Annotated in this window: 55 protein-coding genes (2 of these 55 running past the window's edge); 38 read left to right on the forward strand and 17 right to left on the reverse strand. The window is 52.1% G+C overall.

The window, feature by feature from the left end; all coding sequences use genetic code 11:
* Both C5Y83_RS19300 and C5Y83_RS19305 read left to right on the forward strand, forming a co-directional pair.
* On the forward strand, positions 1–161 hold the end of the coding sequence (locus C5Y83_RS19300) for a hypothetical protein (RefSeq protein WP_105331387.1). Its footprint begins 586 nt before the window's first position; only the last 161 of its 747 coding nucleotides appear in the window; its start codon lies off the left edge, out of view; it ends in the stop codon at positions 159–161.
* Positions 162–166: 5 nt separating this feature from the next.
* Positions 167–1,027: a hypothetical protein gene (locus tag C5Y83_RS19305; RefSeq protein WP_146117838.1), complete on the forward strand. Its 861-nt coding sequence runs from the start codon at positions 167–169 to the stop codon at positions 1,025–1,027.
* 34 nt (positions 1,028–1,061) lie between these two features.
* Here the strand turns inward: C5Y83_RS19305 and C5Y83_RS19310 are convergent, their stop codons facing one another.
* From C5Y83_RS19310 to C5Y83_RS19340, 7 genes are all read right to left on the reverse strand, one after another.
* Entirely contained in the window at positions 1,062–1,898 is an 837-nt protein-coding gene (locus C5Y83_RS19310; RefSeq protein ID WP_233207285.1) for a class I SAM-dependent methyltransferase, read from the reverse strand.
* A gap of 84 nt (positions 1,899–1,982) precedes the next feature.
* A complete protein-coding gene (locus C5Y83_RS19315; protein ID WP_105331390.1) occupies positions 1,983–2,438 on the reverse strand; it encodes a hypothetical protein in 456 nt (151 codons plus the stop codon).
* Between the two features lie 243 nt (positions 2,439–2,681).
* A complete protein-coding gene (locus C5Y83_RS19320; protein WP_105331391.1) occupies positions 2,682–3,125 on the reverse strand; it encodes a hypothetical protein in 444 nt (147 codons plus the stop codon).
* Positions 3,115–3,330 carry a hypothetical protein gene (locus C5Y83_RS19325; protein ID WP_146117839.1) on the reverse strand — a complete coding sequence of 72 codons (216 nt, stop codon included), beginning with the start codon at positions 3,328–3,330 and terminating at the stop codon, positions 3,115–3,117. Before C5Y83_RS19325 ends, C5Y83_RS19320 begins: the two co-directional genes overlap by 11 nt.
* 326 nt (positions 3,331–3,656) lie before the next feature.
* Positions 3,657–4,112 (reverse strand): hypothetical protein, encoded by a 456-nt coding sequence (locus tag C5Y83_RS19330; RefSeq protein WP_105331393.1) that lies wholly within the window; start codon positions 4,110–4,112, stop codon positions 3,657–3,659.
* A gap of 10 nt (positions 4,113–4,122) precedes the next feature.
* On the reverse strand, positions 4,123–4,644 hold the full coding sequence (locus C5Y83_RS19335) for a hypothetical protein (RefSeq protein ID WP_105331394.1): 522 nt from the start codon (positions 4,642–4,644) through the stop codon (positions 4,123–4,125).
* Positions 4,645–4,874: 230 nt separating this feature from the next.
* A complete protein-coding gene (locus tag C5Y83_RS19340; protein ID WP_409994597.1) occupies positions 4,875–6,428 on the reverse strand; it encodes a sigma-70 family RNA polymerase sigma factor in 1,554 nt (517 codons plus the stop codon).
* A 1,353-nt stretch (positions 6,429–7,781) separates the two neighbouring features.
* Between C5Y83_RS19340 and C5Y83_RS19345 the strand changes: the two genes are divergently transcribed.
* The 4 genes from C5Y83_RS19345 (at position 7,782) to C5Y83_RS19360 (ending at position 10,804) form a co-directional block, all read left to right on the forward strand.
* The gene (locus C5Y83_RS19345; RefSeq protein WP_105331396.1) at positions 7,782–8,576 is read left to right on the forward strand and encodes an SDR family NAD(P)-dependent oxidoreductase; all 795 of its coding nucleotides are present in this window, start codon (positions 7,782–7,784) and stop codon (positions 8,574–8,576) included.
* Positions 8,577–8,766: 190 nt separating this feature from the next.
* The gene (locus C5Y83_RS19350) at positions 8,767–9,315 is read left to right on the forward strand and encodes a hypothetical protein (protein WP_105331397.1); all 549 of its coding nucleotides are present in this window, start codon (positions 8,767–8,769) and stop codon (positions 9,313–9,315) included.
* 19 nt (positions 9,316–9,334) lie between these two features.
* Entirely contained in the window at positions 9,335–10,054 is a 720-nt protein-coding gene (locus C5Y83_RS19355; protein WP_233207315.1) for a biotin/lipoate A/B protein ligase family protein, read from the forward strand.
* Positions 10,055–10,132: 78 nt separating this feature from the next.
* Positions 10,133–10,804: a basic secretory protein-like protein gene (locus C5Y83_RS19360; protein ID WP_105331399.1), complete on the forward strand. Its 672-nt coding sequence runs from the start codon at positions 10,133–10,135 to the stop codon at positions 10,802–10,804.
* 109 nt (positions 10,805–10,913) lie between these two features.
* On the opposite strand, the gene mutY is transcribed toward C5Y83_RS19360, so the two are convergent.
* Positions 10,914–12,050, reverse strand: a complete 1,137-nt coding sequence (gene mutY, locus C5Y83_RS19365) for an A/G-specific adenine glycosylase (protein WP_105331400.1) — start codon at positions 12,048–12,050, stop codon at positions 10,914–10,916.
* On the opposite strand from mutY, the gene C5Y83_RS19370 reads away from it, so the two are divergent.
* The gene (locus C5Y83_RS19370) at positions 12,049–13,194 is read left to right on the forward strand and encodes an alpha/beta hydrolase family protein (protein WP_105331401.1); all 1,146 of its coding nucleotides are present in this window, start codon (positions 12,049–12,051) and stop codon (positions 13,192–13,194) included. The two genes, mutY and C5Y83_RS19370, sit on opposite strands and share 2 nt — an antisense overlap.
* Before the next feature lie 170 nt (positions 13,195–13,364).
* Positions 13,365–16,283: a YncE family protein gene (locus C5Y83_RS19375; RefSeq protein ID WP_146117840.1), complete on the forward strand. Its 2,919-nt coding sequence runs from the start codon at positions 13,365–13,367 to the stop codon at positions 16,281–16,283.
* Between the two features lie 14 nt (positions 16,284–16,297).
* On the opposite strand, the gene C5Y83_RS19380 is transcribed toward C5Y83_RS19375, so the two are convergent.
* Both C5Y83_RS19380 and C5Y83_RS29465 read right to left on the reverse strand, forming a co-directional pair.
* Positions 16,298–17,290 carry a DUF1559 domain-containing protein gene (locus C5Y83_RS19380; protein ID WP_105331403.1) on the reverse strand — a complete coding sequence of 331 codons (993 nt, stop codon included), beginning with the start codon at positions 17,288–17,290 and terminating at the stop codon, positions 16,298–16,300.
* Positions 17,291–17,349: 59 nt separating this feature from the next.
* Positions 17,350–17,514: a hypothetical protein gene (locus C5Y83_RS29465; RefSeq protein WP_158262416.1), complete on the reverse strand. Its 165-nt coding sequence runs from the start codon at positions 17,512–17,514 to the stop codon at positions 17,350–17,352.
* A gap of 496 nt (positions 17,515–18,010) precedes the next feature.
* On the opposite strand from C5Y83_RS29465, the gene C5Y83_RS19390 reads away from it, so the two are divergent.
* Positions 18,011–19,696: an alpha-keto acid decarboxylase family protein gene (locus C5Y83_RS19390; RefSeq protein WP_199195075.1), complete on the forward strand. Its 1,686-nt coding sequence runs from the start codon at positions 18,011–18,013 to the stop codon at positions 19,694–19,696.
* A gap of 16 nt (positions 19,697–19,712) precedes the next feature.
* Here C5Y83_RS19390 and C5Y83_RS19395 read toward each other — a convergent pair whose 3' ends face one another.
* Positions 19,713–19,955 carry a hypothetical protein gene (locus tag C5Y83_RS19395; RefSeq protein WP_105331405.1) on the reverse strand — a complete coding sequence of 81 codons (243 nt, stop codon included), beginning with the start codon at positions 19,953–19,955 and terminating at the stop codon, positions 19,713–19,715.
* Positions 19,956–20,363: 408 nt separating this feature from the next.
* On the opposite strand from C5Y83_RS19395, the gene C5Y83_RS19400 reads away from it, so the two are divergent.
* The 5 genes from C5Y83_RS19400 to C5Y83_RS19420 all read left to right on the forward strand — a co-directional run bounded on the left by C5Y83_RS19400 (position 20,364) and on the right by C5Y83_RS19420 (position 24,839).
* Positions 20,364–21,431, forward strand: a complete 1,068-nt coding sequence (locus tag C5Y83_RS19400) for a zinc-binding dehydrogenase (protein ID WP_233207286.1) — start codon at positions 20,364–20,366, stop codon at positions 21,429–21,431.
* A 69-nt stretch (positions 21,432–21,500) separates the two neighbouring features.
* Positions 21,501–21,788, forward strand: coding sequence for an ArsR/SmtB family transcription factor (locus C5Y83_RS19405; protein WP_158262417.1), 288 nt, complete (start codon positions 21,501–21,503; stop codon positions 21,786–21,788).
* A 55-nt stretch (positions 21,789–21,843) separates the two neighbouring features.
* Complete coding sequence (locus C5Y83_RS19410; RefSeq protein ID WP_105331407.1) at positions 21,844–22,872, forward strand: aldo/keto reductase; 1,029 nt, start codon at positions 21,844–21,846, stop codon at positions 22,870–22,872.
* Between the two features lie 624 nt (positions 22,873–23,496).
* On the forward strand, positions 23,497–24,396 hold the full coding sequence (locus C5Y83_RS19415) for a DUF1559 domain-containing protein (protein ID WP_105331408.1): 900 nt from the start codon (positions 23,497–23,499) through the stop codon (positions 24,394–24,396).
* 38 nt (positions 24,397–24,434) lie between these two features.
* A complete protein-coding gene (locus tag C5Y83_RS19420; protein ID WP_105331409.1) occupies positions 24,435–24,839 on the forward strand; it encodes a hypothetical protein in 405 nt (134 codons plus the stop codon).
* Positions 24,840–24,968: 129 nt separating this feature from the next.
* Here the strand turns inward: C5Y83_RS19420 and C5Y83_RS19425 are convergent, their stop codons facing one another.
* Positions 24,969–25,361: a VOC family protein gene (locus tag C5Y83_RS19425; RefSeq protein ID WP_105331410.1), complete on the reverse strand. Its 393-nt coding sequence runs from the start codon at positions 25,359–25,361 to the stop codon at positions 24,969–24,971.
* Positions 25,362–25,454: 93 nt separating this feature from the next.
* On the opposite strand from C5Y83_RS19425, the gene C5Y83_RS19430 reads away from it, so the two are divergent.
* The 5 genes from C5Y83_RS19430 to C5Y83_RS19450 all read left to right on the forward strand — a co-directional run bounded on the left by C5Y83_RS19430 (position 25,455) and on the right by C5Y83_RS19450 (position 31,202).
* Positions 25,455–26,498: a hypothetical protein gene (locus C5Y83_RS19430; protein ID WP_105331411.1), complete on the forward strand. Its 1,044-nt coding sequence runs from the start codon at positions 25,455–25,457 to the stop codon at positions 26,496–26,498.
* Positions 26,499–26,511: 13 nt separating this feature from the next.
* A complete protein-coding gene (locus tag C5Y83_RS19435) occupies positions 26,512–27,510 on the forward strand; it encodes a hypothetical protein (RefSeq protein WP_105331412.1) in 999 nt (332 codons plus the stop codon).
* 116 nt (positions 27,511–27,626) lie between these two features.
* Positions 27,627–28,967, forward strand: a complete 1,341-nt coding sequence (locus tag C5Y83_RS19440) for a sulfatase-like hydrolase/transferase (RefSeq protein ID WP_199195076.1) — start codon at positions 27,627–27,629, stop codon at positions 28,965–28,967.
* A 55-nt stretch (positions 28,968–29,022) separates the two neighbouring features.
* A complete protein-coding gene (locus tag C5Y83_RS19445; RefSeq protein WP_105331413.1) occupies positions 29,023–30,372 on the forward strand; it encodes a sulfatase in 1,350 nt (449 codons plus the stop codon).
* A gap of 113 nt (positions 30,373–30,485) precedes the next feature.
* On the forward strand, positions 30,486–31,202 hold the full coding sequence (locus C5Y83_RS19450) for a hypothetical protein (protein ID WP_105331414.1): 717 nt from the start codon (positions 30,486–30,488) through the stop codon (positions 31,200–31,202).
* Between the two features lie 78 nt (positions 31,203–31,280).
* Here the strand turns inward: C5Y83_RS19450 and C5Y83_RS19455 are convergent, their stop codons facing one another.
* Positions 31,281–32,894 (reverse strand): alkaline phosphatase, encoded by a 1,614-nt coding sequence (locus C5Y83_RS19455; RefSeq protein WP_233207287.1) that lies wholly within the window; start codon positions 32,892–32,894, stop codon positions 31,281–31,283.
* Between the two features lie 646 nt (positions 32,895–33,540).
* Between C5Y83_RS19455 and C5Y83_RS19460 the strand changes: the two genes are divergently transcribed.
* From C5Y83_RS19460 to C5Y83_RS19480, 5 genes are all read left to right on the forward strand, one after another.
* Positions 33,541–34,500: a DUF1559 domain-containing protein gene (locus C5Y83_RS19460; protein WP_105331918.1), complete on the forward strand. Its 960-nt coding sequence runs from the start codon at positions 33,541–33,543 to the stop codon at positions 34,498–34,500.
* Between the two features lie 35 nt (positions 34,501–34,535).
* Entirely contained in the window at positions 34,536–34,946 is a 411-nt protein-coding gene (locus C5Y83_RS19465) for a carboxypeptidase-like regulatory domain-containing protein (RefSeq protein ID WP_105331416.1), read from the forward strand.
* 503 nt (positions 34,947–35,449) lie between these two features.
* Positions 35,450–36,478 carry a DUF1559 domain-containing protein gene (locus tag C5Y83_RS19470; protein WP_105331417.1) on the forward strand — a complete coding sequence of 343 codons (1,029 nt, stop codon included), beginning with the start codon at positions 35,450–35,452 and terminating at the stop codon, positions 36,476–36,478.
* Between the two features lie 53 nt (positions 36,479–36,531).
* The gene (locus C5Y83_RS19475) at positions 36,532–36,987 is read left to right on the forward strand and encodes a carboxypeptidase-like regulatory domain-containing protein (protein ID WP_158262418.1); all 456 of its coding nucleotides are present in this window, start codon (positions 36,532–36,534) and stop codon (positions 36,985–36,987) included.
* A 259-nt stretch (positions 36,988–37,246) separates the two neighbouring features.
* On the forward strand, positions 37,247–37,723 hold the full coding sequence (locus C5Y83_RS19480; RefSeq protein WP_105331419.1) for a hypothetical protein: 477 nt from the start codon (positions 37,247–37,249) through the stop codon (positions 37,721–37,723).
* A 117-nt stretch (positions 37,724–37,840) separates the two neighbouring features.
* Here the strand turns inward: C5Y83_RS19480 and C5Y83_RS19485 are convergent, their stop codons facing one another.
* Together C5Y83_RS19485 and C5Y83_RS19490 are read right to left on the reverse strand one after the other, a co-directional pair.
* Positions 37,841–39,343 carry a sulfatase gene (locus C5Y83_RS19485; protein ID WP_105331420.1) on the reverse strand — a complete coding sequence of 501 codons (1,503 nt, stop codon included), beginning with the start codon at positions 39,341–39,343 and terminating at the stop codon, positions 37,841–37,843.
* 204 nt (positions 39,344–39,547) lie between these two features.
* The gene (locus C5Y83_RS19490; protein WP_105331421.1) at positions 39,548–39,931 is read right to left on the reverse strand and encodes a hypothetical protein; all 384 of its coding nucleotides are present in this window, start codon (positions 39,929–39,931) and stop codon (positions 39,548–39,550) included.
* 326 nt (positions 39,932–40,257) lie between these two features.
* Between C5Y83_RS19490 and C5Y83_RS29160 the strand changes: the two genes are divergently transcribed.
* Positions 40,258–40,443, forward strand: coding sequence for a hypothetical protein (locus C5Y83_RS29160; RefSeq protein ID WP_146117841.1), 186 nt, complete (start codon positions 40,258–40,260; stop codon positions 40,441–40,443).
* A gap of 74 nt (positions 40,444–40,517) precedes the next feature.
* Entirely contained in the window at positions 40,518–41,483 is a 966-nt protein-coding gene (locus C5Y83_RS19500; protein ID WP_105331423.1) for a hypothetical protein, read from the forward strand.
* 99 nt (positions 41,484–41,582) lie between these two features.
* On the opposite strand, the gene C5Y83_RS19505 is transcribed toward C5Y83_RS19500, so the two are convergent.
* Entirely contained in the window at positions 41,583–43,781 is a 2,199-nt protein-coding gene (locus tag C5Y83_RS19505) for a methyl-accepting chemotaxis protein (RefSeq protein WP_158262419.1), read from the reverse strand.
* Positions 43,782–44,365: 584 nt separating this feature from the next.
* On the opposite strand from C5Y83_RS19505, the gene C5Y83_RS19510 reads away from it, so the two are divergent.
* From C5Y83_RS19510 to C5Y83_RS19550, 9 genes are all read left to right on the forward strand, one after another.
* A complete protein-coding gene (locus tag C5Y83_RS19510) occupies positions 44,366–45,739 on the forward strand; it encodes an arylsulfatase (RefSeq protein WP_105331919.1) in 1,374 nt (457 codons plus the stop codon).
* A 2-nt stretch (positions 45,740–45,741) separates the two neighbouring features.
* Positions 45,742–46,293, forward strand: a complete 552-nt coding sequence (locus tag C5Y83_RS19515; RefSeq protein ID WP_105331425.1) for a hypothetical protein — start codon at positions 45,742–45,744, stop codon at positions 46,291–46,293.
* A gap of 815 nt (positions 46,294–47,108) precedes the next feature.
* On the forward strand, positions 47,109–48,095 hold the full coding sequence (locus tag C5Y83_RS19520) for a hypothetical protein (RefSeq protein WP_105331426.1): 987 nt from the start codon (positions 47,109–47,111) through the stop codon (positions 48,093–48,095).
* A gap of 266 nt (positions 48,096–48,361) precedes the next feature.
* Positions 48,362–48,886, forward strand: coding sequence for an acetolactate synthase small subunit (gene ilvN / locus C5Y83_RS19525; RefSeq protein ID WP_105331427.1), 525 nt, complete (start codon positions 48,362–48,364; stop codon positions 48,884–48,886).
* 135 nt (positions 48,887–49,021) lie between these two features.
* Positions 49,022–50,059 (forward strand): ketol-acid reductoisomerase, encoded by a 1,038-nt coding sequence (ilvC, locus tag C5Y83_RS19530; RefSeq protein ID WP_261341473.1) that lies wholly within the window; start codon positions 49,022–49,024, stop codon positions 50,057–50,059.
* A gap of 248 nt (positions 50,060–50,307) precedes the next feature.
* On the forward strand, positions 50,308–51,219 hold the full coding sequence (locus tag C5Y83_RS19535; protein WP_105331920.1) for a hypothetical protein: 912 nt from the start codon (positions 50,308–50,310) through the stop codon (positions 51,217–51,219).
* Between the two features lie 13 nt (positions 51,220–51,232).
* Positions 51,233–52,279: a hypothetical protein gene (locus C5Y83_RS19540; RefSeq protein WP_105331429.1), complete on the forward strand. Its 1,047-nt coding sequence runs from the start codon at positions 51,233–51,235 to the stop codon at positions 52,277–52,279.
* Positions 52,280–52,401: 122 nt separating this feature from the next.
* Positions 52,402–52,908 (forward strand): hypothetical protein, encoded by a 507-nt coding sequence (locus C5Y83_RS19545; RefSeq protein ID WP_105331430.1) that lies wholly within the window; start codon positions 52,402–52,404, stop codon positions 52,906–52,908.
* 39 nt (positions 52,909–52,947) lie between these two features.
* On the forward strand, positions 52,948–53,181 hold the full coding sequence (locus C5Y83_RS19550; protein WP_105331431.1) for a hypothetical protein: 234 nt from the start codon (positions 52,948–52,950) through the stop codon (positions 53,179–53,181).
* 14 nt (positions 53,182–53,195) lie between these two features.
* On the opposite strand, the gene C5Y83_RS19555 is transcribed toward C5Y83_RS19550, so the two are convergent.
* Entirely contained in the window at positions 53,196–55,244 is a 2,049-nt protein-coding gene (locus C5Y83_RS19555) for a S9 family peptidase (protein ID WP_233207288.1), read from the reverse strand.
* Between the two features lie 180 nt (positions 55,245–55,424).
* Between C5Y83_RS19555 and C5Y83_RS19560 the strand changes: the two genes are divergently transcribed.
* The 3 genes from C5Y83_RS19560 to C5Y83_RS19575 all read left to right on the forward strand — a co-directional run.
* Positions 55,425–55,688, forward strand: coding sequence for a hypothetical protein (locus C5Y83_RS19560; protein WP_105331432.1), 264 nt, complete (start codon positions 55,425–55,427; stop codon positions 55,686–55,688).
* Between the two features lie 472 nt (positions 55,689–56,160).
* Complete coding sequence (locus tag C5Y83_RS19570) at positions 56,161–56,403, forward strand: hypothetical protein (protein WP_146117842.1); 243 nt, start codon at positions 56,161–56,163, stop codon at positions 56,401–56,403.
* A gap of 496 nt (positions 56,404–56,899) precedes the next feature.
* Positions 56,900–57,671 carry the 5' end (the start) of a S8 family peptidase gene (locus tag C5Y83_RS19575; protein ID WP_199195077.1) on the forward strand. The gene runs 2,621 nt beyond the window's last position, so the window shows 772 of its 3,393 coding nt (coding positions 1–772); the start codon lies at positions 56,900–56,902; its stop codon lies off the right edge, out of view.

Raw genomic sequence — 57,671 nt, forward strand, 5'->3', positions numbered from 1 at the left:
GGATCTGTTATCCACCTATGGCCCCGGTCTTCGTCTTTTTAATGGCTCAAGCCGTCGGTTCGATCCTTGGTGGATCTGTTGTCCTGCGAATTAAGCCAGACCGCATATTAGCGACCCATTTAGCAGACGCAGCATCTGATTCATTGGCCGGTCCGGGGTGATCGTTTTGGAAGAACCACGTTTCAGCACGCTATTAAACCGATCGCCTTCGCGTCACTTATGGTCGTTTGTTTTACCGCTGATACTATTGCTTGCAGCGGTAGATATCTGCCTTTGGAAAATCGCGTTCGAGAGCGAATTGCAAGACGAACGATCACTTCGATACGCGACATTGATGGGGACATTCATGGGCCAACTCGGGCTTTGCTCAGCTTTTCGATTGCGTTTTGAATCGAAGCGATGGTGGAGCTACGGAACGATGCTGTTGTTGGTCGTCTTCTTTTATGCGGTAGTATTCGTCGAGATGTCGAATCATCCGGTCATGAAGATCTGGTCAGACGAGTTTCAACAATTCTGCGTTTTGGCGGCGATGGGAGCTGCAACATTCACTGTATTATGCCAACTCCCTATAGCGATTTACCGCGGTTATTACTACCTCGATAAGAGCCGTCAGTTTACGATCGCAAACCTAGTTGGAGCCGTTGTCGTTATCGCCTCAATTTGTTCGATCTGGGCGAAGATTCAGATCATCTTTCCGTTAACACTCTCCGTTCTCATTTGCGGACTTCCTACGATCGTGGCTTGCTCTGTATTGGAATTTGAACGTAGTGTTTTCAGGTTCACCGGAGACATGATATTGATAATGGTAGTTCCATTAGTGGTCGTCGTCGCGATCGCTCAGTTTTTCTCCGCAGTCCCCGCTGCGATCGTTCTCGGGCAATCGATCACGATGTGGATCGGTGGCATTGTATTTCTGGTGTTCCCTAAAGAATGTTTTTTCCAACACCCACCTAAGAACCCAACCCTCTTTTCTAGATCGTTCGAAGTATCTACAGAAGGTGAAACGCCATTCGCTGGTGCAGATTGATTGAAGCCAGAAAGAAGGCTGAATCAGACTTTCACTAGCTGCCTGGCAACCACAGGCTGCCAGCTTCGACTCGCGGTTTATCCTGGCCAATGCGGCGCGCTTTAATGCGAACATAAGGGGCGATAAACATGCTGCGGTCTTCGAAGCTATTCGGCTCGGCATCTTTTTTGGCGTGGATCGGTTCGACTAAGTCTTCGATCACCATGCCGGCCTGACAGATTCCACCGACGAGTTGATCCCAGCGATGAAGATACTCGAGCGTTCCTTCTTCGCGATGGCGGCTGCCTTTTACTTCGGGAAGTGGACCGTTGCGATAGTAGGGCTCGGTGAGTTCGTATCCTTGCTCGCTACGTTTGATTTTAGCTTGCAAACTGGTGGGCGTCTTGTGTTGGCTGATATAGAGACCGCCGCTGCATAGTACCTTGGCGACTTCCCGAAATATGGGCGCGACGTCCGGCACATAACAGGTACTCACCGGATGAATGACGATATCGAAGTCGGTCGGTGCGAACATCGACAGATCGTCCATCGACGCTTCGACCGTCTTCAGTTGCAGGCCTCGGTCGGCGGCGACTTTTCGATCGATTTCGAGCTGAGCACCACTGATATCGACGACCGTTACGATGGCACCAGCCGCGGCATAGAGTGGACCTTGACGCCCTCCACCGGAAGCCAAGCAGAGTACGCGCTGGCCGTAGATGCTTTCCCCCAGCCAACCCCAACGATCGATCGTCTTTAAGGGGTTTTTGAATTCTTCTTCCTGAGCTGGCTGAGCAAACCGATGGCCACCCCGGGCCATGCGATCCCAGGCACCGCGATTATGCTTCTTGGCGGGAGAGTTTCTTTCAGAGGAAGGGGAAGAATCGTTCAAGGGTTCATGCTCAATTATTCAAATCAATTCGATCGTGGTTCATTCGATGATACCTTGCCCCAGCATGGGGAAACATGGGGAACCCTACGCTGGCCGACCGAAGTAGTACTTTCGGGAGTCCGGGAGCGAAAAGAGAACCAATAGGACCGCGTTGGTAATCATTCCGATCTGACCCCACATCTGGTATTGAGGTGGAAGGGCGTTGAATTGGAACAAGTACCCCCCGACGAAGGAGATGAACATTGGCCCGTAATACAGATTGCTAACCCACCATGTATTGGGCGATTTCATCAACAGAAGAAAACTAAACACGAAGTTGAACACAGCCACGATGATTGCGGCCGGACCAAGGAACAGCAGACCGAGCGGTACGAGCGGTGTTAGCGATAGCGCCGTCAGCATCGCAAACACGACTGAGGCAGGCGAAAGTTCTTTGTTCTTCTTGCGACGACGCTCTTGAATGACTTCAGCTTGAATTGGCTCTTCGTCAACGATCCGGGGAGAGGCGAACGGATTGTTAGGTTGAAAATCGGAAGTCATAAACTTTCAGGATAAGTTATTGGTGTCTGCGCCCGTAATCCAACATGGTAATGGGCCGATTTGCCACGAATCCGGGGCTTCCGTTGGTCACCCCTATTAGTTTGCTGGCGTAGACTTCAATTGATGGGATTGAACCCATAGCAATTCAACATGGCCAAAACCACGACGATCGGTAATTGTCCGCTGGGTTGTTCGTCTTTGAATGAAGAATCTTGCGCTCCTTATGGAGAAGCGAATGGATTATCAAGTTGCGGGTCGATGGTAATAGTCCAAGGCAGAACGTTGAAACAAACATCCGCAGTTGATCAAGCAAAAGATCACTCCGATTAGCATCACCAAGGCAACCGTAGGGCTTCGAGCTGTAAGAATCCCGATGCCCAACAAACCAGCGTCGGCCAGAAAGAAAGCAACGGCAAAGGGCATCACCCACCGGCGTGGCGTCAGCATGTAACCGAGAACGCCCATCAAGGGCGCAATCATGATCAAACCGCAAGGCCCTAATGCGGCCAACGAAATGAACTTGATCGGACAAAGGGCGACTCCCAAGATCCACGCTAAGACCAAACTATTGGGCGGCGGGTTACGAATGATCGTTTCGCCATCTGCCCCGACAATATGCGCATCGTACGGATCTTCTTCGATAACTTGTGGTGAAGCGAATGGGTTTTCATCAGGGTCAGCGGTCATAGTACGCTTGGGTCGATTTCTGCATCAGAATGATGATGATTGGGATGCTCAATGCGGCATCGATTAGAAGGAATGAAGGAGGACCTTCCTGATTGTTGTAGAAAGCGGTCGCTGCCAGAAACGCGATGATTTCAAAGTACACCAAGACTACCACGGCGGCGACCTTGCTGCGAATCGTCAGCGCCAGCGTAGCAATAAGCGTCACGACACCGACCCAGAACACGATATACGGCCAAGGAACTTCGCGCCGAGGAAAGATGTAACTCTCGACAAAAAAGGAGAGCGAAATCAGAGCACCACAAATCTGGGCAGCGAGGATGCGTTTTGGGTAGGGCGGCCGTTCTTGTTCTGCCGAACCGACCGTAGGCGAGCGAAACGGATTGTTCTCGTCAGAGGTTGCGATGGTAGTTCTCTCGTTACGACGACCCTCGATACCGCCAGAACGTAAGTCATTCCGGCGACCAGCAGAGAATAACGCCGCACGAAAAACTTAGTCAACAAGTCCATGATCGTAAGAGCGGTTGCGTCTTATTAACTGGATTCGGACGGATGCTCACACTCGACTCTGTCGAAGTAGTAGTGGCGCGAGGTTTGAACGAGCAACGCGATGATCAAAATATAGAGTACCAGCGGCGGCATCTCAAAGATTGTGGGCGGACGCTGCCCCATGGCCGTCACAATGCTGTACCCCAGCATGATCACGGTCATCAAACAAGCGTATCCAAGCCCGATTCCCCATGTCAGGGCCGAGGGATAAAGGATTGCGAAGCCGATGCCCATGCTGCACAGGGCTGCCAGACCAAACCACGGTTGTCGTAGATATAGGCTGGCCATCGCGTGAATTGTCGCCGCGAACAAAAAGAACATCCAACCGAGAGCCACCATGCCAGGCATTTCGTCCTCAGACAATCGCTCACCCTGCGAAACGGGATGGACTTGTTCCAGCACACCAGGTGTTTGAAACGGATTGTCGCTTGGTGGATGCATTGCTCTTTCTTCACCAGCGGAAACCACACTTTCGACAACGCCTTTGCAAACACAGCAAATCATCACCGTCGGCGTTGATCTCATGACATTGAGGGCATTCCAACTGATGGTATTTTCGCACAGCTTGCCGACCTAATGCCAGGAAAATGAAAAGACAAATAGCTGCCTGAGCGAAACCAGACCAGATTGCCATGGGATCTTTACCCGCCAGGAAGGCCATAGCAGCGAAGCCAACCGCCATTACTCCATGGAAACAAAAGTAGAAACGAGCCACGGCCCAGGACGGCCCGCTGCGTGCGATTAGCCCTGAAGTGATAAACAGCGACAAGAGCGCCCCAACCAATAGCGTGAACTGGTTGGAAGATTGATGATCGCCAATCAAGACAAACTCACCGATCTGCAACCCGGTGAGGATGTAACCCAGGAGCATCGCCATGGCCATCGAACCAGGGATGGTCGAGAGTTCTTCCGGGGGACTATCGTCGTCTCGGCTGGGAGATGTGAACGGATTGGACTCTGGAGGATCAGACATCAACAGACCAGGTTGGCAAACTTATCGACAGGTAGCAACATTCTATCAAACGGCTATCGACCACAATTCGACAGGTTAATGACCAGATACCGACAGGTTATCGAACAGTTGTCGACTGCTTATCGACAAGTTTTGCACATGGCTAACCGGGACGAAAAAAGCCGGACCCAAACGAGTCCGGCTTTTGAATTTCGAAAGTTGAAAGGCGAACTTCGCCTGGTCGCGGCAGACTAGTCGAGGAACCCGACCAGGTCTTGGCTGCGACTTGGCTGTTGCAGCTTACGCACGGCCTTGGCTTCGATCTGGCGGATACGTTCGCGGGTCACCTTGAAGATGTGCCCAACTTCCTCCAGTGTATAGCTGTAGCCGTCACCCAAACCGTAACGCAGTTTGATGATCTCACGTTCGCGATAGCTGAGGGTCTTCAGGACGCGACCGATTCGACCACGCAGCATCTCTTGAGCAGCACCGTTGGCTGGGCTTTCTGCTTCACCATCTGGAAGCAAATCGCCGAACTGGCTGTCTTCGCTGTTACCGACCGGTCGATCCAACGAAATCGGATAGCGGCTCATGGCCAACACACGACGAGCTTCCTCGACGGTGGTGCCAGCACGACGGGCCGTTTCTTCGATCGTTGGTTCGCGACCCTTTTCCTGCAACAACTGACGTGCCACGTTGCGAACGCGGGACATCGTTTCGACCATGTGAACCGGGATACGAATCGTTCGGCTTTGGTCGGCAACCGCACGGGTGATGGCTTGGCGAATCCACCAAGTTGCGTAGGTGCAGAACTTGAAACCACGGCGGTACTCGAACTTGTCGACCGCACGCATCAGGCCGGCGTTGCCTTCCTGGATCAGGTCCAAGAAACTCAGACCACGATTACGGTACTTCTTGGCGATCGAGACGACCAAACGCAAGTTACCTTCGGACAGCTCACGCTTGGCCTGCTGATATTCCGAGTAAATCGATTTCACCATCTGGCAGCGACGGTTGAGGCTCTTCGGAGTCTCTTGCGTTGCCATCAGCAGGTTGCGGTACTCAGCCAACAGCGGAGCGCGATCTTCCATCGGCGTGTTGTTGGCTTTGTGGTCATCCAAGCGAGCCTTGAGTTCGTTCACACGACGACAGAACTCTTCGAGCACGCCGATCTTCGATTCGATTCGCTGAGTACGCAGACCCAGTTCTTCAATCAGCTTGACCACGCGTTGACGGCGATGGCCCAGACGCTTCCAAGCCGCAGCTCGCTTCTCGGCGGAAACGGACTTGCTGAGCGATGTGATGTAATCGCGGCGATTACGCTTTAACAGCTTATCGATCGTGACCAGATTCAAGGGCATACGGCCCATGATCTGTTCTTTCTCGAGGCGATCGGTGACCGAAACCTGAACGGTTCGATCGAACGGCAGTTCGCCGTCTTGGACGCGCTGAAGCACCTTGAAGGAGTCTTGAGCAACGTAATCGCACTCTAGCAACAAGCGACGGAACTTCGCTCGGGTTTGCTCGATCTTGCGAGCCAGGAAGATTTCCTGTTGGCGGGTCAACAGCGGAATCTCGCCCATTTGTGTCAGGTACATGCGGACCGGATCGTCGGACCAGGTTTCGCTGTCCTCGCTGAACTCATCGGACGAATCATCTGCCGAGTCATTCGACATATCGTCCGTATTGTTCATCATGCGGTCGTCATCGGAATCATCCATCACATCGACGGCAGCATCGTCGAAGCTCCGGGGCCGTACACGTGCATCATCATCTTCGAAATCGTCAATCAACGAATCGTACAACATATCACTCCTTCACTCGCCAAAGTGAGGCTGGTGTTCTTCTAGGTTTAACCCATGGGTGACGGGAACAAAGGTTCGTCTTCCCGCCGGTTCCACACGTTGAAAAGTGAGTACTGCTTGCGAGGAAAAACTTCGCAAGTCTACCACCCAACGCGCGAATAACTGCCGTCCTTGGATATTTGGAAAGAGATTACATTTAACAAGTCCATGCGGCCTGCTAAGTCTGCCCAACTGTGAAAGTTCTGTGCTGAGCCGGGCGAAGGTCGCTGATCGTGCGAGCTCATCGCGGCATCCAAGCATCTGACGGGCAAAGCCGGCGTGCTTTGTGACTTTGTCGTTTGGTAATCCATGCCCCTTTCCTTCAGTACCAAATCCTCTTCCTGGCACTGAGCGACGCAGCCTCTTGCAGCGTCAAAGAAAATCACTCTAACCCTTTTTAATGACCAGACTTTCAACTCCTAAAAAATCGGTCTATTTACCTAGTGTAATCAACCGGAATACCGCATTTCCATGAAGTTTGCCGCTTCTATACGACCTTGCTGTCAGGAAATCCTGGGGAAAAGCACTCTGTTAATTACCTAAATTACGCATCTTCACCAAAATTAAGTCCGCTTCACCACAACATCGATCGTTAGGGTGAAATGCATATTGATGGAGACGTCCTCGTCTGTTCCCTACTACTCGGTCCCCAAATCTCGGAGTGTCGCATCTCCATGATGCGGGGGTGACACTCACTACCTATGGCAACCAAATCTCAACTCGTGTCACGACCTATAGAATTCCGTCTACGGAGCCGCGGATGTTTCAGACCGCGGAAATAGATGTTCGTGCGAGAGATGAGGGTTTGGAGGATACGGAAGTTGTTGGCCAGAACGTATCGAGCGTCCATTCGTCGATTGAATTCACCCAATTCTAACTAGACCCTAATCAGGGTCCATACTTTCGTTAAGGAAAAGTGAGGCTTTCTAGGCCTTTTCAGCTTGCGGACAACCACAGTCTATCTCACCTTTTTCGACGTGTTGTAATTTCTTTTCCCTTAGCCTCCTTCCTAGGGGAGCATTGCCCCGATGCAACACATTCCGGTGCGGCAGGTTGCCTTTCGGCGACGCGTGTTTGCATTGGTAAACAAATCGGAATATCTCGGAAAACTTCGATGGAAACGTCCACTGATGCGAAACTGTCTCAGCTAGCATGAGCCCGCGTTTATCGATCAAATTGCGACGATTATGGTCTCAGCCCGTTCTTCCGACCGCTACGCGAATTGCGAGTCTTCGATTGCCTCGGTAGCATAAGCCGTCAGAGACGCACGATTTTCCCCATAGTTCCACACCCATCAGCTTGGAAAAACAAACCATGACGCAGCGTGAATTCGAAGGACAAGTGGTCCTCGTGACAGGTTCGAGCCAAGGTATTGGCCGATCCGCCGCCGTTGAATTTGCGAGACGGGGAGCCAATGTCGTCGTTAACTACCATTCCAACCCCGCCAAGGCCGAAGAAGTGTTGGCCGAAATTGAAAAAGTTGGCTCGGAAGGCATCGCGGTAAAATGCGATGTTTCTAACTACGAAGCGGTCGAAGCCATGGTCGCCCAAGGTGTGGAACGGTTTGGCAAGCTGGATGTGGCTGTTTCGAACGCCGTGTACAGCGATCGTGAATTCTTCTACGAAGCCGATCTAGAGGGATTTCGCCGTACGATTGAGGTGACCATGTGGGGGGCGTTTCACCTATTGCGGGCCGCTTCGCGCCAAATGATCGCCCAGAAAACGCCTGGTGCAGTCACGATTGTCAGCTCGCCCCACGCGTTCATTCCGGCACCCAAGGCAATGGCCTACAACATGTCGAAGGCGGCCATCGAGCATATGGCCAAGACCGCCGCGATTGAACTGTCGGACTTCAAGATTCGGGTAAACATCGTTCAGCCGGGTTGGACCGATACGCCGGGAGAAAGGAAGTTCGCCACGGACGATATTCTGCAGGAAGGGGGATCGAAGATTCCCGCTGGCCGCCTCGGCACTCCCGAGGAAATGGCGGAAGCAATCGCCTACATGAGCAGCCCCCGGAATACCTATACTACTGGAGCGACGTTGTTGGTCGATGGTGGTATCTCGCTCCCGTGGTGGGGCAAGACAGGTCGGGCGGCCCCCAGCTAATTTGCAGACGCCTGATCCAAACCTAAACTGGTTGGCTTCTGAACCGTGCAACTTGTTCAGGCGTAAAGATTTCCAAGAAAGGCGTCGGGGTATCGCGACTATTTGCCCCGAGCCGCGTCTGGGAGATTACACTAGAAGGTTTCAGTTGACGTCTCCATTCTGAACCACTTTTCGGCTCTACAATCGCGTCATGGCTCAAACATATTTGCTGAAGACTCCCGATGGGGAAGAGGTCCACGTCGAAACTTCGCAAGCCGGCGAAACCATCACCACGCCCAGTGGAAAGCAGGTGGAAGTTCCCACGCTGCGAGAGATGAAAAAGCTTCCACTGGTCGAGCCAGAGAAAACGACCGTTAAACGAAAGTGGTCGCTGGGTCAGTCGATTCTGTTGGTGATTGGTCTACTGATCACGTTCGTCAGCATCGGCGCGATCATCATGTTTACCGTGATCTTTCCCGCCCCAATGCAAACCGTCGAACGGGAATTGCCCGCTGAAGTGGTCAAAGTGATCGAAGGGGACATCGATAGTTGGGACTTGGACCGCATGATCGATTTCTGGGATTTCGCAACCCAGCGTGATGCCCTTGATCAATTGCGAGCCAACGGTGGCATAGATCGCTTTATGATCGACACCGCGCAAAATCGGCAGTTCAGTTTAATCGGTTCGGTGATCGGACTCTTCGCCGGAATGGTCCTGATGGTCGCTTCTTTCTTCCTGCCTGGCACCAAAGTCGAGTAGGTCACCCTCCGTGGCGAAGATGCAGCTATTGGATCTTACTCTTCCTACTCCGGAAGAGAATCTTGCGCTTGATGAAGCCTTGCTAGAGGAAGCGGAACAGGGGACCGCGCCGGTCGAGCTGATGCGGTTGTGGGAACCACAAGATCCACTGGTGGTGATCGGTCGCGCGTCGAAGTTGCGCGAAGAAGTTGATCTCGAAGCGTGCCAGACACGTGGCATCTCTGTCCTACGTCGCGCTAGTGGTGGTGCTTCCGTGGTGACCGGTCGCGGCTGTTTAATGTATGCCGTCATTCTCAGTTACGAGCTTCATCCAGAACTCGCAGCGCTTGACGCGTGTCATCGCTATGTGATGGGCCGAATTCAAACTGCGTTGGTTCGCGAAGTCCCAGAGGTCGACTTTCAAGGGACGTGCGATCTGACTCTGAATGGGCGAAAGTTCTCTGGCAACAGTCTTCGTTGCAAACGATCGCACCTGATTTACCACGGTACGCTGCTGTACGATTTCGATTTGGCACTCATCCATACGCTGCTGCGAACTCCACCACGGATGCCAGACTATCGGCAAAAGCGGCCACACGAATCGTTCGTCACCAATGTGCCGATCGCCCGCGATATCTTGCGGCGAAACCTGATCGAAGCTTGGGAAATCGGTGGCGACGTCACCGATTGGCCAGTCACAAGAACGCAAAAACTTGTTGCGGAAAAATATACAAATTCGCAATGGACATCAATGCGATAGAGAATTTGATTGGCTACGATAGGGAACCATGACGGCGCGGTTCCACTCGATTTTTGTAGCCAGTTTTGAGGACGATTGATGCGTATCTCCCTGTTGATTCTCGCCCCTCTGTTTCTCCTACCTAGTGTCGCGACTGCCGCTCAGGAAGAAACCAAGCAAGCCGAACTTCAAGTCAACATCGACGTGACCGAAGTTCCTGAATTGAAAGAATGGGGTACTCAAGCCGAGAAGCTTATTCGTGAGTGGCACCCGCAAGTCGCTGAGATGCTTTCGCAGGAGGGCTTCACCGCACCGACAACCGTGCGCGTTGTTTTCAAGAAGGACATGAACGGTGTCGCCCACACGATTGGCAACGAGATCACGATCTCAGGCAATTGGGTCAAGCAACATCCTGACGACACCGGCATGGTCATTCACGAGTTGGTCCATGTCGTTCAGTCGTATCGCCGCGGTCGTCCTTTCTGGTTGGTCGAAGGTATCGCGGACTACATTCGTTTTTATAATTACGAACCGAAGACGCGTCTTCGCGGTATCAATCCGGAGCGACAAAACTATAACGAAGGCTATCGCACCAGTGCCCAGTTCATCGCCTGGTTGGAAAATAACAACCCAGGTTTTGTGAAAAAGGCGAATGAAGCCATCCGTAAACACGAATACCAAAACGTAATGGTCCATGAGATGACCGGTAAGAACTTGGAGCAACTGTGGACCGAGTTCTGCGAATCGGCTGATTCCAAAGGCCGCAGCTAGTCAACGAAGTTTCAGCTTCGTCGGAAGAATAATCGCAAAACCACGGTTGAGTTTCCTGTCACCTGTGGTTTTGCTTTTGATGAAACCAACAACATCGATACTTGCTGTCCTACAAGACCAAGCGTCCAAGCTTTCTTCCGGTCGTGGAAAGAGGGAGTTCGCTTAGTTGTGAGACATCGATCCACTTCCAGACCCTGGGCTGGTTATCTGGACCAAGTTGTGGTTTCAACCGCCCTTTTCGATAGGTCATCTCGTGGCAGAGGAGGGTGATCCGATACTTGGTCACGCCATGTTTGATCGTTGTCAGGTGTTGCTGCAAATCGGCATCGATACCGATCGCACTGTTCAATTGATCGGGTACTGCGGAAAGGTCGGCTTGATCGCCGCTACCAGCCAAGGGAAAACGAGGAAAATCCCATAGTCCAGCCCAGCGTTCGTCTGGCCCGCATTGTCGCACTAAGACCTGGTTCTTCTTGCGGACCACTAAGGCGATCTCAGTGATAGGTATAAACTCGATCTTTTTCTTCGGTCGTGGAATCTCGTTTTGTCGACCTGAATGGTACGCCTCGCAATGAGTGCTCAGGGGGCATTGTTTGCAGTCGGGATTTTTCGGAGTGCAAACGAGACTACCTACTTCCATGAGTGCCTGATTGAAGATTCCAACCTCGCTGTCGGGAAGTATGTCTTCCGCAAATTGCCAGAGCCGTTTTTGGCTGGCTGAGGTAGTCAGCATTTCGTCCCAACCGATCAGCCGTGCGTAAAGCCGCTGGGTGTTGGCTTCAAGGATTGGCGCCCTTTGCCCGAAAGCGATCGAAGCAATCGCTCCGGCCGTATAGCGCCCGATGCCTGGTAAGCTTTGAATCTCATCGACATCGCGGGGAAACTTGCCTCCGAAGCGTTTCACGACTTCTTTCGCGGCCGCGTGTAGTTGCCGAGCTCTACGATAGTAGCCAAGGCCTTCCCACAGCCGCAGTACATCCTGTTCTTGGGCATCGGCCAAGTCTTGTATGGTCGGCATTTGCTCGGTGAAGCGGCGAAAATACTCCTTCACGGTTGCTACTTGCGTCTGCTGGAGCATGATTTCGCTGATCCAAACCCGGTAAGGATCTTGTGATTTTCGCCACGGCAGATCGCGTTGATGCTGTTTGAACCAAGCCGAAACGTGCACATGAAAAGCAGCCAGCGATCCACGAACAGGGGACGACGTATCTTGTTTCGGAGAGTTAGAACGAGATTTCTTAGCCATGGCAACTCGAGAGAAAATGCGGTTCTCGGCCGATCGTAACGGTTTCTTAGATACTGGCAACCAGTGGTTTGTGACGAGCCGATTTAACCGACGCGATTCGCTAGTTACAATGAAACTGCCACCATCCGCCGTTTTCGTTACCACCCTCGCAGGTTCGTCGTTCATGTCGTTGCGTCTTTCGCTCATATTGTCGGGATTCTTGCTGTGCTCGATCAGTCTTGTCGGGTGTTCGAGACAAGCTCCGATCCAAGAGACGATCGTCGAAGAAGAAATCGTCGAGAAACTGCTTGGTGCGCCTGATCGACTGACTTCCCTGGTTAAGCAAGTCCCTGATGCGACCTATCAATCGGTAGAGAATGGCGTTCGCCGTGCGACAGTGAAAACTCGCCTACCAGATGGTGGCATGATGACGCTCTGGGTTTATCAACCCGACCCACTGCCGAGTGGGAAACTGCCTTGTGTCTTTATCGCACCGGCTGGTACGAGGTTGGTCCATGGAAGCGAGTTGGGGAAGGGAGCCGAGGCAGAGCACATTCCTTGGGCGAAAGCCGGTTTTACAGTGGTCGCCTATGAACTCAGTGGAGATCCAGGTTCGGACAACGCCAGCAACGCACAAATGAAAACGGCAGCCGAACAGTTTCGAGGGGCCAAGTCGGGACTACTCAATGCACAAGTGGCTATGGCCTATGCAAAAGAAAAGCTTCCTTTCGTTGATTCCCGTCGCTTTTATACCGCCGGCCATAGTTCGGCTGGCACGATGTCGCTGTATGTGGCGGAGATGGATCCGCAGGTCAAAGCCTGTGTCGCCTTCATGCCGGCGGTGGATGTGCGTGCCTGGCTCGGTGTGCAAGGTTTGACCACGATTCAGCAAAACAACATCGTGCCGGAAGCTGGCGCATACGTGAGCAAGATCTCTCCTATGACCTACATGGATCGATTGAGCCAGCCGACGTTTCTGGTCTATGTTGGCAACGACGACAAAGCGATCACTGGTCCAGCCGAGAAGTTTGCAAAACAGATGCAGGATTTGGGGAAGGATATCACGGTCGTGAAGATCCCCACCGGCACGCACTACGGATCGATGATCCAGGAAGGCATTCCCCTGGCGATCGAATGGCTGAAGATGGTCGACAGCATGAACTAGCCGCTCGGACTGGATCGACTTTTCCAGCTAAGCGAACTGATTGAGGCAATTAGTCGACATCCCCCAAAAGGCGGTGTACGATAGGCCAACACATCTTTTCAACACCCGTGCCTGCGCTTCGGCACATAAAGTTCCTTGGTCAGGAACGTAAACAAAGGGAGTTACCTGTGGTGCGATCCATTCTGGGTGGGACAGCACAGATGCTGCTGCTCGTTGGTCTGTTGTCAACGATTCCCGCGCAATTCATCTACGCGGAAAATGTCAACGTTGACGTCATCGAAGGAGTCGGCGACTGGGTTGTTCAGCAGGAAACAGGGCGTGTATTTGCTTCGTTGCCGATCTGGGACGAAGTGGTCGAGTACGATCATGCCGGTAAGCAAGTGCGACGATTCTCGACTAGCAAGGCTCCATACGAACTCATCCTGAAGCACGACCTACTGATCGTCGGTTGTCGCGATGCGGTCGCACTGGATGTCTTCGATCTCAAGACCAACGAGAAGAAGGGATCGATCCAGGTTTCCGGCAAGGGGCCGTACGGTTTGTTTTGTTCTCAGGCGGCTAACAGCTATGTCTATTGTCTCAGCAATACGGGCACGGCCTGGTGGGATGGCGAGGTATTTCAATGCGACGTAAAAGCGATGAAAGTGTACCGTCAAGTCAAGACCCGAGGGTGGGGACAATCGGGGGCGCTACACGTTGCGATGAGCCGCGATGGTTGTTGGATCGTCCCAGACGCCCGAGGATCTTCATCCCCCAGTGGTGCCGATCTGATGAAGGTGAATGAAGAGGAATGCACCTTTGCTCAAGTTCGCGACTACCACGAGAGTTTTGGCAAAATTGTGGCTGGTCCTCTGAATCGGTATTGGACATTGGGGCCGAAGTTGTACTCGCTTGACATTACTCAAGAGCTTCGAAAATTCTCGGGGAGTCCAGTCGCGATTCATCCCACCAAGGATCTGGCCGCCAGTAAGACCGACACAGGTTTGGCCTTGGATCGATTTAGCGATGCCACCTCGATCGACGCTATCAAACTCAGCAAGCCACCGAAACGCGAAAAAACAGACGATCGCCAAAGTCGTTTTCGGACGGCATTCATCAACCGTTTCGATCCAACAATTGCGTTCGATTTGAAGAACGACTTGGTATTCGTTGGTGAAGAGACACGCGGTTCCTGGGTCTCGCTCAGCTCTTATTCCGACCAACTCAAACCGTTACGAATGATCGAGGCTCCGTCGGAGCTGATTGCTGAGCTGGGTAAAGAGGTTCGAATTCCGGTCTCGATTTCTAACGATTCGGCTACCACGACGATTTCGCTCGCCGGGGGCCCTGACGATGCAAAGCTCGAGAACGGAGAACTCCGCTGGCAGACTTCGCCCCAATATGTGGGCTTCAATGACTTCACGCTCGAGTTGAAAACTAAGGAAGATGGACGTGTTCTCGATTCCGCGAGGATCACTGTTCAAGTTACGACTCCAAAGCTGGAGTTCGGCTTCCATATTAAATCGATGGAGCTTTCTCCCAATGGAAAGTATCTGGTTGTTTGGGGGCCTGCACCAGGACAAGAGGATCGTCACCCGGCTCATTCAGGCCCCGACGAGGTTGCGGTTGTCGACATATTGGCGCGAAAGATTGTCGGGCAGAAGAATTTCCCTCAAGGGATCCGCTTCGTGACACTCAGCAACGAGCATGTCTTTGTCGCGCCGATGTCTGGCAGTTTGGTCTATCGTTTGAATCGATCCCTGGAAGGAGACGATAGGACCTTCCTTAAGAATCAGCCAATTCAATTGATGGTTCTCGGCGACGATCGTTTATTGGTCGTAGGAGAACGATTCACAAGTGTCTTCCATACGGAAACTTTGAAGACGATTCCCGGACCATGGGACTCGCAGCAAGATTTCGCGAATCGAATTCGCTTACTCGACTACGGTCGCGTGCAACTGGCGAACCGAACGATCGATCCCGTATCAGGAAATGTCGTGGAAGTCACTTCCACGACAAGTTTACCCAAGGTTGGATCGACTCGGAATGTTCGGCAGAATTATCCCCACTTCGGCGAAGAAATCGTGAAGCGTTGGGGGCGGGCTTTAAACAAGATGCAGTTGCTCAATTATTTGGGTAGTCGCATTGCTACGTTGCCTGGCTCAGGGATTCTCTCCACCCAATGGCCCATGGTGATCGTGACGACCCAGACAAAGGAGATGAGCACCACGACGACTTATTTGAAATTTTTGAGCGTCGTCGATGGTCATGTGGTTCACTCTGCCACGATTGACGTTTCCATAAACGACCCTCGGCAGAGCACACCAAACTACTATGGAGCGAACGTGCAATTGGTGGAGGCTGGCAACGAAGTCATTTGCGCCAATGGCAAGGAATTAATCTTCGCTGCCATCCCCCTCAACGTGGTAGGTGAAATTGCGATCCCCACGTTCTTCCCACCTCAGCCAATTCACGTGGCAAGAGCTGGCGAGAAGCTCCAATTCAAGTTGGAATTCAAAGGCAAGATCAAAGGAACCACGTTTAGTTTGATGGACGAAAATCCTTCGTTGTCGATCGATTCGCATACTGGCGAGGTCACGCTCGATACCGAGGCAATTTGGAAAACCTACACCCAGGCACAATCCGGCGGGCCGTCGAGTTTACGTTTCGGTGCCAGGGGCACAACCTCGATTCCTTTCCCGGAATTCAAGGACAATACCCAGGCCTTCCAAGCGTTGACCGGTAAGGAGCTTGCTGCGGACCAGCTTGCGGTGCAAGTTCCTATTTCGGTTGCCTTACAAGATGAAGAGAACCAATCCGATCAAACCACGTTCAACGTACTTGTGGTCGGTTCTCGCACGGAGTTAGAAAAGGCCATCGCCGATAAGAAAGAGGAACAGCAAAAGCAATTGGCAGAAATGCGGGAGAAAGCACGCGAGGCTCAGATGGCAGCCGAAGCGGCTCAAGCAGCGAAAGAGAAACTCCGTCCAGCAGAGCCTGGGATCGGACAGCGTCTAGAGTCGCTTGAAAACAGGTTGAACAGGATGGAAGCCGCGTTGGATACCATCCTCCGCCGACTCGACAAGCTCTCCAAGCAGGAGGAAAATTAAAAACGTCGCCCCAGCTATTCTCCTGGAACAGGCTGACCGTCGTCGCGGATCATCATCCGTTGCAAAACACCCATTTCAGCCGAGTGCGGGTCGGCGGTCCAATGCGAGTCGATATTATCGGAAAGAAATTTGACCGAACCGTCAACCATTAAGACGTTCACGCCACCGGGATGAAAGCTGGAGAAGCCCTCACCGCATTCGGTATCGCTATCCCAAGGAGGTGCGTTGATATTCGGCTTGGCCCCGGCAACCACGCTCCAGATCGAAGGCCCTCCATCATGGCTCATCGGATTGGGAACGCCCGGCCAACTTCCAGCCCGGCACTTTGTGAGATCACGTTCACCCACCATGATGGTAAAGGACTGTCCATCGGTAACTTGATCGATGGTGATGTGCGAGTTACCAAAGAAAATCCCGGTGTTTGGTTTTGCGCCCGCGACGTCATGCAGATTACCGACGTTCCCAACGTAAGTCGAAAGCCCAAATGCCACGGGTTTGTCATTATGAACCCAGCGACGATCTGGATGGTTTTCGCCCTCGAATGCATAGATGTCATCCGCGGGGCAGAGATACTGTGACATAACCGCTTCAATCAACTCAAGTCGCTGATCGTTTTGTACGAGGACTCCTCCCAGCGTTTCATCGAGTGCGTCTGCTGTGGGATATATCGAATCGGTAACGGTCAGCACTTTCGCGGGCCAACCCCAACTTGGTTGAGGGGGATCTTCATCCGCAGCGACATCCCATCCGGACGGGAACGATCCATGAACACCGTAATAGGCATCCATGTTCAATGCGAGATCCTTGAGGTTGAATTCGCACTGGGTCCGTCTGGCATTGTCTCGCGAATATAGCAAGAACATCACCAGCGGTCCTCCGATCACGCAACTTAGTAGCAGAGCGATACCGAGAACAAACGCAATCACCCAGGGTGTTCGACTGCGATCAAATTGAGCGTTGGCTTGGTCGAGTGATTCTTCCACGTGTGAGTCAGAGGCGTCGATCATGGGGCGGGTAATTTAAAGGTATCGGGGCCGAGAGATGAAGGTCGTCCACGGCCATTTAATCAGTTTCCCGCGAAGAACGCCATTGCCGGGACTAACACACCAAGGACTGCCAGCAGACCTAGGCTGACAAGAACGAGTGCTAGCCATGGAACGTTCTTCGGTGGTGAGGTCGCTGCTGGGTCGGACTGGGGGTATCCACGATCCATTTCTTGCTGCTTGGACATTGTTCTCTCCTTCTGGTCATTCATCGCGCGATCCGCGACGTAAAACGGACTTCCTGGAAGAGAATCCAGGTAAGAATAGGAGAGTGCAAACGAAATGCCGAGAAATGCATTCGGTAGAAAGAGGGAGGGAGACGAAGTGAACGTTGCCTCGGGGCAGTGAGACAAACGCGATGCCTCGCCTCCCATCCCAATTTCCATCAATGCTTATCGCCATTAGAAGGCGGATTGATCGCAAATTGCACGAATACCGATACTGATTATAGCGAAATGCTTGGGATCTCAGTTAGCCCACGCTCTCACAAAAAGCGCAACCGGCGAGATTTTGCGGTAATTCCGCATTACTTTTTTGTAGGCATTTGGCGCTGGCAATCTGTTGAGGTTTCGGTTCCATAAGACCATTGTTGATGACTATTCACCTGCCCTTATGGTCCTGTACTTCTAAAATACAGATAGCCCCGGAATTCTGTCTCAAACAACTGCGAGGGAGTCGATCAGGATGAACCAAAATTCCGCTACGCAAAGTGTTCCTGCACCTCAAATGGTCACCGGCGTTTCCATTGGGCAGTATCTGATCCGTCGCCTGCAGGAATACGGATTGAAGGACATCTTCGGCATCCCTGGCGACTACATTTTGACATTCTACAGCATGCTCGAAAAAAGTCCCATTAATGTCGTTGGCTGCACGCGCGAAGATTGTGCTGGCTTCGCTGCGGACGCTTACGCTCGAGTGAACGGTCTCGGTGCGGTTTGCGTCACTTACTGCGTTGGGGGACTGAGCATTTGTAATAGCATCGCCGGCGCATACGCCGAGAAATCGCCAGTCGTTATCCTGACGGGTTCGCCAGGCCTACGAGAGCGGGGAAACAATCCGCTGCTACACCACATGGTACGCGACTTCAGCACGCAGAAGGATGTCTTTGAGAAGCTTTGCATCGCCGGCGCCGAGTTGTCCGATCCGATCAGCGCCTTCCGAGAGATTGACCGCGTGCTCGATGCGGTCGTTCGATTTAAGCGGCCAGGCTACATCGAACTGCCGCGCGATATGGTCAATGTGGTCCCACATATCAGCCATGTATTTCCAACGGAGGTCTCGGCGAGTGATCCTCAAGTTCTGTCCGAAGCGGTCAGTGAAGCGCGACATTTGATCGAAAAGGCGGAGAAGCCAATCATTCTCGCCGGTGTCGAAATGCATCGCTTTCACCTTCAGGATGAGCTACTCGCCCTGGCCGAGCATACACAGATTCCGGTCGCAGCGACAATGCTGGGCAAAAGTGTCCTTCGCGAAACGCATCCCTTGTACGTCGGCCTTTATGAAGGCGCCCTGGGTCGCGAACAAGTGACACAATTCGTGGAAGAGAGCGATCTGGTGCTGTTGTTGGGGACGTTCATGACCGACATCAATCTGGGCGTCTTCACGGCGAATCTCGATCCAGGTAAGTGCATCTACGCAACCAGCGAACAGCTTAGGCTTAAGCATCATCACTATCATGGGGTGACGCTCCCTGACTTTGTTCGAGAACTCGCGCAACAGAAAATTGCTGCCCCGGTTCGTCCACTGCCAGAAGGCATTCGAATGGGCATGTCGCCAGTCGGAGAGGTGACCGATCAGCCGATTACCACGCAGCGGATGATGCAGATGATTAATCCACTGCTCGACGATGAAACCATTGTCGTCGCTGACATCGGCGACTCGCTCTTCGCGGCAACGGAATTGGTCACGCGTGGTCGGAGCGAATTTTTGAGTCCCGCCTACTACACATCGATGGGCTTTGCGGTTCCGGCCACACTCGGCGCTCAAACGGCCAGGCGTGATGCGCGTATCTTGGCGGTCATTGGAGATGGAGCGTTTCAGATGACAGGCATGGAACTATCGACCATCATTCGCCATGGCTACGATCCTGTTATCATCGTGTTGGATAACCATGGCTATGGTACCGAACGTTGGCTACATGCGGGGGATTGGAAGTACAACGAAATCCATCCCTGGGCTTACAGCAAACTGCCCGAGTTTCTACGGGGTGGGACCGGATACGAGGTGAGTACCGAGAAAGAGTTTTACGCCGCACTCCATAAGGCCTGGGACGATCGTGAAGGAATGAGCATCATTCATGTTCACCTGCCGGAAAACGACGCCAGCCCGACACTTCACCGCTTGGGGCAACGACTAGGTGCGCGCGTTTAAAGGGTCGTGAATCTGGTTAGCTCTTGAGTTGAGCGTGACGAAACAAGATCGCGTCACGGTAGCTCTCAACAAATTCTCTCGCTTTAGTAATCAGCGGTAGAACATCCCAATTGAATTCCGCCTCGGCGCGCTCTTGGCACTCGTCAAGAAGTTGCAACATCTCCGGAACCAACTTGGTCAAGTCAACTCTTTCGCTATCCGTCACTTTGTTGGGATTGGTCAGCCATGAATCCATTACCAAGTTGAAGGAAATGTACATGTAGGCAAACTCCGAAAAAGTCCATCGACGACCAGTGGCACGAGAATTCCAGGATTGATCGATGGGCTTGTTACGAAGGTCGGAACAGGCTATCTCTCGACCAACGCAAACATCGCGAGCCTAGCTGTGAACGAATAGTGCGACAATCGCTGGGTGATCGGAATCGTACCGATCGAAGAGCGGAAAATTCGCGGGATCAATATTCGGACGTTTCAATCTGTTACGAGCCATGATGAGATTTCGTTATTGATTCGTCGATTAAACGAAGTAATTCTCTGATGGGTGTGTATTGCATCAAATTCGTAATGAGGGTTTGTTCACGTTTTGACTTCTTTCACCGATCGATCGTACGCTTGTTAAATACCTTGCGGAAGACAGCTGAGTCAACGAGAGAGGACTCATTCTCGAATGATTCCTGCGATCGCGAATACCATGCGAATTAGCTATCCGTTAAATCGAAATCAGAAAGAGAGAAATCTCATGCCAGGTTTGTTGCTGAAAGCACTGAAAACACCCTTGGAACTTTCCGACTATGATCTTGGCGCGCTTAAGCCGGGATATGCCAAGGTGGCCCTCAAAGCGGCTGCTCTGAATCACCGTGACTATTGGATCACTCAGGGGCTTTATCCGGGGATCGAGTTGCCGAAGGTGCTTGGTTCCGATGGGGCAGGGGTCGTGGTTCAAGTGGGACAATCGGCTGATGAAACCTGGCTTGATCAAGAGGTTATCATTAACCCTGGCTGGGATTGGGGGACGACCGAGGCAGCACAAGCGGCCGACTTCACAATTCTGGGTATGCCGCACAACGGAACGTTCAGCTCGCATATTCATGTCCCCGTCGAGACCCTGCGCGCTAAGCCAAAACATTTGAGCTGGGAAGAAGCGGCCGCGTTGCCGTTGGCTGGTGTCACCGCGTTTCGTGCTACGATGTCGCAAGGACAGTTGCGACCAGGAGAAAAAGTCTTGGTTAGCGGAATTGGAGGCGGCGTGGCGACGTTGGCTCTTCAGTTTTCTGTCGCGGTTGGTGCAGACGTCGCCGTAACATCTTCGAGTGAAGCGAAGTTGGCCCGTGCGAAAGAACTCGGCGCGACGGCGGGCTTCAACTACCGCGAAGAAGGCTGGACAGCCAAGGCGGCCGAGTCCTTTGGATCCCCCAACCTGATCATCGATAGCGCGGCAGGGAAGGGGTATGCCAACCTGGTCGAACTGGCGGCACCAGGTGGTCGCATTGTGAATTACGGTGCCACGACCGGGCCACCGGAGAAGCTTGATATGTTCAAGTTATTCTGGAAGCAATTGAAACTGATCGGATCGACGATGGGATCGCCTGCCGATTTTCGAGGAATGTTGGACCTCGTTGACAAGCATGAGATTCGGCCGGTAATCGATCAGGTGTACAGCCTCGCCCAAGGAAATGAGGCGCTCGCCCGCATGGAGCAAGGAGAGCAGTTCGGCAAGATTGTTTTGCGGATATGACCGAGCAGATGATGCCCGTCATTGACTTATGCATATAAGCATATACACTTCCAGGCAATGAACGTGGAAATGGAACAGCTCGCGCTTGTCGCCCAGGCTCTTTCCGAGCCGGTGAGGCTTCGTATTCTGGCGCTGTTGCCGGCTGAGATCAAATGCGAAGAGATGTACAACGTTTCGGAGTTGGCCGAAGAGTTGGGCATATCGCAGCCGGTTGTCTCGCGGCATTTGGCCATGCTAAAACGCTCTGGCTTGGTGACCTGCGAGCGGATGTGTCAGAGCGTCTACTACGCCATCGATCGGCAGAAAGCGGCCCAGTCGGTTGCTGAGTTCGCTCGATTACTCCAAACGGACGAGTAGTACCAGTCCGCGTGGTTCTTCAATCGTTGCGATTCAATCCCTCAGGAGATACTTCATGCAAATGCGTAACCTTGGATCCTCTGGAATTCCCGCCTCTGTCGTTGCTTTCGGTGCTTGGGCAATCGGTGGCTGGACTTGGGGGGGGGCGGACGAGAAGGAATCGATCGCGGCGATTCATGCCTTTCTCGATGCAGGCGGCAACTTGATCGACACTGCGCCGATGTACGGTTTCGGTGTGAGCGAAGAAGTAGTCGGCAAGGCAATTGCAGACCGTCGTGACAAAGTGGTTCTCGCAACCAAATGCAGTATGCGTTGGGACTTGAACGACGAGCAAAAGAGGCGAGCTACTAAGCGGTTTTCAACCACCAAAGATAACGTCGACTGGACGGGCGAAAAGACGGATGACAGCTTCGATGTTTACATTTACAGCGGCAAGGATGGCATTCGAGAAGAAGTCGAGCGAAGCCTCAAACGGCTGAAAACCGACGTGATCGATCTCTATCAAACGCACTGGCAGATGGACGACACACCAATTCAAGAGCGGATGGAAACGCTGATGGAATTGAAGAAGGAAGGAAAGATCCGTGCCATCGGTGTCTGTAATGCCACGCAGGAAGAGATGAACGCCTACCGACAGTTTGGTCAGTTGGATACCGATCAAGAAAAGTACTCGATGCTGGATCGAGATTTGGAATCAACCAATTTAGCCTACTGCGACAAAGAGAACCTGGCATTCCTCGCCTATAGTCCTCTGAGCCAAGGTTTGCTGACTGGAAAGATCACCGCCGACCGCAAGTACGATGAAGGGGATCAACGGAACTTCAAAGATCGCTTCAAGCCCGATAACGTGAAGAAGGTTCAAGCGATGCTCGACCCGATGCGGCCGATTGCTGAGAAGCACGATGCCACGTTAGCCCAGGTGACGATGGCCTGGACTTTGGCGCAAACCGGCTGCTCGCATGTCCTGTGTGGTGCTCGCACTCCACAGCAAGCAGTCGACAACGCCAAGGCAGGTAGCATCGAACTGTCCGCAGACGAGTTGGCTACCATTTCTCAGGCAGTGGAAGGCTACGAAGGCGTTTAATCGATTCCGCTGAAATTCTACAAATTCGCAGTTATGGAAAGTGGCGTTTTGTCGGGCCCAAAATGGCAAAACGCCACCAATTCCTTCTTCATTTGACCGCCTCTAAACCGCTCTATGTCACACGATGATGGTGTCGACAGAATGGAGATTTGGTCTGTCTCTCCAGGTTGTTTCTGCATTAAGTCGGTCAAGGCTAGAAACCACCCTTACAGGTGGTCATTGTAAATGGCTAGCACCCTTTAGAGTGACAATCTAAGATACAAGAAATGCGCGAAAACCTACATTAGGGCGCGATATTTCACGGGAAATTACTTTAAAGGCGGTCTTTTTGTCGTAATTTTCAATGAAATGGAAATCAATTTCGTTGTGCGAAAATCGGAAAGTGTGTTTAATCCTGATGTGAAATAACAAAGGGATTGATTCTTGTTTCGTTCTGAGAGTGTTTTCTCCTAGCCTCTCGCTCCGAATTTTTGCTCTAAATTCGGGCGATCCTTTCGAAGCGATCCGGTGTTAATTCACGTTACGCGATTCCGACAGCCGGTACGCTCGATTCGCGAGCGGAGGTTATCGGAATTCGTGCGCGCTTTTCCCATCTTTTCATCCTTTCGTCTTCTGGAGCATCGCATGATGTTACCGCGCCTGTCTCGTTCTCGGTATGGTTTCACGCTGGTGGAACTGTTGGTCGTTATCGCGATCATTGGTGTCTTGATCGCCCTATTGTTGCCTGCGGTCCAGCAAGCTCGTGAAGCCGCTCGACGTAATTCGTGCAGCAACCAAATGAAACAAATTGGTTTGGCTTTGCACAATTATCACGACACCTATAAGTCGTTCCCGTATGGTTCGGTTCACTTCACGGCCCAGTCCAACCCGGTAGGTTGGCACTACGCTATTTTGCCGTTCATCGAACAGAACGCTTTGTACGAACAAGGTGATCCATCGATCGCTTACAACAGCGGCGTCAATGCTCCAATGCGAGAAATGCGGATGGAGGCTTACCTCTGCCCAAGTTCCAGCAGCAAGGCAGAAAAGGCGGATGATAATACCGCCCACTTCACGACCCATTACTACGGAATCATGGGCCCAACGGGTACCAATCCGCAGTCTGGTACCAATTACAAAGAAAACACCAACGGCAGCCACGGTGGATTTTCGCAGGAAGGTATCTTCTACTTTAACGAACGTCGTACGTTTGCTGACCTCTTGGACGGTACCAGCAACACGTTCATGGTTGGCGAAATCTCGTGGGCCGAACGTAACGGCAACTCGACTCGTTATCGCCCATGGAACCGTGGTGGTCAGTTGAATCAGTTCATGGCCCCGTGCAAGAACGTTGCGAACCCAATCAACTCGGACTATACCGCGCTGTTCAACGACATGAGCTACGGCAGCAATCACCCAGGTGGCTGCCAGTTCGTCATGGGTGATGCCTCGGTTCACTTCGTTCCAGAAGTGGTCGACTACAACATCTACCTGTCGACGGCAAGCACATCGGGAAGCGAAACGAAGACGATCCAAAACCAGTAACGTCTTCGCAGCAGATTCAGAAAGGACGATCTCTTCTCATGAAGTTTTATTCGACATTGATGGGTACCTTGCTGGTTGCTTGCCTGTTGGCAACAACCGGATGTGGTGAAAAGGCTCCGGAAGGCTATTCCGTCTCGGGAACCGTTTCCCACAAGGGCAGTCCCGTCTCCCGGGGAACGATCATGTTCGCTCCGGATGCTTCCGCAGGGAACTCTGGTCCGGCAATGATGTACCAAATCGTCGACGGAAAATACCAGGAAAACCCGGAGGACCCGAAACGTCACAAGGGTGGCGCGTATCAAGTCCGCATCAATGGATTCGATGGCAACGCCGATCCTGGTGCCGAACTGCCGATGGGCAAACCGTTGTTCAAGGAATACACGACCAAGGTCGAGCTTCCGACTTCGGATGCGCCCAACACGGACTTTGAGATAAAGAAGTAAACTCCAAGGGTATCGAGTCGATTCCCTGATATTGAGGGATGGTTCCGAGTGCTTTCTGCGATGACTCTAGTCAAGTCATCTCAGGCACCTGGGGCCGTCCCTCAATTCTTTTCTTGGATGTGCATGGCTCTAACTTTTGACTTCGCCAAAGGGGGAGGCAATCACCACGATATACCCGTCCAGGTCGCGAACCCAAATCTCACGATGTTGTGCGTTCGGATTCACCAACGGACCATCGACGATGTCGGCCGACATCGCCCTGGCTCGCTCGACGGTGGCATCAAATTCGTCCGTTTCAAACCATAACAGCGATCCATTTCCATATGGCTTTTTCTGGGGATCGCCCATATGCGGATGTTCGTGGGCTTCCCAACGATGTAGCTGCAGGATGAGCACCTGTTGATTTGTAACGATCATCTCGTACTCATCTCCGCCGTGCCCACTTTGGCAGCCCATTATTTGTTGATACCAGCGACTACTCGCTTCAACGTCATGGACTGCGATCATTGGTTGCGGACGCATGAAGATAACCTGGTGGATGGAACAAATAAAATGCAGACATTCATGAATTTCGTTAGGCTAGCAAGTTGTCACTTGATCTCAAGGAGAAAGTTGATGACTGAAAGGGCGTTACTCTATGCGTTTTCGTTATGGCTGGCGGTTACTGCGATCGCGTTTCCGACAATGGCCGACGAATACCAACTTGCCGATCGCTTTCAAATCCCTTCGCAAGGGCATATGAAGATTCATCACGGCTTATCGCAAGAGTTCCGTACAAAGCCAATTCAATCGGAAGCTGACCTACTTGCGTTGCACCGGCAAATCGCCAACGTTCCATTTGATAAAGAAGCGATCACTTCCTGGGAATTTCTTGAACAAGCGGGAATGAAGCGAATCGAACCAATTGCTGGCTCCAATCCCCTCGATTCGAAGCGCTTAAGTGTGTGGCGGGTTGCGACGATTGACTTCGATCGGGAACGATTTGCCCAGCGTGAAGGGTTCGATCAATTTGAAATCGTTCAGGTCGAAACGCCCGTGTCGAATGTCAACGTCTCGCGTCATCCGATGAATACGCAAATCAACCATTCCAATCCCTTGCGGAAAACGGTCGTCCGTCGATTCGACGTGGACCAAGTTCTTTCACGTTCAGCAAGGTTGCTGGACGAACCATTTGATGTTGATATGCGCCACGGAAGACAACTGATTGAGTTTTCGCTTGAGAAGGTATTTTGGAAGTTAGCAGCGCACCCCGATCGCGATTTGATTGAGGCACGTCTGTCGGAATCAAAGAATCGACGTGGTATCTTCAACTTCACCTTGCATTGGTATCACCAACCACCTGCCAGTAAAAATGGAATGTGGATACCGAAACTAACTGCCCGATTTTCACGGACTAAGACGCCCGTGTACCCTGGCGACAAAGCAACGTATCGGGTCGAAGCCTATATTATCGAGGAAGCCGACTTCGACAAGGAAGTCAACGCCGATGCGTTCCTGGTACCGATCCACCGTGGTGAGACTTACGTCCACACCGATGGTAGCAATCGTGATGTGATGCGCGTACCAAGTTACGTAAAAGACATCGCCAATTCGTCTCCGGGCACGGTGATCGAGAGGATGAAGATCGAGGCGGAGAATCAACGTAACGGACGATTTTAGAAGGAAATCACGTATGACGTGGCGAATTCAAAGTATTGCCCTCTTGATGTTTTTGTTTATCTCACAAGTTCATGCAGAGGACAAAACGCTGGGGAATCGGTTTATGGTACCGAAGCAAGGACACGTCGAGTTTCAGCACTGCTTCAATTGTGAAGTTAAAGGGCTGAAACTTGAAAACAAGGAGGATGTTCTTACGTTACACGAACGGATTGCCAAAATTCCTTTTAACGAAGAGGTAATTACTTCGTTCAAGTTTCTCGAGAAGCTGGGACTGGAAAAGCTTAAACAAGTTCCGCCTCCGCCAAGGCCTGGGGCAAGGGGACGAGTACATCACTTACCTGACTGGCGATCCGTTACAGTTGATTTCGACGAAGAACGCTTTGTTCGACGTGAGAAAGCTTCCACATTTCAGTTCTCATACGCTAAATCGCTCTTGTCGGAAGTTCTATTAAGCCGCGTTCCCTTCAACACTCAGGTCGAGCACTTCGAACCAGGGGGAAGCCATTTTCATAATTCCGTCGTGCGAGAACTCTTTTCGCGTTCCACGATATACGACGAAGTCACATACACAACGGAATGGGACCGCGGAAAGGAAGTATGCTTGGCAAATGTCGGTCGCGGGACAGCAGTTTTTTACTCCGAGCAAGATAAAGACTTGATCGATGCTAAGACCTCGATCGTGGGTGGCCAGATCTTGGATACATCACTCCACTTCTATCATCGAAAGCCCGTCGTAGAAGACGGGATCTGGTTGCCCCGCTTGAGCCTCCGAATCCATCGAAAATCGAAAGACACTTTTCGAATGTCGCTATTTATCATCGGCCACGTCGAACTGGCTAAGCCGGTCGATCCCGAAGCACTCAAAGTCCCGATCCAAGTTGGAGCTGTCTACATTTGGGGAAATAACAATACCCCATATCTCGCCAAAATGCCGATCGCCTTGGATGATCTGCTCGATAAAACCCCCGGGGTAACGCGCGTTCTCATCGAAGAAGCAACAGAGGAAGACTAGTTCGTGGCAAGGACGCGACAAGACGTCAAACGCCCCCGATTTGACCCACCCATTCTAGTCGAGGATACTACATTTCTACTCCCAACCCTAGCCCCTTCATCTTGTCAGGAATGCCCATGCGTTTGGTTGCCTGGTCGGTTCTGTTTAGTTGTATTCTGTCCGCTAATGCGTTGGCCGCCGATAAGAAGCCGAACGTGATCTTCATCTTGGCGGACGATCAAGGTTCGGTGGATGCTGGCTGCTACGGAAGTGAAGATCTCCACACGCCGCACATGGATTCGCTGGCGGTCAATGGAGTGCGTTTCACGCAGTTCTATTCCGCAGCTCCCGTTTGTTCTCCTTCGCGAGCCGGGGCGTTGACAGGACGTTGGCCAGTTAGGGCAGGCGTGCCAAGCAATTGCTCTTCCGAAAAGGGAGGCGGTGGTGCGATGCCTAATTCCGAAATCACCATGGCCGAGATGTTCAAGGCCGCCGGCTATACGACCGCTCATATTGGCAAGTGGCACATCGGCTATACGGAAGAAACCATGCCGTTAGCCCAAGGATTTGATTATTCCATCGGGCACATGGGTGGCTGCATCGACAACTATTCGCACTTCTTCTACTGGAACGGACCCAATCGACACGACTTGTGGCGGAATGGGAAAGAGGTTTACGAGAGCGGAAATTACTTTCCTCAATTAATGGCCGACGAAGCGTGTTCGTTCATCGAAGAGAATCAAGATGAGCCGTTTTTCATCTACTATGCCATGAATACGCCTCATTATCCTTACCAGGGCGAGGCAAAATGGCTTGAGCATTTCAAGAACGTGAAGTACCCACGCAATCTATACGCGGCGTTCATCGCTTCGCAGGATGAACGCGTTGGTCAACTGTTGGCAACGCTCGACAAATTAGAGCTTCGCAACGATACGATCGTGATCTATCAATCCGATAACGGCTACTCCACCGAAGTCCGCGCCCACAACGGTGGTGGTAACTCGGGGCCATATCGTGGTGCCAAGTTCAGCATGTTTGAAGGTGGAATTCGCTTGCCTGGCATCATCAGTTGGCCAGGTCATTTGCCAGAGGGGGAAGTACGTGATCAGATGGCACACGCTTGCGACTGGCTTCCGACTTTGGCCGAACTGACTGGCGTGAAGCTGCCTGAGACGCACTTGGATGGTCGCAGCCAAGTCGCCGTGATTAAGGATGGTGACACCAGAAGTCCGCACAGCGAGCATCCTTTGCACTGGCAAGTTGGTAAGGGGAATGGAGCGGCTTGGGCAGTCCGGGACGGTGATTGGAAACTGATTGCCAACACCCGTGATACGGAAGAAACCGGTAAGAATCAGAACTACAAGCTATTCCTGGCCAACATCGCGAAAGATCCCGGCGAGACGACGAATCTAGCAGATCAGCATCCAGAGGTCGTGGCCCGGCTGTCCAAGCTTCACGAGCAAGAGTTCCCCAACTGATTGCTTTCCCCTCGCAACCCCTCATATCGCCCTCCTCCAGAACTGAGATCCCACCATGCGCGCCCTCCTGACCCTCTTTGTTATTCTACCGTTCGCTGCGACGACGCTAGCTGCCGATGCACAACGACCTAATTTCTTAATTATCTATGCGGATGATCTAGGTTACGGCGATGTCTCGGCCTATCGCGATGCCGATATTCAATCGCCCAATATCGATAAGATTGCTTCCGATGGGATCAAGTTCACCAGCATGCGTGCCAATTGCACCGTTTGTTCGCCATCGCGGGCTGCCCTGCTGACCGGGAGATACCCTGACTTGGTCGGTGTGCCGGGAGTGATTCGCACGAAGACAGAGAACTCTTGGGGGTTTCTCAAGCCAGGCGTTCCTACCTTGGCCGATGAGTTGAAAAAGGTAGGCTACCACACGGCCATCGTAGGCAAGTGGCACCTTGGGCTGGAGTCGCCAAATACACCCAACGAGCGCGGGTTCGATTTCTTCCACGGCTTTCTTGGCGATATGATGGACAGCTATACCACCCATCGTCGAGAAGGTCACAACTACATGCGGTTTAACGACAAAGAGGTTGACCCGGAAGGCCATGCGACCGATATCTTCGCTCAATGGGCGCATCAATATATCTGTACGCGAACGACGAAAAGGGACCAGCCGTTCTTTCTCTACCTTGCTTTTAACGCGCCTCATTTTCCGATCGAGCCACCACAAGCGTACCTCGATAAGGTCAAGCAAGCGCACCCTGACATGGACGAGAAACGCGCGAAGAACGTTGCTTTCGTTCACCACTTGGACGACGCGGTGGGTAAGGTCTTAGCTTCGCTGGAAACTTTCGGATTCGCGGATAACACCGTGGTTTATTTCGGTAGTGACAATGGTGGTTCGCTACCACACGCTCAGAATAACGATCCGTGGCGTGATGGAAAGCAAAGTCACTACGACGGCGGTTTGAAGGTTCCGTTCTGTGTTCGTTGGCCAGGGCACATTGAGCCAGGTCAGACGAGTGACTATGAAGGACTAAATTTTGACATCTTTCCCACATTTCTAGAACTGGCCGGTGCAAAGCCCGCAGACGACTTGAATGCCGTGAGCTTGGTTCCCATCCTGGAAGGCGAGTCGATGCCTGCTGGCCCGCGCGATCTGTACTTTGTGCGGCGTGAAGGAGGCATGCGTTACGGAGGTAAGTCTTATCAAGCGATCGTTCGCGATGGCTGGAAACTAATGCAGAACGATCCGTATCTTCCACTAGAACTTTATAATTTGAAGGACGATCCAAGCGAACAAAACGACTTGGCCAAGTCCGAACGGCAGAAGTTCCGCCAACTGCAACAGGCCATGCAGAAGCAAATCCAGGCTGCGGGAAGTGTGCTATGGCAAGCTTCCCACCAGTAATCAAGTTGGGACTCGCTTTGCCAATTCGACTGACTTACGATAACAGAAAGATGTGCCTCGCAGATAAACAGAGGCACTTTTCCTGTTTTCTCCTTGGTTAGTCGAACATAGTTATGAAACAGATTATCTCGTCTTTGCTACTCGTCGGTCTCGCTGCTTCCGCGCTCTTTTCTGCCGAACGAAAGCCACTGAAGGATGTTGATCTGACGGCATTATCGCAAGACATTCAGACCATTCATCAAGGACCACTGGAAGATGGGACTAACTTCGTGGCGATTGCTTTGTGGTTGCCTCAGGAGTATTGGCAGACGGTCATGGATAAAAACGCGGCGCTTCCCGCGGCCAACAAAGCCAAGCTGTTGGAAACGATGAAAGGGGTCACAATGCTGGCCTTGGTTCAAGGAGACGTCACTCCGCTTGGCCGCTTCGATTTCTACCAGCGAGACGAGATCGAGAAGAAGCTGGAGATCTCGGTGATCGCCACCGACGGCAAACGACGCGACCTAAAGCCAATGAAGGAGATCAGCGGCGAATTGCAAGGCGTGCTGGCCGTTTTCAAACCGGTTATGGCAGCGGCTATGGGGAACATGGGTCGAAGCATGGAGATCTTCGTGCTCGATAACACAAACGAAGATGGCTCGAGGATTCTCGATTCGTACGAGCCAGGCCAAATCGATATTCGCATGGTGCGTCGCGATGGTAGCACCATGGACAGCACGATCGAACTTCCACTGAACGCGCTGTATGTCCCGCGCAAATGCCCAAACGGCAAAGACGCCCATATCTCGTGGAAGTTCTGCCCTTGGACCGGTGTGCCGCTGGAAGACTAGCGGGCCTTCAAGAAATGCAACAAGTCTCGATCAAGGTAAATCGAGACTTGTTCTACGGTTGATGATCGCTGACGATACTTACTTCACTGTCAGAACTTCAGGATCTTCTAGCACGAGATAGTGCCCGTGGTCTGCGGTCAGGATAAGGCAGGTATCATCCCAGCCACCGTGCTCTTCGATCCATTTGGTCACACTGTGGAATGCTTGATCGCCGCTGAGAACGGCGCCGATCGAATTGTCGATGTTATTCGAATGATTCGCCCAGTCGACATCGCCCGCTTCGATCATTAGCCACCAAGGCTTTCCTTTGGCTTCCAATGTATCGAGCGCGGCTAAGCTCATGTCGCTAAGAGTGACATTCTCGCTGATGTCCGCTTCGGTGTACTTCTCGACTTTGCTGGGCCGTGAACCGACAGGATTGAAATCACCATTGGCCGTTTGGAAGGGAAGATGCCCACCTTTCACGCCAAAGAAACCGAACAAGCGTTTCTCTTCCGCGATCGCTTTCGCCTTAGCTTCTTCGAGGACTTCCGGTCCTTTACGGCCAGAAGTTCTCTCGGCGACGACGTATGGGCCGCCGTTGGCCAAGTTAATTTTTTCCATGTCTTCCTGAGTGAGATAAGGATTACCAGGTACGAAATTCTCGCCTTGGTTTCCATCCTTTTCTTTCTTGTCACCCGAACCACCACCAATCAGAACATCAACGCCAGGCAAAGCACCTGGGTGGAAAACGGAAGGCAGGCCAATCATGTCGCGCGTGATGTCTTGGTAGTCGTAACGATGCACATTGTTCGCATAAGCGCTGCCTGGCGTCGCATGACAAATCGGTACACTAGTTACCACGCCGATGTGCCATCCTTCGCTCTGCAGTTGCCGCGAAATTGGAAGGATCTCACGACCGAGGTAGTCGACATTTACTGCGTTATTGTAGGTCTTGATCCCAGCGGTCATCGAAGTCGCCGAAGCGGACGAATCGGTGTAGGCGTGCTTGGTATTTTTACCCTTCGCAATCGGGTAGTTTGCATCCGGCGGAATTGACCAAGGCTTGTCGCCCGCCTCCTTCGGGTCGTAGCCACCCTTGGTACTACCGCCTGGCGAGGTAACGATTTGGCGATCGACATTCACGTCGGTACCGCTGTTGTGCGGCGTTGTCACAAAGTAGCCAAAGTCGGTGGTTGCTCCACGGTAGTCTTGAAAATGGAGGCCGGTCCCACGACCTTCGCGATACGGCACCTTGCCGCTCTTGTTAATGGCGGCGGCCCAGGTCGTTTGCCAGTCCATGCCATCGTAGACAAATAGAATGATCCGTTTCTTGCCTGAATCGACCGCCATCTTCTGCAGGCGATAGACGTCGGTTTGGTCGAAATACTCTGCTTCGGGATTAACGGTTTTCGTGGGCACAAAGCCGAACAGTTCTTTCAGCTTCTCTTCGCTCCGGTAGATACTATTCTGCCCCCGAACAGAGTCGAGGTTGATTCCGAATGTGTAAACCGGGATTAGTCGATTTGAGTGAGTTGTCCAATTCGAATAGGTCTTAGGATTCGGGCCCCAATGCAATCCGTTGGTTTCATTTGTCTCGGTATTGGTTTCCTGTAGTTCCGCGACCGGATCACCAGGCCTTGCGCAATGCGCAATCGGGACAATGGCGAGGAACATAGCGGTGACAATCGCAGCGGGAATTAGCTTTCGCACAGGTAGGTCTCAGGGAAGGAGGGAAAATGGTGGCCTGATTACTCTATTGAAACTGGACATTAAGCGATTGTTAAGTCCTCTTTACGCAGACAATCTGGTGATTTGCGCACGATTTTGACTTTCCAAATGGGCGTCACGGAAACGAACTGGTTGTTTTTGATTGACAAGACGACGCATATTTTAGGTCTCTTCACCCTAAGAACTGTTTGATGAGTACGATCCCATCATTATTTAAGAGCTCAGCAACTGAATCGAAGTGGAAGTGAGTTCTTGAAACATAGGGTGGATCCGAATAGCTCCCCTCTCAGGTTTTTAGTAATAACCATTACAGGGGAATTCGTAGTCGACATGCTGTTTAACTTGTAAGCACTTATGCTTCGCAATTACGCGAATTAACCTAATGGCGAATAATTGACCCTATTACTTATGGAGTAGGGACGCCGAAATGCGGAAAATACACAAATAGCCGTAGTCCAAACGACTAACGCACTTAGGTCAAAATAGAAACGCAAACGCGCACGGCATTCTCGCAATCTTCACTTTCGGTACGCACCTTGCTTCATGATATCCGGAGATATCTCTGCGGTTTAGTCGCGGAATATTCGAGCGTAATTGTATTTTTGTCTTGAACGAATCGAAGAGAAGAATGAGAACTGCCACTTTGAAGCCTCGTGGTTTCACCTTAGTTGAACTTCTGGTTGTCATCGCGATTATTGGTGTATTGATTGCCCTTCTGCTGCCGGCTGTCCAGCAAGCTCGAGAGGCAGCTCGCCGTATGCAGTGCACCAACAACATGAAACAATTGGGCCTCGCGCTGCATATGTACAACGACACCTACAAGGCGTTGCCAATGGGTGTGCTGCAGAACCACAACTGGCGTGTGTCGGTCTTACCGTACATCGAGCAGAAAGCTCTTTACGACTTCCTCGATTTCGGCCAGTCGTTCAGTGGCAGCTCGTCGAACTCGGGCACCAATGTGAACTACTTGTCGGATGTGGCCATCGATGCGTTCATTTGCCCATCGAGCCCATTGGACCCGAACATGAATCCTGGTTGGAACAGTCATAAGTTCCAATACCATCATTACATGGGCGTGAGTGGTGCCGTGGGTACCAACATTGGTACTTGCCAGAAGTTCTATGGTTGGAACTGTGATAACGGTCCGTTTGGTATGAATCGAAAGGTTCGCTTGGCCGAACTGACCGATGGTACGTCGAACACGATGATCCTGGGCGAACAATCGCAACGCGTGAAGTACACCGGCTCTGGCGTGGGCTCTTGGCCGTTCGCGGACGGTAAAACGATGGCACCAGGGGGATACCATGGTGGCTGGGAAGGACCTGCCAACTTGGACCAAACCGGCAGCCAATGGGGCATCATGTCCGGAATCGTTCCGATTCAATACGGGCCCAATGCGACCTGTCCAGATCAATGGGAATGTGGCTACTGTTACGTGAACTCGACGATTCTGGCTTCTCAGCATCCTGGCGGGATCTTGATTACGCTTGCGGATGGTTCGAGCCGTTTCATTGCCGAAACGATCGATCTGAACAATTTCAAGTTGCTTGCACTGCGTAGCGACGGCCAAGTTGTGACGTTTGACTAAGTATCGCTTCGAGCCATTTCATGGAACGACCTATCATGAAACTATCAATTCTATTGGTTCTCATTCTCGGTATCCTAACTTCGGCTGGCTGTGCTGGAGCAAAAGAGGATGGCGGGTTGGTTTCCGGCAAAGTTACTTTGAACGGTAAACCGTTGTCGGGCGCTGACATCAAGTTTCATAACGCAGATCTTGGTTTTGGGGTCACTTGCCCTCTGAACGAAGATGGTACTTTTGCCAGTGTCGATATCGTGCCGGCGGCAACGTATCAAATCGCTATCGCTCCTTCCGCTTCCGGCTTAGAACCGGGCGCCAGCGGAATGCCGACCATTCCTAAGCTTCCTTCCGGATTGCCGAAGAAGTACACCTTTCCGGAAAAGAGCGGTGTGAGCGCTGAGGTAAAGAATCAGCCGCAAAACGATTTTGAGTTCGATCTGTCCTCAAAGTAAACGTGGTAGCGTTTTGTAAACGAGAGGCCCTGTGCTCTTAAGCGCAGGGACTTTTCATTTCTTGCTCAATCCACACGCGTGCAGCTACTACAGGGGGGCTGTCGTTAAGGTTAACGGAAGGTCATGTTCCCTTGAAGTCTGAAATCGCGGATCAAAGGGAAGGGACCCTTCGCTATCTGGGGCCAGTTCCGCTGCCTAAGATGTTTACAGTCTAAGCACCTCTGCACGAAGAATGAGCATGTGTCCGGAGAATTTCTTCCCTAACTTTTTTCGTACGGTGATCCGTAACCCGCTCGCAAGAATTGCTGAAGGTCAGTGAGCCTACTGGATTTAGGTGCGATTTCCGTATTCTATTGCGCAGGACTTTAGGAAAAAAAAGAATTATCGGCACGGAGTTTGCCATATTGCTGACATGGATATCCCGATATATCGTAGGGATATCTCGCAATATTTACGTTTACTTCTACGCATTTGTTCTTTGTTTCCTCTGGAGAAACGTTTCCATGTCGACCACCCGCCGAAGCCCTCTCGGCTTCACTCTCGTTGAACTCCTCGTGGTGATTGCCATTATTGGCGTCTTAATCGCCCTTCTGCTGCCAGCCGTGCAGCAGGCTCGTGAAGCTGCTCGCCGCATGAGCTGCAGTAACAACTCCAAGCAGCTTGCCCTAGCGCTGCACAACTATCACGATACGCACGGTTGTTTCCCAATCGGAAGTATTCAAACGACCAACGGCGAACGTCCCGCTAGTTGGTTGGTTCGTATCTGGCCGTTCATCGAGCAATCGGCTGCTTACGAGCAATCGACCTTTATCGGTAATGACTGGTCCGGTCGTGGCTTCGACAAGAACTGGCGTGCTACCACGGTTCTGGATGTTGACTTCCTGAACTGCCCATCGAATCCGATGACCCAATTCTGGACTCAGAATGCTTCGTCAGAAATGACCAGCGACGGTTGCCCTTCGTCGATCAAATATCAGATTCCTGACTACGTCGGCTGCACCGGTCAATACAACGGTGGTCCGCTGACCAACTGGAATGGCTACAACGGCCGCGAAGATTACAACGGTATCTTCACCGTCCTGGACGTCCGCAACTCCGAACCTACCAGCTTCAAGCACGTCACCGACGGTACCAGCAACACGATTGCCTTGGGCGAACAGTCTGACTTCGTGAAGATCATGGACTCGTCCGGTAATGTCCAGAAGAAGGACACCTACCGAGCTTGGACTTGGCACGGTGGTGGTTGGTCCGGCGGTGGTGGCGGTACGGCTGCCGAAGCTTACTGGAAGGGCTTGACCTCGGTGCGTGCCGGTATCAACTTCGTTCCTTCCACGACCAACAACCCGTTCGGAATGGGTGACTACTGGTACGGTCGTCCTGGTTACCACACCATCTACACCTCGGCTCACCCAGGTGGTGCGATGATCGCTCTGGGCGATGGCTCGGTTCGTTTCATCAGCGAAAACATCAACTTCACCACGTTGACCCGCTTGGCGAATCGTCATGACGGTCAGGTCGTCGGCGAATACTAATTCCCCCGCTTTGGTTCCTTTGAGAGGAAAGACGAAACATCAATATGTTAGTCATGAAGAAAACACTGCTGGCGATCGCAATGCTTGGTATCGTTTCGCTGGCAGGATGCGGCGGTGAAGAAGGTCCAGAGATGGGCATGGTCACGGGCACAATTACCAAGGGTGGTGCCCCTCTGGTTGGGGCGAACCTTGAGTTCTACCCAATTGGCGATGGCGGAGCATCGTACGGCACGTCGGACGAAGAAGGGAACTTCTCCCTTCGCTACTCGACCGGTAAGCCAGGTGCGATGGTTGGCGACCACAAGGTCACCGTGATCGGTGGAACGACCAAGGGCGGCGCTCCGGCTGAATCGGAAGGTCTTGCCACGTTGACCGAAGGTGACGCCGCTCCGAAACCGCTTGGCCGACCAGAGGGTGGTGCCAAACGTGGTGGACCGTCCAAACCTGTTGAAGGAATTACGGCAACCGTCAAGGCGGGTGAAGACAATCACATCGTCATCGAACTGTAAGAAACATCCTACCGGAGTCGCATAGCGACGAAGGTTAGTCCATGCAATTCAAGTTGCTGGTTGGTTCCCGTGGTTTTGGCTGCGGGGGCCATTTTTTATCGGTTGATGCTTTCTCGAAAAGTTCTTTCAGCACCCAATGCTGGTTACGAACCAGTCGGTGGTTGGAAGTTGCTAGTGCGGTTCTCATCTGGGAACCAAGAGCAAGTTTTCGTCAGGCTTCAACCTGAACCTCAGCCTCTTGGAAAGGAGATTCGTCACAATGAAACATGCATTCACTTGCCTTCTGGCAATCGCCTTGCTGGGAGCAACTGGTTGCTCTTGGCAAACCGGCCCAGAGTTACATGAAGTGACCGGTACAATCACCAAAGATGGTGTTCCGTTCACCGGAGCTTGGCTCGAGTTCTACCCTAAGGGAGACGGAGCTCCGTCTTACGGAGAGTCGGATGAAGAAGGTAACTTCAAGCTTCGATACTCGACCGGTCGACCTGGTGCAATCGAAGGAGAGCACTTGGTTACGGTAATCGGTGGCAAGCTCAAAAAGGGCGCCGTTCCAGTTCAAAAAGAGGAACGTGGCTTAGAAACGTTGACCGAGGGCGAGGCTCCCCCGGCGAAGCCAGTTGCGAATCCCGAATCGAAAGGACGTCGACGTGGCGGTGGAGGGGAACCTGAATCGATCGCAGGGATTCCGGCACTCGTCAGCGCCGATAACGAGAATCATGTCGTCATCGAACTGTAATATCTCGAACCGGTTCGATTTCGATATGTCCACCTAAGGAACAGAGAAGGTGGAACGAAAGAGCTCCCACGGATTCATTCATGGGAGCTCTTTTTATTTTCCTGTACCGCTTATCGACTAATGAGGTCCCGACGCGTTAATTTCCGACGACTTATGATCGAATCCGGACCAATCACCGTAGGGTCGAGCCCCACGGATTCGCTTGCCAGTTTTGCTGTCGATGTAACCTGTTTCGCGATCGTAGTGATCCACCGTGTAGTTTTCGGGAACACTGTCACCGGTTTCCTTTTGCCAAGTATCCATTACGTTTCGCATCTCGGCCAAGTGCTTGGCGTACTCTTGATTGCCAACCAGGTTGTTCGTCTGTAGTGGATCCTTGCTGGTATCGTAAAGTTCTTCTTTAGGTCGCGGTTCGAGCAGGACATCCGCTTGAGCGGTTGTTAACTTTCCTTCGGCATTGGCGGTTTGCAGATCCTTGTGTGAAGGAGAACTAACCGAGTCCGCAGGGCCAAGCCATGCTTTGTCGGGACGGGCGTTACGAACGTATAGAATGCCTTGTCCATTCCGGACGGCTCGACCATGGGCCTCGTAGTCATGCCAATTGTGTTCGCTGAATGCATAGTGACGATGCGGGGCTGTCGAGTCCTTCAGCACGTTGGCGAAACTGAATCCTTGAACCTGTTCAGGCACTTTAACGCCGGCTAATGATAGTACCGTCGGGCATATATCGATCACGCTTACCAAGCTCTTGGTCGTGCTGCCTGGCTGTTCGATTCCCTCTGGCCAGTGCAATACAAAAGGCGTCTTCATTCCGCTGTCATGAACGCGCGTCTTTCCACGAGGAAAAGGGCGACCATTGTCGGCCATAACAAAGATGAGCGTATTCTCGAGCGCGTCTTGTTTCTTCAACTCGTCAACAACCTGACCAATGAAGTAATCGAAGCGGGTAACTTCGTTGTGGTAGGAAGCCAGGTCGTCGCGGGTTTCTGGAGTGTCACGGAGGTAGGGCGAGACTTCCATATCGGCCGGATCATGTTTCGGCCCGTATAGATCTTCTTTCCATTCACGATCCCCGTTCCAGTCGCGGTGGGCGTCAGTCGCGGCGAACCAGAAGAAAAAGGGCTGATCCTTCGGTCGTTTCTGAACCACATCCACCCAGTGTCCTTCGCCACCGTTGTTACCTGGCACTCCGGTGCCCCGCTTCTCGTCCCAAACGGCCTTCTCATTTGCTTGGTCTTGCGGCATATGATCCTTACCAGCAAGTGCCGTGTAATAACCAGCTTCCTTTAACAGCGACGGGAACTTGATCAAATGCTCGGGAAGCGGACGATGCAGTTCGCTGGCAGCACCGTTGTTGTGTGGGTAGCGACCGGTGATGATGCTACACCGACTCGGGCTGCAACTACTGGCGGTGAGATAAGCATTTGTGAATTTCAGACCATCATTTGCCAACGCATCGATATTGGGCGTACGGGCTCCTGAATTTCCATAACAACCAAAGTCGTTCCAACTGACGTCGTCCGCAATGAAGACGATAAAATTGGGCCGATCCGCCGCAGACACAAGCGACGTCATGAGACCACAGAACAAAAGCGCCAAACGAAAGGGTAGGGGAGGCATGAGGAGAAATCCGGAGTTCGGAGGTCGAAAGGTGGGAGAATACGCTGAAGACTAGTATCATCGACTATGCCGGCAAGTTCAAATGGGAAGTGGATCTGAGGACAAACCGAAGAGATCAGCCTCTTTGCCGTATCGATGGCTCTCACTTGGTTCGCGGGAACCCTGTGTTTTGGGATGTCACGTTTTTACCGATCAGCTAACGTTCTAAGGAACAGATTCCAAGAACTTCTGCCACTCTAGGTCGTTCAGGTAATAGATCGTCCAAACCGTCCACAATCCCCAGCCGGTAGCCATGTTTCCGATGGTGCTTACGAAAACGATCAGATGACGAACGGATACTAGGGGAGTGCTGAGCAGCCAAACGCCCCAGATCAGTACGGCCAGCATAAGGCACCACACGTACTGGTAGATGCCAAAATGAATTAAAACGTGCCAGGGGAACGATCTCTCGGCGAGTGGCTCCCATGAGTAGTAATACTCAATGGTTGCAGTCAGCCGAGTGGCCGCTATGACGATAAGTGTGAAGACACTTACGCTGGTGACGACATGTAACGCAGCACGGCGCGGCAAGGTAATTTCTTCAGGCATCTGAAAGCAACACTCCAGGACCTTACAGAAAAGGCGCGTTTGGTTCCATGCGTAGGATTGAATCGTGATATGTCACGAAGAACGCCACGAGAAATCCCACAAGCCAAAACACGGCGAGATTAAAAACAATGCCTACAAAGCGAAGTAATTCGTAGACGTAAACTTCACGCTTACTACCTAGGACCGAGCCCCAGATCACGCACCCGAGGAACATCGGCCAGAGCAAGGGTTGCACATCAACGTAGGCATCGCTCAAAACCGAGAGATCATAATGAATTAGCCTGGGTCTCTCCGATTCAGTAAGTTTACTAGTTACGGTTACGATCATGGCGAAGAAGGTGCAAACGCTCACGACCACCGGCAAGACGATTCTGCGACATACTTTTGGGTTAATTGTGCTTGAATCGATGGTCATGACTCGGAATGTGATTCCTGTTCCAGAGATCGTTCGATACGAACGCGTTCGCGTAGTATGTCACGCATTGTACGGCCGATCGCAACCGTGGTGCTAATAATTGGTAGCGAGAGAATTCCTTGCTTACAATTACCGTAGGCTCACCTTCCTTCCTCCTTCCAGGCACGTGGAATGTCTCATTCAATCGATCGCCGCCGTTTTACTAAACTGGCTGCCGCTAGTGGATTCTTAGCTAGTAGCTCTTTCTCGCCCATCTCTTGGGCGGATGATGGGAAGGACGGGCCGGATCAGCGTTTGATGGTTCTCGGAATGAACGCCTTGGCTCGTTCGCCGGAGATGAACTATTTCGCGGACGGGCACCGTGGTGCGAGCATGATTTCGGCCTATCTGTTGTGCGAAGAGAACAACTTACCGCCAGCTGTGTTGGCACGAATGACCGAGATGTTCGACGTAAATTGGGCGAAGACAAAATTGTGCGCGTCGTTCCCAGAAGGAGAGCCCGATCCCAAGGCGATTGAAAAGGTTGGTTTTGCGTTACTCGAAGGAGGTGAGGTACTGCGCGAGGTGGGGCACAACGTTATTTTCGCCAGTTTGGCGATTAAAGCGTTTCGTACGATGCCCCAGTTGGCCACAAAAGAGCGAGTCGAAGGCGTCTGCCAATTAGTGCGTAGTTTCAAGCCGTGGCGCGATATTGAACCTGATGCCGAAGTCGATCCGCCTCATTTTTCCGACGAGTCAGCTGCTTCGAAATTCATCCTGCAAGAGGCCAGTAACGCGATCGACCGATTTCATGGTTTCGGACAAGGCTTCGCGGGTCACATGCTAACTTTTGGACAGGCATTGGTCGAACTGGCTGAGATGGGCAACGAGGAACTAGCAGAAGGATGCCGAACGGCATTTCGAAAATATGTAACGGTTACCCGAAAAGGGCCAGAAGAGGATGCTCGAAGCATTGCGGATCATCGCCCCTCAAAGCTGCGACCGAACAAGCTTGAGTATTGGCAGAAACGAGGTGACAAAACGCTGGGGATCGGTCACGTTTTCAAATATCCGTACGGATACTACTACCTGCTAGAGAAGGCCAACGACCCACGTCTCGCGGAGAGTCTTGATGCCAAGGCGTATTACATCTTTTAGCCGGCGAAGACTAGGAAACAAGTCGAAGCCGGCGCGGATCAATTTTGGGTAATGATCTCGTCTATAACGCGAGCTAATTAGCCAGGATCGGCGTTGCTGTTAGACTTTGAATCCACCGACTAAGGTGTTAATCTCGTGCGCGAACTCGGCCAGATTGTCACCATACGACCGAGTCGTCGCTGCTCCTGTTGCGGTGCGCTGGGTGGCCCGATCAACGCCGTTCACGTTTTCGGTAATTTCCTTGCTTGCCGTCGCCGAGTCGCTGACACCGGACGAGATTGCTTTCGCCGATTCGGCTGTCTGATTGATGTTCGACGAGATTTGTTTCGTCGTCACACTTTGCTGTTCGACGGCCGAAGCAATTGAAAGGCTTGCCTCGCGGATCTGTTCGATCACTTCCGTAATCGCACCGATTGAATTCACGGCGTCCGTGCTTGATTCTTGAATCCCGTCAACCGTCTTACGAATGTCTTCGATCGCTTCGGTTGTTTGGTGGGCGAGTTCTTTCACTTCAGTGGCCACGACAGCAAAGCCTTTTCCGGCTTCTCCGGCGCGTGAGGCTTCGATCGTCGCGTTCAAGGCTAGCAGATTGGTTTGCTCAGCGATGTCTTCGATCACGCCGACGATCTTCCCAATAGCTTCAGCGGAACTTCCTAGCTTCTGGATCTTTCGGTTGCTTTCTTCTGCCAAACCGGTGGCATTGATCGCAACGGACGATGCCCGCTCGGTATTTTTGGAGATATCAGAGATCGAACTGGTTAGTTCCTCGACGGAATTACCAACCGTTGAGATGTTACCCGTTAATTCCCGAATGGCATCGGCCATCGTTGTCATGGTCGTGGCCATTTCCTCAGATGCCGCAGCCACACTCGTGCTACGCCCCTTCGCTTCGTCCGCTCCATTGGACAATTCGGATGCCGTGGTCAACATTTTTTCCGAGGTTTCGGATAGCGACGAGGCACAATCGGCAACTCGGCTGATGATACCTTGCAACTTATCCATGAAGATATTGAACCAATTGGCCAACTCGCCGATTTCGTCTTTGGATTGAATATCAAGTCGCTTCGTGAGATCACCTTCCCCTTGGGCAATATCTCGGAGAGATTCCGTCATGATATTGAGTGGTCGAACCAGCATGCGGGTTCCTATCACTGAGAAAATCGTAATCAAGGTAACCACGATGACTGCACCCACACCGACGTAGATCAACATCCAGTTCAGACTGCTACGAGTTGTGGTGACGGACGAACGGAAGTCGTCTTTATCGGTGCTGATGCCAACCACCCAGTCCCACGGCTCGTAATAAAACACGGCTGCGAGCTTCTCTCGAGCAGCAGATTCGCTCTCGTTTTGCCAATAATATTGATGATCGACGATCTCACCTGGTGCAGCGGACTTCGACTTGTCAATCATTTGTTGAATAAAAGGTTCACCGTTGGCGTCGATCGTATCCAAGACGTTTTCACCGTTGCGTGCTCCGTCTTTAGAAACCAGATACATTCCTTTGTCTTTCCCACTTCCTTGCACGGCGAAGACATAGCCACTCTTGCCGAGGCTCACCTTCTCCAACCGCTGCGGAAGATCTGCGGCCGCCTCTTGCAGCAGTCCGACGTACAACGCTCCCATCACCTCGCCGTTTTCGTCTTTCACAGGATGGTAAGCTGTGGAATACCACTTATCGACGACAAAAGCGCGACCGTAATATGGTTCGCCTTGAAGCAGTTTATCAACAACTGGGTTCTTCGCTCCGTCAGGATTGATGGCAGGAATGTACGTGCCGATCGCACGTTGTCCATCCTTATTGACGTTCGTAGCAACACGCAACATATCGCCGGTGCCGTCGATTCGTTGGAAGATTGTGCAGGTACCGCCTGACCACTTCGACACATCGTCGACGTAGGCAACATATTGATTCAGATCACGAACTTGACCTAAAGGATTTCCGTCGATCGAGATGCCACGAAGCTTCTGCAAGCTGGTTTCGCCGGTGTACTGATTCTTACAGGTCCAATCCAACACTTCGTCTTCCTGAACCAAGCTTCCCTTTTCATTCAATAGTTCTTCACTGAACTGAATTGTGGCGTCGAGTTGTTCGCTCGTCAGGGCATTTTGCGATTCAAGAATCAGACGCACATTGCGCGCTGCTGCCTGGCTTTGGGTATGAGCCATGTCCTCGGCTTGTTCGATCACCGTCTTATCGAGTGCAGACCCACTAATTAGCACGATCGTGAGGATGATGACCGCGCACGCCATGGGACCAGCGAGACTTAGAAGCAAGACCTTTTTTCCGATTCTCATTGCACCTGCCCTGATCGTTGTACTTTGGGATTCGGTCGTTGTTGCGTGAACTGCATCGGGACCTTTGACAGGCAAATCTAGGGCGCTCAAAGATGACCCTGCCGACATTTGACGAATCAATCCTTGTTAGAAGTGTCGTATTTAGCGCTGCCTGCGTCCGACTGGGCAGAATGTATGCACGCCCATAGAGGGGTTTTAGAGAGTTGGCGCACAGATTGACATGGCGGTAACTACAACCCAATATGAGAATAACATGCATAATAGATCAATTTCTAAGTGCATTTATAGTACTAATTTACGACTGTATTGAGAGTGTAATTCGATGCCCAAAGTGGCTTATTTAGCGTGAATCTAAGATTTACTTAGCCAGAAAACATTATGCCCTTTAGGTTTCGCCTTCTAATGACTAGTGCGGTTCTCCGCAAAGGTGGGGAAGGGCGGCCACGCTGACTTTCTGGGGCGTGGAACTCCTTTGCCTAGCAGCGAGCAATCCGCAGAAGTTTGACCTCGTGAAATCGTCGGGGGATACTGTGGGACGCATTAGCCCAATTCTCCTTTCTGGTCTCGTCTTCGAGGTTCCCACCATGCTCCGTTCTCTGGTTCTCGCCCTGACCGCTTGCCTCGCATTGATTCCTGCCGCGGTCTTTGCCGCAGAAGCGGATAAGCCAAATGTAATTTTTATCTATGCTGACGACCTGGGTTATGGCGACCTGGGTTGCTTTGGACAGAAGACGATTCAGACTCCCAACTTGGATCAGATGGCCAGCGACGGAATGAAGCTCACGAGCTTCTATGCCGGGTGCACCGTTTGTCGCCCTTCGCGGTTGGTGCTATGGACCGGAAAGCATCTCGGCCACCAGCCAATCAACGACAACAAACCGTACACGATGCAGTCGTCCGATTTCACGCTTGCCGAATTAATGAAGCAGCAAGGGTACACCACTGGCGGTGTTGGTAAATGGGCAATGGGCACCCCAGGTAGCGGTGGCGAACCGATTTACCACGGCTTTGATTTTTGGTGTGGGTATCTCGATCAAAGCGAAGCCCACAACTACTTCCCAACTCATCTCTGGCGCTGCGAAGGAGATAAGTGCGAGAAATTGCCTTTGGAAGGAAATGTGTTGATGGGGGACAAAAAGCCAGAGAATCGCGTTGCCAAGCTCGATGCTCGAAAAACCTACTCGCATGATGTGATGACCAAAGAGGCATTCGACTTCATTCGCCGCAACCAAGATAAGCCATTCCTATTGCATTTGCACTGGACTTTGCCGCACGCCAACAACGAAGGAGGCCGAGTCACAGGCAACGGCAGCGAAGTGCCTAATTACGGTCAATACAAAGACAAAGATTGGCCTGACGTCGAAAAGGGATTCGCGCAGATGGTGACTTACCTTGATGGAAGCGTCGGTCAACTGCGAGCACTGTTGAAAGAACTCGACCTTGAAGAGAAAACGCTGGTCGTCTTCACGTCGGACAACGGGCCACACAACGAAGGCGGACACAACGTCAACTACTTCAATTCGAATGGCCCCTTAAAAGGATTCAAGCGATCGGTCTACGAAGGAGGCATCCGCGAACCGTTCGTTGCCGTCTGGCCCGGTAAGATTCCCGCTGGCACGGAGTCGGCCACAACGTTCAATGCCTACGATGTGTTGGCAACTTACGCCGAACTAACCGGTGCTAAAGATGTTCCCAAGAACGATGGGATTAGCTTCTTACCAACGATGCTAGGCAAACAAGATTCCGAAGCAAGCGAAAGAACGAGCTACTCTTCGTTCAACAAGTGGGAAGCAGCTCGGTTTAAGGAATTCAAGGGAATGCGTAGTGGTCCAAATCAACCATTGGAATTGTATGACCTGAGCGTCGATATTGGGGAAGAGCACGACATTGCCAAAGATAACCCAGAGATGGCCAAGAAGCTGGCAGACTTCATTGACAACGCGAAGTTGAGACCGTAGTCATGGTTAGCGACCACATAACGCGGGTCCTCGTTGTCGTTGCTCTTGCGTTCACCTTGCTCTTTGTTAACTCGGTGAACGCCGCGGAAAGAGTCGACGCGAAAGAGTTTGAATTCGCTAGGCCGTTCATCGAATCGCTGGAGAATTCGATGATGTGCCACGTTCGTTACGAGTCGGGGCGGGTCTTCGTCGAAGTATCTCTTCCAAATCAGAAACTTGTTCCAAGGCACGGCACAGGCTTGCCTGCGGACCATAAAATGGGGATATGGCGAGCGACATTTGAACTCGTTCCGAAACTTGATTTCGCAGACTTAAGGCGAATTCAAGCGATGGTAAAGCCTCAGGAATCGAAACAGCAGGGGGGCATTCCGGTTTACGCTGAACTCTCGACGAACTCGTCTTGGTTTCGAGTGCGATATGCAAGTTATGCTCCTGAAAAGTTGGAAGCCCGGCGAAAGATTGACGCATTCGTGGAAAGACTAAGCGTTAGGATGAGTAGTTTAACTGAGGAGGATGTCGCCGCTATTCTCAAACGCAATATCATCGAACCATAACGAACGAAACCCTCAATCGACATTCGTCACGGTTACTTCACTGGATCTGATAGGACCATCCCGAATGTCCCAGCAGAATGGCTTCGCTCCAACCGAGCAGAGTTAAACGAAGCTACTTTCGATTTCGTTCAGGAATTGAAAGCCTAGGTGAAAATGCACACTTCACTGCAAACTGCCATCGGGTTGTTTTACCTCGACAGGGACAGGGTTTAGGTGCGCGTTGGCATTCCGTTCCACGTAACCGACTGCGATGGAACGACCGTGCTAATTATCAGCAGCGAGGACGCTCCGTCGGAATCGGTCCAATTGTGCATATAGGTCGCGCCTTTTGAGAACCTCTTCTCTCGGATCTGATCAATTTAAACGAAGATCGAGATCGAATGTACCATTCGAGCCCTGGCCTCTTCTTAGAATTCAGTGTCCCGTATGGGGCGCCATTTTGTGACACAAGCGGGTAGCTTAGATAAGTCTTCGTCGCCCGCTGACATGAAAAATCCATCTCAGTCGGCATGCATCTCTCTACCGCTAGCTTGCCAACACAATCATCTCGTTTAGCCGGTTTGTTCGCGTCGAACCGAGGGGAAGTCGATAATGCAAGACACGCTTCTCTCAGCGAAATGCCGTGACCGCGCAATTTCCGAAATTCTTAGACAACGATGCTACGCTTCTTTGGTAAATGGCAACAACCGTAGTCGCTGACCCCTCGGCCACTCGACCTTATCTGGCAATGATGTTGACCCCCAACTGACGGCATGATCTTGTCACAGCGGATGTGTTGACTTTGCCTTTTCCCCATTCTTGAAGGAATCTGACGGATGCCGAAAGTCTACAACTCTATTCCCACGAAGGATCAATGGAAGATCGATCTTGGATTGAAGCGTTTGCTGGGTGGAAATAAAAAAAGCCCGTTCCCAGCAATGGAACGATTAGGAAGACTTATCGAAGAGTACAGCACATTACCTGGCGGCGGCACGGCACGGGAGGTCTTTCGCCGAAAGTTACAGCTTTATTACATGTTTCGCCAAGCTCAATTTGTCGTAAAGAATAACGTGAAAGGGAAAGCTTATGCGAAGAGCAAAATGGGTGGGGAATTAAGTGACAATCAACTGGATGCTGTTCAAGGGCTTTACAACTATATCAGCGGAGTTCTGGCTAATTCCCTAAACTGCGTCCCAAATCAACTTGACCAACAATTGACGGTCATGTTTGGCAAGATTGTTACTGATCATGGAAATCAGGAAGACGCCAATGCCGTTGCTGCCGACATGATGCAGTGGTACCAAACGGACGTCGCCCGACAATTATTCAAACTGTCGTTCCGAGCAGGCAAAGCAAATAAGTGGAGCTACGCAGGGGCCGCGGGTAAAGGCGCGCTCAATCTCTACGATACCGATGCAGCGCGCGACAACTTGGAGAATGGTGGTTCGCTTTACGTGATGGATCATCGAGGCCGAATCTACGTTAGTGGCCGGGAAGGAGAGCAGGCATTAAAGCATTCCTCGTTTATGGCGGGAGGAGCAACTCAGGCTGCCGGAACCATACGGATTGAACGGGGTACCGTCAAATGGTTCAGCGGTCGCAGTGGGCACTATCAGCCGACCGTTTCCCAGATGGTCAACCTGATCGAACGTCTTCGGACCTATTGTGTCGATATCAGCAAAGTCATCGTCTATCGGGAAAATTACAGCCAGGAGTGGGAGAATACACCCTGGCGATACTTCGAGGGATGCTGTGCGACCGATTTGCTCGCTCGCCGAGCCTGGCCGACCGGCGTTAGCCCGAACAGCATGCGGGTTGGATAATTTCTACCTCCATGGCCAAAGCGGCAGGGCAAACGGCTTATCCTGCCGCAATCTGAAGACCCCAGATTAGGGGTCTGAACTCTTCGTAACTTGTGTTGTCCTAACAGGATCGGTTCGCTCTGCCACGTCGTGTAACATCTTCCCGCGTTACGGCGGAGCTAAGGGCCCTTCAGTTGGTCTTATGGGGTGGCTAAGCCCAGCCTCTTGTCCATACAAGGGGGGCAAACTATCATGCGGGTTTCAATTTACGGTTCTGGGAGAAAACAATGCGTCACGTGCTCTCGGCGGTGGTACAAAATGTGCCCGGGGTACTCGCCCACATTTCCGGGATGCTCGCCTCTCGCGGATACAACATCGATTCGCTCGCGGTGGGTGAAACCGAGGATCCTAACTTGTCGCGAATGACCTTCGTATTGGTCGGCGATGATCATGTCCTCGAGCAAGTACGCAAGCAACTCGAAAAGATTGTCACCGTCGTACGCGTATTGGATGTCAGCTCGCAAGACTTCGTCGAACGCGATCTGATGTTGATTAAAGTGGCCGCCGATGGGGGCCAAGCGCGAAGCGAAATCAACGAGCTGGTCGATATCTTCCGCGGCCGCATCGTCGACGTCGGCCGGACCGAAGTGATCGTTGAAATCTCCGGCACCGAAAACAAGATCGTCGCATTCATCGATTTGATGCGACCCTTTGGAATCCGCGAACTGGTGAGGACGGGACGAATCGCCATGGTTCGCGCGGGTACTTCCCTGGAAGAACAGGTCGTAGACCCGCACGCTGTAGAAGCTTAACCGCTTTGCCATCGTTTGAACTGTTCCGTTAAAGGTGTTTAGCAAGAGGGAAGTTGATCGATTCCTTCCCTCTTCTTGTTACTGCAAACGGAACACGGATAACTTCTCTCTCCCCTTTCATTTCCTACACCGTCCATCACTAGATACAACTCAGAGACAAAGAACGAAATGACCGCCAAAATCTACTACGATAACGATGCTGACCTGTCCGTGCTGAAGGGCAAGACGATTGCCATTCTGGGTTACGGTTCGCAAGGACATGCTCAAGCACAGAACCTGCGCGACAGTGGTTGCACCGTTATCATCGGCCAGCGTCCTGGTAGCCCAAACTACGACCTGGCCAAGTCGCACGGCTTCGAGCCAATGAGTGTCGAAGAAGCGACAAAGAAGGCTGACATCATCAACATGCTGCTGCCTGACGAAGTTCAAGCCGACATCTACAACCAGTACGTTAAGCCAAACCTGAAGCCAGGCAACGTGCTGATGTGCTCGCACGGTTTCAATATTCACTTCAACCAGGTTGTTCCACCGGAGGGTGTCGACTCCGTTCTGGTCGCCCCCAAGGGGCCTGGCCACCTGGTCCGTAGCGAATACGAAAAGGGTGGTGGTGTTCCCGGCCTGATCGCTTTGGGCGACGGTGTCTCGGACGAATCGCGTCAGATCGGTTTGGCCTACGCCAAGGGTATCGGTGCGACTCGCGGTGGTGTGATCGAAACCACCTTCGCCGAAGAAACTGAAACCGACCTGTTCGGCGAGCAAGTCGTTCTGTGCGGTGGCCTCAGCGAACTGATCAAGGCAGGTTTCGAGACCCTCGTGGAAGCTGGCTATCAGGAAGAAATGGCTTACTTCGAGTGCATGCACGAAGTGAAGCTGATCGTCGACCTGTTCTACCAAGGCGGTCTGAACTATATGCGATACAGCGTGAGCAACACCGCTGAATTCGGTGACTACTCGACCGGCCCGCGTATTATCACGCCGGAAACCAAGGCGGAAATGAAGAAAGTCCTAACCGAGATCCAAGACGGCACGTTCGCCCGCAACTGGATCCTGGAAAACAAAGCTGGCGCTGCCCGCTTCAAGGCCATCCGCCGCCGCGAACGTACCCACCAGGTCGAAGAAGTCGGCAAACGTCTTCGTCGCCTGATGAGCTGGATCGACGCGAAAGAAGTTTAATTTGCAACGTGTACACGTTCGCCAGATAATCAAACGGCACCCGGGAAACCGAGTGCCGTTTTTTTGTGGATTTTCGCAGTGATCTCTCAGGTAGACTAGCGAGTCCTCCTACTCTCCTTCCCCTAAAGCCGGAATCTCAACCCCGCCCAAATCTTTCTCTCTTCTTCGAAAGCGTCCTCCTAATGTCCAACAAACTTTTCCGCTTCATCCTTCTCGTATTCCTCGCCCCCGTATCGTTCATTCCTGGCATGCTGTTTGCCCAATCAGAAAGCCCATCCGAAAATACAGATCCCGTCGCTCATGAGTTCCTCGCATGTGGCTCGCATACCTACATCATGAACGAGGCAGGCAAAGTCGTTTGGGAGTATCCTCACAACACACGGGATGGTTACGTCCTAGAGAACGGCAACCTCTTGTTGACGATGACCAAGTCGAAACGCTTCCCTGGCGGGGCGGTCGTCGAGGTGACTCGCGATGGAGACGAAACGGTAATCTGGCAAGGAACTCAGGCCGAAGTGAACAGTGTGCAGCCGACCGCTGACGGCACGTACGTGTTGACCGAAGCTGGCCCCAAGCCGCGGTTGTTAGAGGTGGATCGTAGTGGGAATATCAAGGTCGAGTTTCCCTTAGAGTGCCAGCTTGCGAATCATCACATGCAAACACGGATGGCTCGAAAGCTGGCCGATGGTACCTATGTGGTTCCTCATCTGCTGGACTTCGCCGTATTCCATTATAGCGCCGACGGCACGCTGCTCGGTAAGCTTGATACGACGGTATCGGGTGACGACGATCATGCGATTCATACTTGGCCCTTCACCGCCATTCGCCATGGCGAGGCCCACACGCTGGTGAACTGTACGCACGGCAATCGAGTAGTCGACTTCGATGCCAACGGAAAGATTGTGTGGCAACTAACCAACGACGATCTGCCAGGACCCTGGCTGCAAGACCCTTGCGGCGCTCAGGTGTTGCCAAACGGAAACTACGTTATCACCAGCTATGCCGGCGGTAACAAAGACAAAGACGCACCAAAGCTGTTTGAGGTGACGCCCGAAAAGAAGGTCGTCTGGACGCACCGTGACGGCCACCCGTATGGCATCCACCATTTTCAAATCGTGACCACCAACGGAAAGCGTTTACCAGGTTTGCCTCTTAAGTAGTGTAGTTGGACGAATGACTCATGGACGAGACTGCATCGTTCTCAATTGGCTGCTCGAAGTAACACGGGCCGGGGAACTTGCGTGGGTTCGCAATGAAGACGATTGGTACGTTACGCAATTCGGTGGGCAAGTGATTTGCTTTCGCGAGCAGTCGATCTTGATCACCGATCCGATTCGTCCGGAACAGTTCGTCATCGACCTGCACATGCCGGGCCTCTCGACTGGATTTGGCTGCGGGACCCAAGGCTGGTACATCCTGCAGGATGTCATCGCTGTGATCGAAGGTGTGCCTTCGCATCGGACGGATTGGGAAGCGTTCCTCGATGCACACCTTCCGCCTGTCGATCCAGAGCTGGAAGCAGCTATCCCGTCGCACATTCGTATTAAGCATGAGCTACTGAATCGCTTTCATACCGGCAGTCTTCATTGGGAGGATACTTCGGAACATGGCTGGTACGAAACCAAGATGGGTGAGCGGGAATGTTTGATGCGATTTCGATACTTCGAATCGCTGCGAGAAGTAGGCGCGAAGCCGCGAATGATTGAACTGGATGTCCCAGGTTGGAATGCCGGTTTCTTCTGCGGGACGTATGGGTGGTCGACTTGTTGGTACATGTTCTCTTGTTCGCGAGATGAGATTATCGCTCCTGTTGAGAGTATTGAAGAGTTCTTTAAAAAACATTCTTTGTCGCGGCCTGATTGGGAGCCTTCCGCACAATACTTTGCAGACATACGCACGCTAGAACGTTTGTTGTATGCAACGATCAATCACCAGATTGAATGGGCCGAACACGAGTCTCTTTGGCACTCATGTAAGATTGGCAACCAAACGATTTCGCTTCGCTCGTACTGGATTTCCTCGATGAACCAAATTGGGGCCGATCCGTACCTGATCGATTTTGAGATCGGTGATTACAAGGTCCGTTTCACGCCGGGAACTAGGGGGTTTGACCTAGCGATGCAGATCCGTCAGGAGATGAATCAAGACCAACCAGGGCGGTGGGACTTTGCCTGGGTCGAGAAGTTTTTCGATGAGCATCTCTTCGAAGATCCCGAATAGACGGGCAGCCTATCATTGTTCAACTTTCTTGCTGGGTCGATCGTTGTGAAAGATAATCTAATGGAACTAACTTGGCTAAAGGCCTTGTTGTCCATCCGTGCGAATCAACGGGAATCTTCGATATGACACGTTTTCTCTTCGCTATTGCGGTTCTGTTATTTGCAGCCCCAAGTAGCTATGGCAGCAACAACTATTTCCTACCCGGCGATGCTTTCTTTCATGCCACATTAACGCAGAAAAACTTGGACTCGTTGACCAAGCAGAAGATGCCGCGGGTAGTTGACTACTCGTTTCAAGACACATTCGAGGGAGCATTCTGCGGTTACGCTGGCTATTCTCAGGCACGCGTCCCAGCAATAGATGACAAGTTTGTCGCCAACTTGAAATGGACGTACGATCACATTCGCGAAATGAATGGGCGGGAATTGCGCGAGTCTCGAACTGCTAATGGAGTCGAGTTATACGAGACCAACGGCTTACACATGTTTTTAGTGCGCGAAGACTTTGACCTTTCCGATTCCCGATTACAACTCGGGCTGAAATACAACGAAAACTGGATCGAGGAAACCACGAAGTTTGTCGACCATGCCCGACTTTGCTGCTTTGTGGATACGGCCGAGGCAATTTAAGCTTGTTGGGTCGATGGCCCTCGCTACCCTGGTCTCGAAGTGAAGCTACCCGCTGACAAGCCAGAGGCGGGCCACCCGATCGACAATCCGGTTGAAATCCAAGGTAAGGTTAAGGCCATCATCATGCCAGCTGGCCCGCTGAAACCCTACTTTCAACGCGACGAAGATTGTTTCATCTATGTTGTGACCGAGAAGGAAGTCGTCAAGTATTGGGTTGATGGACACAAGTGGAAGGAATTCGACGAAGACAATTCCAATCCATTTGGCGGATAACTCAGCTGACTGCCCTATCGTGGTCCCGCCGGGAGATGCGAAGTTAAGTAACGGGCGATTTGCTGGCGGACGTGCACCACACTGCCTGGGCCTTCGCTGAGTCCATGGTTTCGGTTTGGGTAGACCATATAGTCAAACGGCTTGCCGAGTTCGATTAAGCGGTCGATCAGACCTTCGACGATTTGGATGTGTGTGTTGGTCTCGCCGCCACCATGCAAGATCAACAAATCCCCTTTCAGCCCGGCGGCGAAGTTGATCGGAGCGGAACGTTCGTAGCCTTCGCGATTGACTTCGCGATCGCGCATGTAGTTTTCCTGAAAGCCGGCGTTGTAAAGATGTGGCTGCGGCTTGGGAACAACAGCAATGCCGACATGGTAAACCTCTGGCTTGCGGAACATCGCGTTGAGGGTGTTCGAGCCACCGCCGCTCCAGCCCCAAATCGCAACTCGCGAGAGGTCGACATAGGGTTTCTGGCGAGCAATTTCTTCAAGACCAGCGGCTTGCTCTTCGGTAGAAAGCGGACCGAGACTACCAAACACGGCGCGTCGCCAAGCGGCACCCTTGGGCGCTGGCGTGCCACGATTATCGATTGAAACGACAACATAGCCTGCCTCGGCGATCGCCCGGTGGTACAGTGCTTGACCCGCGCCCCATTGGTCGAGTACGGTTTGCGAATGGGGTTCGCCGTAAACATATACGAGAACAGGATACTTCTTCGTAGGATCAAACTCCGAAGGCTTCAACATCCAGGCGTCCATAACCACGTTGTCGCCAATGTCGAGTGTTAGAAATTCCACTGGCTGCACGCCGATTTGACTCGCACGCTCACCTAAATTGTGATTGTCCTCCAACGTGCGAACGACGCGGTGCTCAGGCATTTCGACCAACTCAGTAATCGGAGGTTGATCGAACGATGAATAGGTATGAAACGCCCATTGAGCATTCGGTGAGAAGCGATAGTCATGCGTACCTGGCTGATCCTGCGGTGTTATGCGTTGAGCGGAATCCGTTCCATCCAGTGCAGCACGGTACAGATACTTCTGCGTGGCATTCTCGGGCGACGCGTAGTAGTAATACCACCCGCCGAACTCGTCGATGTAGCACTTCTCGATTAGATCACAGCGTTTTGGTGTAAGAACGGCCAGTTCTTCGCCCTCTCGCGAGTAAAGATAGGCTCTGCGCCAACCATCCTTTTCGCTAACGACAATGAACTTCGCGCCTTCCTCAATCCATTGGATGCCGGTGTTCTTCTGAATGCTGGCGACTACCCAGGCCGGGTCAGTTTCGTGGAAGATGGTTTTCACTTCGTCGGTATCAAGATTGCAGAGCAGGAACCAACGTTCGTCACGAAAGCGGCTCAGTTTTTCAACGAAGACTTCTTTGGAGTTATTCGCCCAACAGACTTCACCGAGGTAGTAGCCTTCTTCCGGCGCCGGAATAGGAAGCCAATGCGGTTTTCGTTCTTTCGTGTCAACGACACCAATACGATGCGAATGAATTGTCTCGCCAACACGGGCAAATCGCATTCGTCGGACATTGGGATAGGAAGGATCTGACTTCTCAATCATCACGCGGGTGCGCACGTTCGAGACATCGGTTTCGACGAAGAGTACTTTCGTGTTGTCCGGGCTCCACTGGATCTCTTCGTAGTGGATGTCGGTGCCCGATTTCTGATCGGTGAGTGGAGCCTCTTTGCCAGTGGCCGGATCTCTTAGATACAAGTTGGCATTTCGCTGGAGTATGCGACCGTGGGCATCAGGGATTTCTACTTCCAGCGGAGGATGTGGGACCGAGCGTTCGCCTGTGTTCACCTCGTAGCGAACGTGTTGACTGCGTATGGATTTGGGATCGAACTGCCAGACAGTGTAGCCTTTCGAGTCCGACTGCCAGCTTCCCTCGAATCGCCGCTGCGAGAACTCGTGCCGATCGTAGATTGCGTTGATTCGGTCTTTGAGACGATTAAGGTCAAGCGTGAAGTTCTTTTCGGAAGTAGGCTCGGCGGCATAGACCGAATGAATCAGAAAGGCCGAAGTAAGGCAGATTAACAGGCAGCGTAAGATCACCTGGAAACACTCCGCGTCGGGGAAGATCAATCATGAAAAAGCATTCAGCAATTGTATATCAACGACGCCGCAATGCACGCTGCGAAGGCAATTTGATGCTGATACACCAAGTGCGTTTTGATGGCTCGTTGAGTATCATGAGAACTTAGTGTTGTTCCGTTCTTAATCAGGTCGTTACGTATGCAGTTCCTTTTACTTCTCGCCGACGCAAAAGATGACTTCAATCGATATCTCGACGAAAACCCGATGGTGCTCGGAGCTTTGGCGTTGGTGCTAGGATTGATGGTGGCCGGATGGGGAACCGTATCACTGATCTCGGGAAGAACTCGCGATAACTATGGCCGTAAGATGGAAGGCACATGGGCTCGTGTTGTGGCCGTTATTCGGATTATCTGTGGCGGCGCAGCGATCGTGTTTGGTATCTACAAGATGTTGGTTGGTTAGATCCTATCGCAGGAGTTCTCGACGATTCTGCTCATGAACTGGCAAGATCGATCAAACACGAGCGAACTACGTTTGTAATGGTCCCGAGACGTCTTTCTTACTGAGAGGAATGATGCGCCGCTTGACTGCTGGTCGCGCCTTATCCGCGTTTGCTTAACGAATATCCGATGGTGGGTGATGTTATTTTGATCGCCATTGGACTCGTTTGCGTTGGCTTCGCCATTGTGGCGTTGCTTGATGGAAGCACCCTGAACGACGAAGGGAAGCCTGCATGGGGCGGCCGCGCCGTGAATCGATTGATAGTGAAAATTGCGTTGGCGACGATAATTCTTGGATATGGTCTGTTTCGTCTGCTTACTTAATTCACCCGATTTACATCGCCGCTTGAGCGAGACGAAGCGCTATGGGATATCGCCGCAAAGGTAAAAAAATTCATGTCGAGCGAGTGGCGTGGAGGCAATGGTTAGATTCGGTGCATAATCTGATCGCCGACAGCGGTTTGCCCGAGTCAGTACTGATTGACGAAGAAGCGTGGTCGTACTTCTTGGATCGCGGCTACAGTCAAGCTGGGTATCTAGGCCAAGAGAACTGGTTCGATGCCACGCAGCTAGCACCCGTGCAGAAGGTCGCGGTTTGGAAATTGATCGAGCGATGGGTCGCAGATCGGCAACCCGTGAATGTGGGGTCGTTGGCTTCGACTTGGGAGCCCAAATAGGGCCATTTGATACGAGAATTCCAGGCGAAACGGGACGTATCGAAAAATCAACATCGCTGCATAACATCAGCAGCTAGCCGCACTTGCTGTATTCTTTTCGCCACAAATGTCGGTTTGAAGCGACTTGGACTTGAGCAATTCTGAGGATTTTTTCAGAATCCTTGATCGCTCGATTTGACGCCAGGGAAGGCGCGACCGATCTTTCCGCAGGAACATGCGGAGGGGCAGCTTGCTAGCAAGGAATGCCAGCAGATGCTTTCTGTGAATGTCTCCTACTCCCCAGCGTGACCGGGCAGCCAGCTTTTGGCAGCAAAGGTGATCCACGTCACGCTCTGCTTTTCACGGCGTTTGCTGAAACGTGATGCCGTGTTCCTGCTGACACGCAGTAGTCGGGCCCCAGGCAATTTAGGGACGGCTAGCATCGATCAGCATGCACTTGTCCAAACCGTCGGCCTGGTAGGAGCCAGACCAGAAGGTGAATTGTAGGAGCAGTAAGGTGGGAAGTTCTGATAGCGACAACCGTGATGTACATACGGGGCTGGCGGGCTGGTTGCATAATCTAACTCCGAACTCAACGAAGAGTCCTCGTCGCAGGAGTAAGCGGACTACTCAGCATACTTCGATCGAATCGCTCGAAGTTCGCAGCATGATGGCCGCGGATATTTCCTCCATCTGGTTCCAAGATGTTTCCGGAAGCGATTTTGAACGAACAGGCGGTGGTGTCGAGTCTGACTCCACTGGTGTCACACAACAATCAACTCAAGATCCGTACACCAACGATTGGATCGTTCAACTTTCGACCAACGTGGCAAGCCAGCTTACGTCTGTATCGCAAGTCAGTGGGCTGCTTGCGGGCAGCGGATTTGATGTCGAAGTGGTCCGTGGTCTGGGACTAGTCGGGCAGATTCTCGTACATAGCGAAGGGGCGACAGCAGACGACGTCGGCGCATGGTTCAGCTCGATCGATGCGATCGCCAGCTTTGAACTTGACGTGGCTTCGGTCTTTCATATCGCACCAAACGATCCAAGCTATTCGTCTACCTATGGCATGAAGAACATCGACGCCCCGGAAGCTTGGGACAAGACGACCGGTTCGGATAGCGTGGTCGTCGGAATCATTGACACAGGAGTCGACTATACCCACCCTGACTTAGTCGGCAACATTTGGACAAATCCCGGTGAGATCGCCGGGAACGGCATTGATGATGACAACAACGGGTTCATCGACGACGTCCACGGATTCGACTTCGTCAATAACGACGGCGATC

Origin of the sequence: Blastopirellula marina (assembly GCF_002967765.1) — a bacterium.
In the GTDB taxonomy this organism is placed as follows: Bacteria; Planctomycetota; Planctomycetia; order Pirellulales; family Pirellulaceae; genus Bremerella; species Bremerella marina_A.

Coding starts and splice junctions, on each gene's coding strand:
- C5Y83_RS19535 (WP_105331920.1), top strand. CDS start 50,308: ATGCTGTTTGCCCAATCAGAAAGCCCATCCGAAAATACAGATCCCGTC.
- C5Y83_RS19500 (WP_105331423.1), top strand. CDS start 40,518: ATGTCTCATTCAATCGATCGCCGCCGTTTTACTAAACTGGCTGCCGCT.
- C5Y83_RS19370 (WP_105331401.1), top strand. CDS start 12,049: ATGGCAACTCGAGAGAAAATGCGGTTCTCGGCCGATCGTAACGGTTTC.
- C5Y83_RS19315 (WP_105331390.1), bottom strand. CDS start 2,438: ATGACTTCCGATTTTCAACCTAACAATCCGTTCGCCTCTCCCCGGATC.
- C5Y83_RS19395 (WP_105331405.1), bottom strand. CDS start 19,955: ATGTACATTTCCTTCAACTTGGTAATGGATTCATGGCTGACCAATCCC.
- C5Y83_RS19440 (WP_199195076.1), top strand. CDS start 27,627: ATGCGTTTGGTTGCCTGGTCGGTTCTGTTTAGTTGTATTCTGTCCGCT.
- C5Y83_RS19425 (WP_105331410.1), bottom strand. CDS start 25,361: ATGCGTCCGCAACCAATGATCGCAGTCCATGACGTTGAAGCGAGTAGT.
- C5Y83_RS19540 (WP_105331429.1), top strand. CDS start 51,233: ATGACTCATGGACGAGACTGCATCGTTCTCAATTGGCTGCTCGAAGTA.
- C5Y83_RS19510 (WP_105331919.1), top strand. CDS start 44,366: ATGCTCCGTTCTCTGGTTCTCGCCCTGACCGCTTGCCTCGCATTGATT.
- C5Y83_RS19520 (WP_105331426.1), top strand. CDS start 47,109: ATGCCGAAAGTCTACAACTCTATTCCCACGAAGGATCAATGGAAGATC.
- C5Y83_RS19560 (WP_105331432.1), top strand. CDS start 55,425: ATGCAGTTCCTTTTACTTCTCGCCGACGCAAAAGATGACTTCAATCGA.
- C5Y83_RS19350 (WP_105331397.1), top strand. CDS start 8,767: ATGGCTCAAACATATTTGCTGAAGACTCCCGATGGGGAAGAGGTCCAC.
- C5Y83_RS19405 (WP_158262417.1), top strand. CDS start 21,501: ATGGAACAGCTCGCGCTTGTCGCCCAGGCTCTTTCCGAGCCGGTGAGG.
- C5Y83_RS29160 (WP_146117841.1), top strand. CDS start 40,258: ATGGCGAAGAAGGTGCAAACGCTCACGACCACCGGCAAGACGATTCTG.
- C5Y83_RS19420 (WP_105331409.1), top strand. CDS start 24,435: ATGAAGTTTTATTCGACATTGATGGGTACCTTGCTGGTTGCTTGCCTG.
- C5Y83_RS19415 (WP_105331408.1), top strand. CDS start 23,497: ATGATGTTACCGCGCCTGTCTCGTTCTCGGTATGGTTTCACGCTGGTG.
- C5Y83_RS19465 (WP_105331416.1), top strand. CDS start 34,536: ATGAAACTATCAATTCTATTGGTTCTCATTCTCGGTATCCTAACTTCG.
- C5Y83_RS19460 (WP_105331918.1), top strand. CDS start 33,541: ATGAGAACTGCCACTTTGAAGCCTCGTGGTTTCACCTTAGTTGAACTT.
- C5Y83_RS19445 (WP_105331413.1), top strand. CDS start 29,023: ATGCGCGCCCTCCTGACCCTCTTTGTTATTCTACCGTTCGCTGCGACG.
- C5Y83_RS19515 (WP_105331425.1), top strand. CDS start 45,742: ATGGTTAGCGACCACATAACGCGGGTCCTCGTTGTCGTTGCTCTTGCG.
- ilvN (WP_105331427.1), top strand. CDS start 48,362: ATGCGTCACGTGCTCTCGGCGGTGGTACAAAATGTGCCCGGGGTACTC.
- C5Y83_RS19470 (WP_105331417.1), top strand. CDS start 35,450: ATGTCGACCACCCGCCGAAGCCCTCTCGGCTTCACTCTCGTTGAACTC.
- C5Y83_RS19430 (WP_105331411.1), top strand. CDS start 25,455: ATGACTGAAAGGGCGTTACTCTATGCGTTTTCGTTATGGCTGGCGGTT.
- C5Y83_RS19330 (WP_105331393.1), bottom strand. CDS start 4,112: ATGCATCCACCAAGCGACAATCCGTTTCAAACACCTGGTGTGCTGGAA.
- mutY (WP_105331400.1), bottom strand. CDS start 12,050: ATGGCTAAGAAATCTCGTTCTAACTCTCCGAAACAAGATACGTCGTCC.
- C5Y83_RS19355 (WP_233207315.1), top strand. CDS start 9,335: ATGCAGCTATTGGATCTTACTCTTCCTACTCCGGAAGAGAATCTTGCG.
- C5Y83_RS19485 (WP_105331420.1), bottom strand. CDS start 39,343: ATGCCTCCCCTACCCTTTCGTTTGGCGCTTTTGTTCTGTGGTCTCATG.
- C5Y83_RS19545 (WP_105331430.1), top strand. CDS start 52,402: ATGACACGTTTTCTCTTCGCTATTGCGGTTCTGTTATTTGCAGCCCCA.
- C5Y83_RS19400 (WP_233207286.1), top strand. CDS start 20,364: ATGATTCCTGCGATCGCGAATACCATGCGAATTAGCTATCCGTTAAAT.
- C5Y83_RS29465 (WP_158262416.1), bottom strand. CDS start 17,514: ATGTCCAAGCAGCAAGAAATGGATCGTGGATACCCCCAGTCCGACCCA.
- C5Y83_RS19450 (WP_105331414.1), top strand. CDS start 30,486: ATGAAACAGATTATCTCGTCTTTGCTACTCGTCGGTCTCGCTGCTTCC.
- C5Y83_RS19435 (WP_105331412.1), top strand. CDS start 26,512: ATGACGTGGCGAATTCAAAGTATTGCCCTCTTGATGTTTTTGTTTATC.
- C5Y83_RS19360 (WP_105331399.1), top strand. CDS start 10,133: ATGCGTATCTCCCTGTTGATTCTCGCCCCTCTGTTTCTCCTACCTAGT.
- C5Y83_RS19475 (WP_158262418.1), top strand. CDS start 36,532: ATGAAGAAAACACTGCTGGCGATCGCAATGCTTGGTATCGTTTCGCTG.
- C5Y83_RS19390 (WP_199195075.1), top strand. CDS start 18,011: ATGAACCAAAATTCCGCTACGCAAAGTGTTCCTGCACCTCAAATGGTC.
- C5Y83_RS19480 (WP_105331419.1), top strand. CDS start 37,247: ATGAAACATGCATTCACTTGCCTTCTGGCAATCGCCTTGCTGGGAGCA.
- C5Y83_RS19345 (WP_105331396.1), top strand. CDS start 7,782: ATGACGCAGCGTGAATTCGAAGGACAAGTGGTCCTCGTGACAGGTTCG.
- C5Y83_RS19410 (WP_105331407.1), top strand. CDS start 21,844: ATGCAAATGCGTAACCTTGGATCCTCTGGAATTCCCGCCTCTGTCGTT.
- C5Y83_RS19380 (WP_105331403.1), bottom strand. CDS start 17,290: ATGATCGACGCCTCTGACTCACACGTGGAAGAATCACTCGACCAAGCC.
- C5Y83_RS19505 (WP_158262419.1), bottom strand. CDS start 43,781: ATGAGAATCGGAAAAAAGGTCTTGCTTCTAAGTCTCGCTGGTCCCATG.
- C5Y83_RS19320 (WP_105331391.1), bottom strand. CDS start 3,125: ATGACCGCTGACCCTGATGAAAACCCATTCGCTTCACCACAAGTTATC.
- C5Y83_RS19490 (WP_105331421.1), bottom strand. CDS start 39,931: ATGCCTGAAGAAATTACCTTGCCGCGCCGTGCTGCGTTACATGTCGTC.
- C5Y83_RS19335 (WP_105331394.1), bottom strand. CDS start 4,644: ATGTCTGATCCTCCAGAGTCCAATCCGTTCACATCTCCCAGCCGAGAC.